Raw genomic sequence first — 52,275 nt, 5'->3', positions numbered from 1 at the left:
GGCCGATCTCGATCAGGTCGACGCCCGGGGCCTGGCGCGCCAGGCGGCGCGCGGTGCTGCGGCGCCAGGGCCGGCGCGAGCCGCTGCGCCCGAGGGCGATGCGCGACAGGTTGTGGTCGCGCGCATAGTCGACGGTCTGGGCGGCGACGTCGTCGCCCGACAGCATCGCGGTGGTGGCGCCCAGGTCCCCGGCCAGCGCCAGCGTGTCCATGATGCGCTGGCGCGCGGCGTCCGGCAGCCGCGCCAGGCGCGGCGTCTCGACGTACACCGCATGCCAGCCGGTGCCGAGCTGGGACGCCATGCGCGCGCCGCTCCTGACCACGTGTTCGGCCAGCCCGCCCGGCCCGACGCACACCAGCAGCCCGGCGCCGGTCTTCCAGATCGCGTCGATCGACTGCTGTTCGCGCCAGGCGCGCACATCGCCCTCGACCCGGTCGGCGGTGCGGCGCAGCGCCAGCTCGCGCAGCGCGATCAGGTTGCCCTTCCTGAAGAAATTGCCGGCCGCGCGCTCGGCCTGTTGCGGCTGGTAGACCTTGCCCTCCTTCAGGCGCGCCAGCAGCGCGTCGGCCGGCAGGTCGACCATGATCACCTCGTCGGCCGCGTCGAACACCCGGTCCGGCACCGTCTCGGCCACGCGGATGCCGGCGATGCCGCCGACCACGTCGTTCAGGCTCTCCAGGTGCTGCACGTTGACGGTGGTGAGCACGTCGATGCCGGCGTCGAGCAGTTCCTCGACGTCCTGCCAGCGCTTGGGATGACGCGAGCCGGGCGCGTTGGAGTGCGCCAGCTCGTCGACCAGGATGATGCCGGGCGCACGTTCGAGCGCGGCGTCGAGGTCGAACTCGTCGAGCTGCCGGCCGCGATGGTCGACGCGCCTGCGCGGCAGCACGTCGAGGCCGTCGAGCAGGCGCGCCGTCTCCACCCGGCCGTGGGTCTCGATCACGCCGACCAGCGGCGCCTTGCCTTCGGTCCGCAGCTTGCGCGCTTCCTGCAGCATGGCGTAGGTCTTGCCGACGCCGGCCGAGGCGCCGAAATAGATGCAGAGGCGCCCGCGCGCGGCGCGCCGCTCGTCCTCGCGCATCTGGGCGAGCAAGGCGTCGGGGTCGGGTCGCTGTTGGTCGTGCGGCATGGTTCAGCGAGTATGCCCGCTTTCGGCGTCCAAGGCCATGTTCAGGGCCAGCACGTTGACGCGCGCCGCGCCGAACAGGCCCAGGAAAGGCCGCTCGGTGTGCGCCTCGACCAGGGCGCCGACCCGCGCCGCCGGCAGCTGGCGCGCACGCGCCACCCGCGCTGCCTGGTAGCGCGCGGCGGCCACGCTGATCTCGGGATCGAGGCCGCTGGCCGAGCTGGTGACCAGGTCGACCGGCGCCAAGGCCGTGTTGCCCGGATCGAGCGCGCGCAGCGCCGCGATCCGGCCCTTGACGGCTTCTTGCAGGGCCGGGTTGAGCGGCCCCTGGTTCGAGCCGCTTGATCCGCCGCCGTTATTGGCCATCGGCGCGGTGGCCGAGGGACGGCCCCAGAAATAGCCGGGCGCACTGAACGACTGGCCGATCAGGCGCGAGCCGACCACCTGGCCGTCCTGCTCGACCAGGCTGCCATTGGCCTGGACCGGAAACGCGGCCTGGGCCACGCCGGTGACCAGGAGCGGATACAGCACGCCGCAGGCCAGGGTGAGCGCCGCGAACAGCGCCAGCGCGGGGCGAAGAATCGATTGCATGACAACTCCTTACGTCAGGTTGAAGGCGGCGAGCGCCAGGTCGATCAGCTTGATGCCGGCGAACGGCAGCAGCAGGCCGCCCAGGCCATATACCAGCATGTTCCGGCGCAGCAGCGCGGCCGCGCCGATCGCGCGGTAGCGCACGCCGCGCAGCGCCAGCGGAATCAGGAACACGATGATCAGGGCGTTGAAGATCACGGCCGACATGATCGCGGACGCGGGGCTTGCCAGCCCCATGACGTTGAGCGCGTCCAGGCTCGGATAGGTGGCCACGAACATGGCCGGCACGATCGCGAAATACTTGGCGATGTCGTTCGAGATCGAGAACGTGGTCAGCGCGCCGCGCGTCATCAGCATCTGCTTGCCGATCTCGACGATCTCGAGCAGCTTGGTCGGGTTCGAATCCAGGTCGACCATATTGCCGGCCTCCTTCGCCGCCTGGGTGCCCGAGTTCATCGCCACCGCCACGTCGGCCTGGGCCAGCGCCGGGGCGTCGTTGGTGCCGTCGCCGGTCATCGCCACCAGTTTCCCTTCCGCCTGGTAGCGGCGGATCAGGGCCAGTTTCTCTTCGGGCGTGGCCTCGGCGATGAAATCGTCGACGCCCGCCTCGGCCGCGATCGCCGCCGCCGTCAGCTTGTTGTCGCCGGTGACCATCACGGTCTTGACGCCCATGCGGCGCAGCTCGGCGAAGCGCTCGCGGATGCCTCCCTTGACCACGTCCTTGAGTTCGACCACGCCCATCACGCGCGTGCCGTCGGCCACCACCAGCGGCGTGCTGCCGCGGCGCGAGGCTTCGTCGACGCTGCGCTCGACGTCGCCGGGCCAGGCGGCGCCGATGGACTCCATATGCCGACGAATGGCCGAGGCGGCGCCTTTGCGGATATGGCGCTCCCCCAGGTCGACGCCGCTCATGCGGGTCTGCGCGGTGAACGGCACGAACACCGCGCCCATCGCTTCCATCGCACGCTCGCGGATATTGAAACGGTTCTTGGCCAGCACCACGATGCTGCGCCCTTCCGGCGTTTCGTCCGCCAGCGAGGCCAGTTGCGCCACGTCGGCCAGTTCCTCCTCCGTCACGCCCGGCGCCGGCCGGAAGGCGGCGGCCTGGCGGTTGCCAAAGGTGATGGTGCCGGTCTTGTCGAGCAGGAGCACGTCGACGTCGCCCGCCGCTTCCACCGCACGGCCCGAGGTCGCGATCACGTTGGCCTGCAACATGCGGCTCATGCCGGCCACGCCGATGGCCGACAGCAGGCCGCCGATGGTGGTCGGGATCAGGCACACCAGCAGCGCCACCAGCGCGGTGATGGTCACCGCCTGGCCGCTGCCCTGGGCCTGCACGGCGAAGATCGAGAACGGCAGCAGGGTCACGGTCACGACCAAAAACACGATCGTCAGGGCCACCAGCAGGATCGTCAGGGCGATCTCGTTCGGCGTCTTCTTGCGCGCCGCGCCTTCGACCATGCCGATCATGCGGTCGAGGAAGGTCTCGCCCGGATTGGCCGACACGCGCACCACCAGCCAGTCGGACAGCACGCGCGTGCCGCCGGTGACGGCGCAGAAATCGCCGCCCGATTCGCGGATCACGGGCGCCGATTCGCCGGTGATGGCGCTCTCGTCGACCGAGGCGACGCCGTCGACCACTTCGCCGTCCACGGGAATCACGTCGCCCGCCTCGACCAGGAAGAACATCCCCTTGCGCAGCTCGCTCGAGGCGCAGGCCTGCCACGGCGCGCCATGCGCGGGATTGGCCAGTTTTTTGGCGGTCACGGTCTGGCGCAGGCTGCGCAGCGAGGCGGCTTGGGCCTTGCTGCGGCCTTCGGCCAGCGCCTCGGCGAAGTTCGCGAACAGCACCGTGAACCATAGCCAGACGGCGGTGGCCAGGATGAAGCCCGCCTGTGCCTGCTCCTGTGCCTCGCCCTGCCCTGCCAGCGCCTGGAACCAGAGCAGGGTCGTGATGATGCTGCCGATGTAGACCACGAACATCACCGGGCTGCGCAGCTGGGTGCGTGGATGGAGCTTGCGCAGCGCGTCGACCATCGCCGGCCAGACGAGCGTGGAATCGAACAGGCTCAGGGAGCCGCGTGGCGCCTGGACGGGATTGTGGGATATCTGTTCCATATCATTCTCCAAACAGCTGAAGGTGTTCGACCACCGGTCCCAGCGCCAGCGCAGGGACATAGTTGAGGACACCGACCAGCACCACGACGGCGGCCAGCATGCCGACGAACATGGGGCCATGGGTAGGCAGGGTGCCGGGGGTGGCGGGCAGGCGCTGGCGGCCGGCCAGCGAGCCGGCGATCGCCAGCACCGGCACGATCACCGCGAAGCGGCCGAACCACATCGCCACGCCCAGCAGGGTGTTATAGAAAGGCGTGTTGGCGGACAGGCCGGCGAAGGCGCTGCCATTGTTGTTGGCGGCGGACGTGAGCGCGTACAGGATCTCGGAGAAGCCGTGCGCGCCCGGATTGGCCACGCCGGCGGTGCCCGATGCCGAGGTCACCGCCAGCGCGGTGCCCAGCAAGACCAGGCAGGGCGTGACCAGGATGACCAGCGCGGCCATCTTCATCTCGTAGGCCTGGATCTTCTTGCCCAGGTATTCCGGCGTGCGGCCGATCATCAGGCCGGCGATGAACACCGCCAGGATCGCGAACACCAGCATGCCATACAGGCCCGAGCCGACGCCGCCGAAGACCACTTCGCCGAACTGCATCAGCACCATCGGGACCATGCCGCCCAGCGGCATGAAGGAATCGTGCATGGCGTTGACCGCGCCGCACGATGCGGCCGTGGTCATCACCGCGAACAGGCTCGACGCGGCGATGCCGAAGCGCGTTTCCTTGCCTTCCATATTGCCGCCCGCCTGCAGGCTGCTCGCGACCTGGTCGACGCCCAGCGGGGTCAGGAGCGGATTGGCCTGCTGCTCGGCGGCGAAGGCGGCGACGGCGGCGATGACGAACAGCAGCGTCATCGTCCCCAGCACCGCCCAGCCCTGGCGGATATCGCCCACCATGTGGCCGAAGGTGAAGCACAGCGCGGCCGGGATCAGGAAGATGGCGACCATCTGCGCGAAGTTGGTGAGCGCATTCGGGTTCTCGAGCGGGTGCGCGGAATTGGCGTTGAAGTAACCGCCGCCATTCGTGCCCAGCATCTTGATGGCTTCCTGCGAAGCGACGGGGCCCATCGGGATGACCTGGGTGTCCGCACGCGTTTCTGTCGCATCGACCATGTAGGTCACCGGCTCGAGCAGGCGCGCCTCGGCGTGCCCCGACAGGCTCTGCACCACGCCCTGCCCGGCCAGGAACACCGCGAGCATCAGCGACAGCGGCAGCAGCACGTACAAGGTCGAGCGGGTCAGGTCGACCCAGAAGTTGCCGATCGCACCGCTCGATCGCGCGGCGAAGCCGCGGATCAGCGCGAACACGACGGCGATGCCGGTGGCGGCCGAGAAGAAGTTCTGGCCGGCCAGGCCCACCATCTGGGTCAGGATGCTCATGGTCTGCTCGCCGCTATAGCCCTGCCAGTTGGTGTCGGCGACGAAGCTGATGGCGGTATTGAAGCTCGAGTCCGGGCTGACGTTGGCCATGCCCTCGGGGTTGAGCGGCAGCCAGGCCTGGAGGCGCTGCAGCGCGTAGACGAAGACCGCGCCGACGGTGTTGAAGGCGATCAGCGCCAGCGCGTAGGCTTTCCAGTCCTGGGCGCTTGATGCGGCCGGGCCGGCTAGGCGGTACAGCGCGCCTTCGATGCCGGCGGCCCAGCCCAGGCCGGGCACCTTGCCGTCCGCGGCGACGCGGGCGATGAAGCGGCCCAGCGGCCAGGCGAGCAGGAGCAGCACCAGCAGGAAGGCGGCCAGGAGGACGATGAATTCGGTGGTCATCACAATTCCTCCGGCTTGAACAGGGCCACCAGCAGGTAGACCAGCAGCGCGGCAGCGGCCAGGCCGCCGATCACGTAGGACAGATTCATGGCTTGCCTCCCGCTTGTGCGCAACCGGCCACCAGCAGGCAGGTCAGGCGGACGAAGATCAGGAGCGCGCCGAGGTAGATGAGGTCCATGGGCGTTCTCTATCAGAAGGTGCGGCTGACGGTCAGTTGCAAGGCGTCGCGGCCGGTGAATTTTCCGTTGACCGGCGAGGTGTACGCCGACTTGCTGGCATTGGTGCCGAGGTAGGCGAGGCTCACCGTGGCAAGGGAGAACGAGCGGCTCACGCCGATCTTCCAGTCGGTGTAGTCGGATGCCGGGTTGTTCTTCACTTCCTGGCGGCCGGCGTGCAGTTGCAGGGTCAAGCCATGGCCGACGTCGAGGTTGGCGCCGATGTCGAGGTAGCCGCTGTTCTCGCTGTCGACGAAGCCGAACAGGTTGGTGGTGGCATGCGAGTATTTGACGTAGGCCGGGCCATAGCCCAGCTGCGCATAGACCTCGGTGGTGTGGGCATTGACCCAGCCCGGGAGCCGGCCCAGGCCGTTGTCGGGATAAACATAGCGCAGCACGCCGACGTCGTACGACAGGCCCTGCGACAATGCGCCGCGCTTGCCGCCATAGACGTCGATCTCGACTTCACCGTCGCCGCCGGCGTCTTCGACCCACTTGATGGTCGAGGCCCAGACGCCGGCATACCAGCCGTCGGTGTGGACGTAATCGACGCCGCCCTGCAGCGCGGGACGCAGGCGCGTCTGCGAGATGGCGCGGTAGCGGTAGTCGGAGGTGACGGCGACGTTCCAGGCGATGGAAGAAGATGCCGCCGGCGCGGTCTCCAGGGGTTCGGTGACCTGGGCGTGGGCGGCGCCGGCGAACGCCAGGGTGGCGGCCAGCGCGTGAATCGATGCTTTCATGTGTTCCTGCTCGTGGTTGTGGTTGAAGCCATGCGGCGTCGCGAGGACGGCGCATGGAACACGAGCAGGTTAGCGATTCAGGCGTAAAAACCGGGTATAAAGGCCGGCGGACGGTGTAAACGCGGTGTAAAAATCAGCGCGCCGGCTGGGCGCGCAGCCAGTCCATGTACTTCGCCACGCCGGTCGCCACGTCGGTGAACGGTTCGTCGTAGCCGGCCGCGCGCAGCGCCGAGATGTCGGCCTGGGTGAAGCTCTGGTACTTGCCCTTCAGCTTGTCGGGGAACGGCAGGTACTCCAGCAGGCCGCCGTCGATGATCTGCTGCAGCGACAGCGCCGGCTTGCCCTCATTGGCCAGCGCGTTGACGGTGGCCACGGCCAGAACATTGAACGGCTGGGCGCGGCCGGTGCCGAGGTTGAAGATGCCGCGCTTGTCCGGGTGATCGAGGAAGAACAGGTTGACCTTGACCACGTCTTCCACGTAGATGAAGTCGCGCATCTGGGCGCCGGCCTCATAGCCTTCGTTGGCGCCGAACAGCCTGACCTTGCCGTCCTTGAGGAATTGGTGGTACTGGTGGAACGGCACCGAGGCCATCGTGCCCTTGTGCCCTTCGAGCGGACCGTAGACGTTGAAGTAGCGCAGGCCGACCACCTGGCTGCCGGCGTCCTGGCCCTTGGCCTGCCAGTAGCGGCGCAGGTACTGGTCGAACAGGAATTTCGAGTAGCCGTAGACGTTGAGCGGACGCTCGAGCGGGCGCTCCTCGCGGAACACCGTGCCGGCGCCGTAGACGGCGGCCGACGAGGCGTAGATGAAGGGAATGCCCTGGCGCTGGCAGAATTCGAACAGGGCGACCGTGTAGTCGTAGTTGTTCTTCATCATGTAGCGGCCGTCGGTCTCCATCGTGTTGGAGCAGGCCCCCTGGTGCAGCACGGCGGTGAACTTGTTGTCGAATTCGCCCGCCTTCAGGCGCACCAGGAAGTCTTCCTTGTCGGCATAGTCGGCGATCTCGGCGTCGACGATGTTGTGGAACTTCTCGGGACGCGACATATTGTCGACGGCGAAGACGCTGAACGGCTCGCGCTGAGACAGCGCGTGCACGAGGTTCGCGCCGATGAAGCCTGCTGCGCCGGTAACCAGAATCATGATAATAGTCCTCTTCAAATTAGCCCGCGCCCTCAGGCGCCGGCAAGCATGGGTTGCAAGGGCTGCCACACGTCGGCCGGAAGAATCTGCTTCATGCAGTTCTGGTGCCCCAGCGGGCATTCGCGCTGCTGGCAGGGCGAGCATTCGATGTGCAGCCACAAAATCTGCGCCAGCTGCGACAGCGGCGGCGTGTGGCGCGGGTCGGTGGGTCCATAGATCGCCACCACCGGCCGCCCCAGGGCGGCGCCGATGTGCATCAGGCCCGAATCGTTGGTCACCACGGCGGCGGCGCGCGAGATCAGCGCGATCGCTTCGCTGAGCGAGGTGGAGCCGGCCAGGTTGTGCGCCTGCGGCACGATGGCCGTGATCTCGTCGCACACCGCGCGGTCCTTGGGAGAGCCGAGCAGCAGGATCTGCGCATCCGGGCGATTGGCCAGGATGGTCCGGGCCAGCTCGGCGAAGTAGGTCGACGGCCAGCGCTTGGCCGGGCCGAATTCGGCGCCCGGCGCGAAGGCGACATACACGCCGGCCGGCAGCTGCAGGCGCGCGATCGCGGCCTCGGCTTCGCCCGCGGCGACCGTCATGACCGGCTCCGGCAAGCGTTCCGGGCGCGGCAGGTTTCGCACCGGCGCGTCGGCCAGCGCCTGGTAGAACTGGGCCATCGGGCGCGGCGCCGCCTTGTCGTCGTGGTGCATCACGTTGACCAGGCCGTAGCGCATCTCGCCCTTGTAGCCGACCCGCTTCGGGATTCCGGCCAGCCAGGGGATCAATGCGAATTTCAGGGTATTCGGCAGCACATAGGAGTCGGCATAGCCGCGCGCCCTGAGCATCTTCGCGAAGGCCTTGCGCTCCTTCCACTGCAGCGCGCCGTGCTTGAACGGCGACTCGATCACGGTGTCGACTTGCGCCATTGCGCGCCAGACCGGCGCCACCCAGGTCGGGGCCAGCACGTCGATCGGCCGCCCCGGCGCGAGCTCCTTGAGCCGGCGCAGCAAGGGCTGGGCCATCACGGCGTCGCCGATCCAGTTCGGGGAAATCACAAGGGTGCGCAACATGGTGTTCTTCGGGTGGTCTGCCAACCCACGATTATAGCAATCGCGGCCGATTCAGCATTCCTCCAGGCGCCAGCCGGTGTCCAGCGCGGCCAGGCGGTGGGTCAGCTTGACGCGCTCCAGGAACACGCGGTCGTGCGACACCACGACCAGCGCGCCCTGGTATCCGTTCAGCATCGTCTCCAGCGCCGCCAGCGACGCCAGGTCCAGGTGGTTGCTTGGTTCGTCCAGCAACAGCAGCGCCGGCGGCGTGTCGGCATACAGCACGCAGGCCAGGGCCGCCTTCAGGCGCTCGCCGCCGCTCAGCAGGCCGGCCGGCCGGGCGATCGCGCGCGCGTCAAGGCCCAGCTGGACCAGCCAGGTGCGCAGCATGTCCTGTCCGGCGCTGCGGTTCACGTCCAGCAGCTGGTCCAGGGTCGGGCGCCGCGGATCGAGGCTGGCCAGCTGCTGGTCCAGGTAGGCGACGTGCGCCGGCAGGCTGCATTCGCCCGCGACCGGGTCGAGCCGTCCCGCCAGCACCTTGAGCAGGGTCGACTTGCCGCTGCCGTTCGGGCCGACCAGGCCCACCCGCTGGCGCCCCGTCAGGCGCAGGCTGATGCGGTCCAGCGGTGCGGCCACCCAGGGCAGCACGACCTCTTCCAGCCGTGCCACGCGGCGCTGACCCACGCCGTCAGCCGAAACCGCGTGGATGCGCACGGCGGCGTCGGTGGCGACCCGATGAAAGGCGTCGCGCACGCGCCCGGCCTGATCCGCGCGCGCGGCCCCGTGCTGCTGGCGCAGGCGGCCGGCGCTGCCCTCGCTGCGCTCCTTGCCGCGGCCGAGCAGGATGGCGGCCTGGTTGGCCTGCCGGGCGTCGCGGTGGCCGCGCGCCTGGCGCCGGTCCTGGCGTTCGCGCTGCGCGCGGCGCGCGGCTTCGTCGCGTCGCAATTCCTGGCGCGCATGATCGAGCGCGCACTGCGCCGCTTCCTGTTCGTGGCAGCGCGCTTCTTCGTAGAACGCGTAGTTGCCGCCATAGCTGCGCAGGCCCTCGCTGGACAGCTCGACGATGCAGTCCATCGCGTCCAGCAGCTCGCGGTCGTGGCTGATCACCAGCAGGCCTTTGGACCAGGCCTGCAACTGGCGCTGCAGCGCCGCGCGGCCCGCTGCATCGAGGTGGTTGCTCGGCTCGTCGAGGATCAGGAAGTCGGGATCGAACAGGGTGGCGCCGATCAGCGCCACCCGCATCGCCTCGCCGCCGCTGAGCGCGGCCAGCGGCGTGTCGAGGTCGACGTGCGGCAGGCCATGCGCCTGGCAGGCCTGGCGCAGGCGGGCGGCGATATCCCAGTGCTCGCCCACCGCATCGAAATCGTGCGGGTCGGCGCTGCCGGCCTCGATGCGCGCCAGGGCCGTCGTGATCGCGCCGATGCCGGCCAGTTCAGCCACCGACGCCGCCCGGCCGCCGCCCGCCTGCTGCGACAGATAGGCAATGCGGCCCGCACGCAGGCAGCGGCCGGCGCTGGGCGCCAGTTCGCCGGCCAGCAGGCGCGCGAGCATCGACTTGCCCACGCCGTTGCGTCCCACCAGGCCGGTGCGGCGCAGGTCGAACTGGTGATGCAGGTTTGAAAACAGGACGCTGCCGTCGGGCAGATGCAGGGACGCGCCGTCGAGCGCTAGAATGGGATGCGTCATATGTACGACTCCAGGGATGCCTGAACGCTTCCGCAGCCATGCTGGGAAGACCGGAAAAATGGCATCGATGAGGTATTACACGTGCGCGCTCCTTGGAAATGACGGTCTATGGTAGCAGGATCGGTCCTGCTGGACAAATTGCCCACCCGTGCGCGCCGCCGCGCCAGCAGGACTATAATTTTCACATGCACAGGCTCCGAACAACCCGAACGCTGTATGGCTTGACCGTCCTCCTGACGTTCCTGTTCGGCCTGTTCGTGCCTGCAGTTTCCCATGCCGTGGCCCACGCCACCCAGCAGCCGGCAGCGGCCTGGATCACCGAGATCTGCAGCGCCAGCGGCACCCGCCATGTGACGGTGATCGACGATGCGGCGCAGACCGACACGCCGGCGGTGCCGGACATGTCGCACTGCGAACTGTGCTGCTCGCACCACCACGCGCCACTGGCGCCGCCGGCGCCGGTCCCGTCGGTGCTCGCGCTCGACAACGAGCGCGATCCCTACCCGCCCCTGTTCTACCGCTCGCCGCGTCCGCAGCACGCCTGGACGCCCTCGCAATCGCGCGGGCCGCCGTCTTCGCTTTCCTGATCCGCCCCTCACCACCATTCGGGTGACGCAGCCGATGCGTCACCCACCATGCGTGACGCCGCGAGACGCTGCGTCGCGCGCACAGGATTTGCAATGAAGACTCGCTATCGCCTCCGGCCGCGCAGGCTGGCGCTCGCCCTCGGCTGCGCCCTGGCCACCTTGAATGTCCAGGCCCAGACCACGACCATTCCCACCGTCGAGGTCACGGCCGAAGCGCCGCACGCCAACGGATTACTGAACCTCGACGCCCCGAGCGAAACCGCCAGCCGCCTGGGCCTGAGCCCGCGCGAGACGCCGGCCAGCGTCACCGTGGTCGACCGCGCCCTGATCGAGGTGCGCGGCGCCCAGGACACGCAGGAGATCCTGCGCGCCATCCCCGGCGTCACCGCCCACGATGCTCCCGGCAATATCGGGGTCAGCTACCGCGGCTTCGGCAGCGGCTCGGTCAGCCAGCTGTTCAACGGCATCAACGTGCAGTATTCGATCGCCGCGCGACCGGTCGACAGCTGGATCGTCGACCGCGTCGAAGCCATTGGCGGGCCGTCGAGCTTCCTGTTCGGTTCCGGCGCCGTCGGCGGCACGATCAACACCATCACCAAGCTGGCCGAGACGCGCGAGTTCGCCGAAGGCCGGCTGCGCCTGGGCGCCGACGCGCTGAAGGAAGCCTCGGTCGGCCTGAACCGCCGCGTCGGCGACGGTCACTACGCGCGCATCGACGTCAATCACCGCGACGGCGGCAGCTGGGTCGACGGCGTCGAGCGCCGCGCGACCCAGCTGGCGGCGTCGCTGCGTTCCGACTTCGGACGCGGCTTCACGCATACGCTGGCCTATGAATTCCAGCAGGAAGACGTCGACCGGCCTTACTGGGGCACGCCGCTGCTGAATCCCGTCGCCGGCAAGCTGCGCATCGACGAGGCCACCCGCTTCAAGAACTACAACAGCGCCGATGGCGTCTACGACCAGCGCGTGCAGTGGCTGCGCTCGATCGGCGCCTGGAAGGTCAGCGACGCCCTGCAGCTGACCAACACCTTCTACGTCTATGACGCGCTGCGCGACTACCGCAACGTCGAGAACTACCGCTTCGATCCATCGAACACGCAGGTCATCCGCTCGGCCGCCCTGCTCCAGCGCCACGACCAGACCCTGGTGGGCGACCGCATCGACGGCGTCTACCGCGGCCGCATCGGCGAACGCCGCAGCGACTGGGCGTTCGGGCTGGACTTCGGCATCAACCGCCAGACCCGCTATCCGAACAGCCAATCGGCCACGGTGAGCAGCGTCGACCCGTACGACTTCGTCACCGAGCGCTTCTTCGACGTGCCGAACATGACGCCGCTCTACCGCCCCGACCGCGACAATGAGGTCAGGACCACGGCGCTGTATGTCGAGAACCGCACCGAGCTGGTCCCGAACCTCAATCTGGTCACCGCCCTGCGCCACGAGCGCATCGAACTCGACCTGGTCAACCGGCGCGAGATCACGCCGGCGGCGCCGGCCAGCTTCTCGCGCAACTACAATCCGACCACCGGACGCCTGGGCCTGGTGTGGGACGTCACGCCCGGCATGAACGTCTATGCCCAGTACGCGACGGCTGCCGATCCGCCCTCGGGCGTGCTGTCCACCGCCTCGTTCGCCGACGTGCGGAACAACAGTGAACTGACCACCGGCCGCCAGGCGGAGGCCGGCGCCAAGCTGGATTTCTGGCAAGGCAAAGGCACGGCGACCCTGGCCGCCTATCACATCACGCGCAAGAATATCGCGACCCAGGATCCGGTCAACAGCAACCTGACGATCCTGGTCGGCGAACAGTCCTCGCAGGGCGTCGAACTGGCGCTGGGGCTGCAGCCGACCAGGCGCCTGTCCGTGCAGGGCAACTTCACCTATGCCGATGCCGAGTACGAGACTTACCGCCAGGGCGGCGTTTCGCTGGCCGGGAAGACGCCGACCAATACGCCGAAGACGGTGGCCAACCTGTGGCTGTCGTATGCCGTCACCCCGGCGCTGCAGGCCCACCTCGGCGCGCGCCGGGTCGGCAAGGTGTATGCCGATGCGGCCAACACCCTGTACTGGCCGTCGTATACCTTCGTCGACCTGGGCCTGAGCTGGCGCATCGACCGCAGGCTGTCGCTGGAAGCGCGCGTGCGCAACCTCACCGACCGGCTGTATGCGGCCAACGTCACCGGCACGATGGCCTATCTCGGCGCCCCGCGCACGGCCGACGTGGCGCTGCGCATGGCCTTCTGACGCGAGGGCACGATGGGCGCACGATTGAAACGCTGGCTGTTCCTGGTCCACCGCTGGCTCGGCATCGGCATCTGCCTGCTGTTCGCGATGTGGTTCGCCTCGGGCATGGTCATGATGTACGTCGGCTATCCCAAGCTGACCGAAGAAGAGCGCCTGCAGCGCCTGCCGCCGCTGCAAGCGGACGCGCGCCTGCTGGCGCCGGCGCGGGCGCTGGCGGCGGCCGGCGTGACCGGGCCGCTGGACGAGCTGCGCCTGGCCGCGTCCAGCGGCGGGCGTCCAGTCTACGTCGCGACGCCGGCCGGCCACGAGGGCCCGCCCAAGGGCAGCGGCGCGGTGGTGATCGACGCACTGAGCGGCCAGCGCCTGCGGGCGGTGGACGAGGCGCACGCCATGGCCAGCGCCACGGCCTTCGCCGGGCCGGGTATAGCACGCGACTACCTGGGCACGATCGACGAAGACGCGTTCACCCACTCGCGCGCGCTCGACCCGCACCGTCCGCTGCACAAGGTGCAGCTGGGCGACGCCGAACGCACCCTGCTCTACATCTCGAGCCGCAGCGGCGAAGTGGTGCGCGACGCGACCCGCAGCGAGCAGCTGTGGAACTATGCGGGCGCCTGGATCCACTGGCTGTATCCCTTGCGCGGCAATGCCTTCCAGCCTTACTGGGCCGACATCGTCAACTGGCTGTCCATCCTGGGCATCGCGATGGCGCTCAGCGGGACCGTGGTCGGCATCCTGCGCTGGCGCTTTCGCAAGCCCTACCGCAGCGGCGCGCGCACGCCCTATCCGCACGCCATGATGCGCTGGCACCACGTCACCGGCCTGCTGTTCGCGCTGGTGACGATCACCTGGATCTTCAGCGGCCTGATGTCGATGAACCCGTGGCGCATCTTCGACACCGGCGCGCCGCCGCTGCGCATGGAAGCGCTGCAGGGTTCGGCGCTGGTGCTGAGCGACGCCGACGCCGCGCCGCAGGCGCTGCTGGCGGCAGGCGCAGGCGCCGTGCGCGAGCTGCGCTGGACCCGCGTGCTGGGCGAGAACCGGGTGCTGGCCCAGGCCGCCGGCGGCGCGCCCCGGGTGATCGGCAGCCGTGACGGGCAGCCGGTCGTCATCGATGCGGCCGCGCTGCGCGCCGCCGCGACCGGCCTGCTGCCGGCGCCGGTGGCGCGGGTCGAGCAATTGCGCGACTACGACTTCTATTACTATGCGCGCGATGCGCACACGATGATGGGCGGGGCCATGAAGCCGCTGCCGATCCTGCGCATCGTGTTCGACGATCCGCATGCCACCTGGGTCCATCTCGACCCGCACACCGGCGCCGTGCTCGGCCGCCTGGACCGCGGCAAGCGCACCAGCCGCTGGCTGTTCGCGATGCTGCATTCCTGGGATTGGCTGCCGTTGCTCGAGCGGCGTCCGCTGTGGGACCTGGTGCTGATCGCGCTGAGCCTGGGCGGGACCCTGCTCAGCGTGACGGGGGTGGTGATCGGCTGGCGGCGGCTGGGGCGGAAACTGCGCGAGGCGCGCCACGAAACGATCGTGGGCGCGCCTCGCGGGGAGTTGGCCGGCTAGGTCTGGATAAGGCTTACTGGCCGGCGGCGCCGGCGGCGTGGCGGCGCATGCGCGGCTGTCGGGGACCGTCGGCGCCGGCCGGCAGGCGGTCGACATGGTTGATCTTCGCCAGGCGCAGGAAGGCCAGCACGCGCAGCACCAGGTAGCCCGAGTCGAATTCCCACCACTTCATCGACAGCTTGGCCGAAGCCGGGTTGGCGTGGTGGTTGTTGTGCAGCTCGGCGCCGCCGAAGATGATCCCGATCGGGAAGAAGTTGCGCGAATCTTCCTTGGTCTCGAAATTGCGATAGCCCACCACGTGGAAGATGCCGTTGATGAAGCCCGACGCCCAGAACGGCAGGATCGACAGCTGGAACAGCCAGATCAGGAAGCCGTTCACAGGGCCGAACACCAGCAGTTCGACCGCCAGGAAAAACAGCGCGCCACGGAAGCGGTGCCTGGTATACAGATGCTCGTCCATCCAGTCTTCCTTGATGCCGACGCCATAGGCTTTCACCAGGTCGGCGTCGCGCGCCGCCTTGCGGTACAGGAGGGTGCCCTTGCCCAGGATGGTCCACAGGCCGTGGATGCGCGGGCTGTGCGGATCTTCCTCGGTATCGCACTTGGCGTGATGCTTGCGGTGCACCGCGACCCAGGTCTTGGCGGTGACGCCGTAAGTCGTCAGCCAGATCCACATGCGAAACGCCTGGCACAGGATCGGATGGAAGGTCACGGCGCGGTGGCTGCGCGAACGGTGCAGATACAGCTCGCTGGCGAAGACGGTCATGATGTACGACCCCGCCATGGCCAGCGCGACGCCCATGGGACTGAGCTGGATGAATCCTTCGAACACGGCATTTCTCCCTGTTGTTGTGTTGATCAGGGCTAGGACGTCCTGATATTGCAGAGAGAATAACGGGTGCCGGATGGGTTCAAATCGATGAGAAGAGAGGTATTTATCCCTGTCTTTACCCTTCTTCGCTTCCACCACTACACGATGAGGCCGCGCTGGCGCGCCTCCTTCACCCATTGCGGGTACTCGTTCATCAGGAGGTCGTACAGCGCGCCGTCGGAATGCTCGTCGGGCGAGGCCACCGAGAAGAAGTCGGCGTTGTCGATCAGGCGGCCATCGAGTTCGTCCAGCTTTTCCAGGAACGGAAAGTCCGAGTCGGCGAAGTTGGCCAGGGCCCTGGCTTTCGATTTGCGGCCCTTGCCGATGCCCATGAACTGCCAGAAGATCGGTTCGCGGCTGGCCCAGCGCAGCTGGCGCTCGGTCAGCGGCTTGTCCGAGGTCGAGCCATCGGTCACGAACATCACGTACACCGGCACCTCGGCCTTGACCGGGGCCTTGCGCTCGCCGCCCCCGTCATCCGGAAAGTAATGCCGGCGCACGGCCTCGATCGCGGCGCCGTAGCGGGTGTCGCCCTCGAGCGGATGCTTGTCGATGATGCGCTTGATGTAGTTCGACCAGTTCGAGAGGCCCATCGGCGCGCCGTGGTGCACGTTGCGGCCGAACAGGAAGACGTCGATTTCGCCGTCGTCGTCGAAGCGGCAGCCCAGCGCCAGGATGCGCTCGGCGAACTGCTGCACCAGGCCCTTGCGGTACAAGGTGCTCATCGAACCCGAGATGTCCAGCACCAGGCAGACCTTGGCCCGGTGCTGCGCCAGGCCGGCCTTTTCGAGCGATACCGCCGCCGACTTGACCAGGTTGACCAACTGCGGCGCGGCTTGCGCGACGCGCTTTTCCAGGTCGACCGCCGCGGCGCGCGGTAAGGCCGGGGCCGGGGCGGGCGCCGGTGGCGCAGGCGGCGGCGTTTCATCGGCCACCGCGCCGCCGAAATGCCGCACCAGGGCGTCCAAGCCGCCATTGAAGCCCTGGCCGACCGCCATGAAGCGCCAGCCGCCGTCCTTGCGATACAGCTCGCCCAGCATGACCGCCTTCTCGCCGACGAAATCGCGGCCACTGAAGTCGAAGCGCGCGAATTCACCCTGCGGACCGGCGAGGCGCAGGCTACCTGCCTGCAACTGCGCCATGAGCGCGCCGCCGTCGGTGCTGGCCACGATGCTGAGCCGTTCGACCCAGGCCGGCAGGCTGGCGAGCCTGAAGCTGAAACCTCGGCTATCGGCGCCAACGCTGGCTTGCGCCACGCCGCCGCAGGGTGTCGCCGGCTGGTTGAAGAAGGTCATGTAGCGCTCGTCGGCCAGCTTGCCGCCGGCGTCGAGCGCGAAGCAGGCAAAGTCCAGCGCCAAGCCCTGGGCCGACAGGCCGGCCTGCAGGACGCCGTCGGGAGCCGATTGCGCCAGGGGCAGGCGCTCGCCGCGTTCCAGCTGTTTCATCTCTCCCTCCAGTCAGGTTGAACGCGTGGACGGAAAATCCGTCCACCCCACGATATTACCGTTCGATCAGCCCTTGTCGAGCGGCTGGGCGTACCCGTCGTCGAGCCGGCTCACGATCACGGTCGCGATGCGGCGCTCCAGCACCTGCGCCACCTCGAATCGGAAGCCTTCGATCTCGACCGCGTCGCCCACCTTCGGCAGGGTGCCGAAGCGTTCCAGCATCAGGCCCGCCAGCGAGGTGTAGTCGTCGGTGTCGCCCACCAGGGCGTCCACCTCGAGCACCTGCTCCAGGTAGTGCAGGTCGGCGGTGCCGTCGACGCGCCAGCGGCCCGGTCCGAGCTCCTGCACCACCGGCTGCTCGTCCTCGTCGGGGAATTCGCCGGCGATCGCTTCCAGGATGTCGATCGGCGTCACCAGGCCCTGCAGGGTGCCGTATTCGTCGGCGATGATCACCAGCTGGCCATGCGAGCGCTTGAGGCGGTCCATCACCTTCAGCACGCCACTGGCGTCGGGCATGATGATCGGCGCGCGGATATGGGCCTGGTCGATCGCGCCCGACTGGGTCAGGTCGGCGATCAGGTCCTTGGCGCGCGCCACGCCGATCACTTCGTCGAGCTGGCCTCGGCACACCGGGAAGAAGCCGTGCGGCGTGGCCAGCAACTGGGCGCGGATGGTGTCGGCGTCATCCTCGATATTGATCCACGAGATCTCCGAGCGGTTGGTCATGATCGAGCGCACCGAGCGCTGCGACAGGCTCAACACGCCGCTGACCATATTGCGCTCCTCGGCCTCGAACGCCGGTTCCTCGGCGGCCTGCACCTCGGCTTCCGGCTCGTCGTGGTGGTCGGCGCCGCGCTTGCTGCCCAGCAGGCGCAGCACGGCGTCGGCGGTGCGGTCGCGCAGCGGAATGTGCGCCTCTTGCTTGATGAAGTTGCGGCGCGCCAGCTGGTTGAAGAACTCGATCACCACCGAGAAGCCGATCGCGGCGTACAGGTAGCCCTTCGGGATGTGGAAGCCCAGGCCTTCGGCGATCAGGGAGAGGCCGATCATCAGCAGGAAGGACAGGCACAGCACGACGACGGTCGGATGGGCGTTGACGAAGCGCGTCAGCGGCTTCGATGCGAACAGCATGACGCCCATCGAGATGATCACGGCGGCCATCATGACGCCGAGCTGTTCGACCATGCCGACCGCGGTGATCACGGCGTCGAGCGAGAACACGGCGTCGAGCACGATGATCTGCGCCACCACGGCGGCGAAGCTCGCGTATTCGCGCTTGCCGCTCTGGACATGCGATTTGCCTTCGACGCGCTCGTGCAGTTCGATGGTCGCCTTGGCGAGCAGGAAGATGCCGCCGATCAGCAGGATCAGGTCGCGCCCCGAGAACGACAGGGTGCCGACGGAGAACAAGGGTGCGGTGAGCGTGACCAGCCACGAGATCATCGTGAGGAGGCCAAGGCGCATGATCATGGCGAGGGACAGGCCGAGGAGTCGTGCCTTGTCGCGCTGATGCGGGGGAAGTTTGTCCGCCAGGATGGCGATGAAGATCAGGTTGTCGATGCCCAGGACGATCTCGAGCACGACGAGGGTGAGCAAGCCGACCCATATATTCGGGTCAAGTAGCCATTCCATTGGAGAGTTTTGTAGTTAAGGAAGGGGCATTGTACGCGATCGTGTCGGCATCGGGGGAGAACTGCCGGCGCCAGGGCGCCGGCCATCGCGCTCGACAGGTGCGGCGGGTGGAATGCGAACAGTCTGGCGCAGCGCCGCGAACCGTCGCCTTGCCGACCGATTCGGTGTAGAGTCCGGCCTGGCCGCATGCACCCGGCGATAACAATAACGGAGAACCACCATGCAGCACCACGACCGCGCCGACGGCGCCGTCAACGTCCAGGACTTCCTGAACGAACACCGCTTCTCGCCCTATCAATGGCTGATCTTCGGCCTGTGCTTCGTGATCGTGCTGCTCGATGGCTTCGACACCGCGGCGATCGGCTTCATCGCCCCTTCGCTGGTGCAGGACTGGGGCGTGACGCGCCCCGCCCTGGCGCCGGTGCTCAGCGCCGCGCTGTTCGGCCTGGCCGCCGGCGCCATGGCGGCCGGCCCGCTGTCGGACCGGGTCGGGCGCAAGCTGGTGCTGGCGCTGTCGGTGCTGCTGTTCGGCGCCGCCTGCGCCTGGTCGGCGTTCGCGAGCGGCGTCACCGAGCTGGCCATCCTGCGCTTCATCACCGGCCTGGGACTGGGCGCGGCGATGCCGAACGCCGTGACCCTGATGAGCGAATTCTGCCCCGACCGCAAGCGCGCCCTGCTCACCAATGCGATGTTCTGCGGCTTCCCGCTCGGCGCCGCGCTGGGCGGCTTTCTCGCGGCCTGGATGATTCCGTTGTGGGGCTGGCGCAGCGTGCTGCTGCTGGGCGGCCTGGCGCCGCTGCTGGCGGGCCTGTTGATCATCCTGCTGCTGCCGGAATCGGTGCGCTTCCTGGTCGGGCGCGGCGCCGGCCACGAACGCATCCGCGCCATCCTGCGCCACGTCTCGCCAAGCGCCGACGCTGCCCACGCCTTCGTGACGCGCGAGGCCGCCCCGGCGGACCAAGCCGGCGGCGGCATGCAAGTGATCCTGTCGCGGCCCTACGTGGTCGGCACCCTGATGCTGTGGCTGACCTATTTCATGGGGCTGGTGATCTTCTACGCGCTGATCAACTGGATGCCGCTGCTGCTGCGCGACGCCGGCCTGTCGGCCAAGGACGCGACCCTGGTCTCGGCCCTGTTCCCGCTGGGCGGCGTGGGCGCGGTGCTGGCCGGCTGGCTGATGGACCGCTACAACGCCAACGCCGTGATCGCGGCCTGCTTCGCGCTGACCGCCGCCACCATCTTCGCCATCGGCCAGAGCGCCCACGATCTTGCGCTGCTGATGGCGGTGGTGCTGGGGGCCGGGCTGGCGATGAACACCGCGCAGGCGTCGCTGCCGGCGCTGGCGGCAGCCTTCTATCCGACCCGCGGCCGCGCGACCGGCGTGGCCTGGATGATGGGCATCGGGCGGCTGGGCGGGATCGCGGGCTCGTTCCTGGTGGCGGAACTGGCGCGGCTGCGCTTCGGGATCGAGGGGATCTTCGGCGTCGTGGCGCTGGCGGGGATCGTGGCCACGCTGGCGCTGCTGGTCAAGCTGGCCGCGGAACGCGCCGGCAAGCGGCCGGCGTAGCGCTCAATCGGCGACCGGCGCCGCCTTGCGCGCCGGCAGCATCGGCTCGAGCAGCTGGCCGCCCAGCGTGGGCGGGCACGGCGTGTCGGTCCCGACCTCGGCCGGCCAACTCTTCGGCAGGTAGTGGCTGCCGAACACGCGGTCCAGGAATGGCAAGGTCGACGCGTAGTTACGGTTGATGTGGTCGTGGCGGCTGTGGTGCCAGTGGTGGAAGGCCGGCGTCGTCACCAGCCATTCCAGCGGCCCGAAACGCCAGCGCAGATTGGCGTGGATGAAGAAACCCCACACGATGCCGAGCGCGATCAAGAGCGCCGGCGTGCCGCTGCCGGCCATGCCCGGGCTGGCCAGGCCGATGACGTACAAGGGCACCAGGCCGAACAGCCGGGTGATCACCATGTCGACCGGATGGCTGCGCGTATTGGCCAGGAAGTGCATGCGCTCGGTGCTGTGATGCAGCGCGTGGAAGCGCCATAGCCAGGGAATTTCGTGGCTGAGGCGGTGCCCCCAATAAAAACCCGTTTCGGCGATCACGAAGGCCAGGCCGATGCGCAGCGCCTGCGGCAGGTCGGCCACGGCCGTCTTGAGCGCGGCCGGCACCAGGTAATGAGCAGCGGAGGCCAGCAGCGCCATCGGCACCGAGAGCACCACGACCGGCACCAGGCTGCTGATGAAGTAATAGGCCAGATTGTGGCGCAGCTCGGGATTCGGCTGCTCGTGGCGCACGCCGAACCAGCGCTCGAGCGGGACGAACAGCGCCGTCAGCAGCACGAGCCAGATGCACAGCCGCAGCGCGGTCATGGCGAATTCGGCGAAGGTGACGTTCATGGTGGAAACGGTGTCGCGATGCGGAGGTTGTCGCCGGACCGGCGGCGCCCGGCTGCAGAGGACTGCAGCCGGTGGATCGGCGTATCAGGCCTGGCCGCCGCTACGGCTGCGGCGGCGGGCTGTGAAGCCAATCAGGCCGAGGCCGCCCAGCAGCATGCCCAGGGTTGCCGGTTCCGGCACTTCGGCATTCAGGGCGACGTTATCCAGCAGCATGAACGGCGGCGCGCCGGCGCCGCTGCCGTGCACCAGGAAGCTCAGCCATTCGCTGGCGCTGGTGGCGGTGAAGGTCATGGTGGCGGTCTTCCAGCCGCTGAAGCCGCTGTCGACGATGCTCAGCAGTTCGGACTGTTGCTTGACGCCGCCGAAATCGACTTCCCAGTAATTGTTGTTGTTCGGGCCCCTCTCGATGACCTGCTGGGCCAGCGCGAAATCGAAGGTCAGCGTATAGGTGTCGCCGATCGTCAGGCCGTTGACCTGCTGCTTGAGCGGACCCGGGAAATACATCCAGTCCGAGGCGAAGAAATTGCCGCCGGTTGGAGAGGCGCTGTAACCATTGCTCAGACCAGTCGTGCGGTATTTGTCTTTCAACCAGATCGCGGACTTGTCGGTGTTGGCGATATCGCCATTCAGGACGAAGTTGTAGCGGCCATCCTTGCCATAGCCACTTTCCCAGTACGCCAAGGTAGTACGGTCGGTGCGCGTCGTGGACGTGCCGCCGGCGAGCTGCTTGTTGCCGCCGTTGGTGGTCTCTTCGAAGTTGCCGTTCTTGATGAGGTTCGCATGAGCGGCATTGGTGCTCAGTACCGAGGCGGCCAGCAGGGTCAGCAGGAATGGTTTGATGCGCATGGCGCGGACTCCAGAAAATGGTGGATGGCGGTGAGAAAGCGCCGGCGTTTTCTGGGCCGGTCTGAACGTGAGCGGGACAATATCTTCCACGCCATTTCGACGCGTGAATAATTGATAACTATCACGAATTATTGCACTGAGATTATTCTATCAGAATCATGATTGAGGAAATTCAATATTCTATAGATAACAATATTTTCTTATGGGGAATGTTTTTACAATTTCCATTGATGTGTCAGGCATGCGCTCCGCGGAGATTTCGCAGGAACACCCGGTAATCAAGGCTGTGACCGGAAAATCGATTCGTGAAGGACGGGGGCTAAAGGTTACATATGCAGCGCAAGAACGGAGATGGTGACCGGGCCCGCAGACGAATTGCACAGCTCGGCGGACTAATAGTAGGGCTACCAAAAAACAACAGTCGGTCGATGTCCCGCATCGATCGGCAATAATGACCAGCGATGAAGGGGCCAGCATGCCGACACGGGAAGATATCGTTCTACTAGCGTCCTATAACGCGTCCATGAATGCCAAGGTGTATTCCGCTGCGGCGACCTTGCCTGCGGACGCGCTGAATGCCCACCGAGGCGCCTTTTTTGGCTCGATCCTCGGCACGCTGAATCACATCGTCGCCGGAGACACCATCTGGCTGCAACGTTACCAGGGGCATCCGACAACGTTCTTCGCGCTGGCGCCGATGCGGGATATCGCAACGCCCACCGGACTGACGCATATCTACAGCGACGATCTCGAGGTGCTGCGCGAACATCGCGCGCGGCTCGATGCGATCATCGAGGCGCTGGCGGCGGAGTGTTCCGACGATGACCTGGCGCAGCCGGTCACGTACAAAAGTGCACGTGGAGCGTTCCGGAAGAAATTCGGGAGCCTGCTGCTGCATTTCTTCAACCATCAAACGCATCACCGCGGTCAGGTCAGCACGCTGTTGACGCAGTCGGGCGTGGATATCGGGGTCACCGACCTGATCGTTTCGATTCCCGACGAGCCCTGACTACGGTCTGCCGCCCTGCTCCATCGTGTGAGCATAAAACGCCTGGCCGTTCTTTCCTTGCCCTTTGATGTGGTACATCGCGACGTCCGCATGGCGCATCAGTTCGTCGATCGTTTCACCATCGTGGGGAAAGACCGCGATGCCGATCGATGCGGAGATCGTCACCGCCTTTCCGTCCAGGTCGAACGGCATATTCAGGCATTCCAGGAATTTGTCGGCGACCACGCGCGCGTCGTCACGGGTATGCAGGTCGGGAAGAACGGCGGTGAATTCATCGCCACCCTGGCGCGCGAGCGTGTCGCCCTTGCGCAGGCAGCCTTTGAGACGCGCCGTCACCTGCAACAGCAATTCATCCCCCTTGTCGTGACCGAGCGTGTCGTTGACGACCTTGAACCGATCGAGATCGATGAACATGGTCGCCAACTCGGTCCGGTTGCGCCGGGACTGCAGGATCGCCTGGCCAAGCCGGTCCTTGAATAGCAGGCGGTTTGGGAGATTGGTCAGGACGTCATGGTAGGCCTGGTGAAGGATGATGGCTTCCGCCTGCTTGCGCGCCGTGATATCGCGGGCGATCCCGTAGGTGCCGATGTATTTCGCCCCGCCCGGTTCCGCATGGTCCAGGTGCATGCCGACCGCATTGAGCGATACGGTGATCGATGCGTCGACGTTTTGCGCCGGGCTGGCATTGGACCGGCACGTCATGCGCAGCTCGACGTCACGCGACGCCCGGTCGCCGGAGCGCCGCTCGTTGAAGGCATAACGCGCCCTGGCGAAATCTTCCTCGTGCACCAGCACCGAATAATGCTGGCCAATCAGTTCGCGGCGATCGTAGCCCAGCATTTGACAGGCCCGGTCGTTCACGAAGGTAAACCGTCCATCCGGTTCGACCATGTAGATGAGATCCGGCGACGTATCGACAATGTAGCGGTAAGTGCGCTCGGACATTTCCAGTCGATGCGCCATGTCGCGGTTGGTTTGCCGAAGCCGGCGCAGGGTCAGGACGTGATCGATGGATTTGAACAAGTCCTGCTGGCTGAATGGCTTGCGCAGGAAATCGTGGGCGCCGCGCCGCATTGCCCCGATCGCGGCGTCGATCTGGACATTCCCACTGATGACGATGACCTCAGTTTCGATGCAGTGATGGTTGATGAAGTCCATGACATGGTGGCCATCCATGTCTTTCAGGCTGAGATCGAGCAGGACCAGGTCGTACCGCGTGCTGGACAGGGATGCCAGCGCTTCGGCGCCGGAGCTTGCCGTGTCGACGTCGAAATGTCGCTGGCGGAGCAGCTCGTGCAGCGAGGAGAGCATGCGCGGCTCGTCGTCCACGAGCAGCAGCTTGATCGACTGGTTGGCGGCGGCGATCGGCAAATTTGGCGCAGAAAATGAATTATCACCGATCGTGAGTCGCGATTTTCTCGGGAATAGATTCATGTGTCTATGGGCGCGAACGGCTCACGCAGTGGAGCATCGTCAGGATGAAGTATGTTTAGGCGGATGGGCTTGTGCTTGCCACCTTACCATGGACGGGTCTGTTCAAATACAAATTGACAACTCTCAAAGTCAGTCATTAACAATTTCCCAAGGAAAATATTAGGCGTGCGTTGCGCGGACAGAAAATTGGCCGCCCGTGACAGCCGACTGTTTCTCAATTCTAGTGGTGTCAACGGCGATTGAAAACTGATACAGATTTCGTCGTCCCAGCGATTTAAAACTGATACACCGCCGTCGCCGAACACCGTCCGTGTTCAGCCCATTTCTGCAACATCGCTCCCCCTCATCATCCCGGCCTGTCGCTGGTGCTTCAGCCGGTAGCTCTCACCTGCAATCGGCACGATATGCGCATGGTGCAGCAGCCGGTCGAGCAGGGCCGCGGTGAGCGTCGTATCCTGCGCAAAGGTCGTGTCCCATTGTCCGAACGGCAGGTTACTGGTCACGATCAGGCTGCTGCGCTCATACAAGGCCGCGATCACCTGGAAGAACAGGTTGGCCTGTTCCCGGTTCATCGGCAAGTAACCTATCTCGTCGATGATCAAGAGCCGATATGCCTTGATCGCGCGGTGCATCACCGCTTTCAAATTGTTCTGCGTATGCGCCGTCGTCAGTGCCAGCATGAGGTCGGCCGCCGTCGTGAAGCGCGTCTTGATGCCGGCCTGCGTGGCCTTGTAACCCAGTGCCATCGCCAGGTGCGTTTTGCCTACACCGCTCGGCCCGACCAGTACCACGTTCTCATGCCGCTCGACGAATCCCAGGCCGGCCAGCTCCTCGACTTGGCTGCGCTTTACGCCTTTGGCGAAGTCATAGTTAAATTCGTCCAGCGTCTTCACCACGGGGAATCCTGCCAGACGGGTCATCGTGTTTTGCTTGCGCACGTTGCGCCCAGCTGCTTCCTCCCTCAGCAGCCCCTCCAGGAAGTCGCTGTAGGCCATCTCCTGTTTCGCTGCTTTCTGGGTTGCGGCGCCGTAGCCCTGTGCCACGAACGGCAGGTTCAGGCTCTCGCACAACGCCGCGATACGCTCATGCTGCAGGTTCATGCCGCCACCCCTTCCGATACCCGCACCAGCAGCGCGTCATACACCTGCAACGGATGCTGTACCGGAGAAGGTTGCGCGATCCGCTCCACCACTGCTGCCGGCCGCGGCGCCGCAGGTGCTGCAGCAGCCGGCTGCGGCCTGGCTGCCGCGATGTCCGCCCGCCACGGTGCCGGCAGCGCTTGCAGGTGCTCCACTTCCCGCTTCAAGGCTTCGGCTGGCGGTTCTCCGGTCGTGCCGTGGATGCGCGCATTGGCCACTTCGCGCAGCCAGTGGGCCACCTCGACGTTGGCCGTCACGACGTCGAGCTTCTGGCCGCTCTGTGCCAGCCGGCTCGCCAGCGGCACATAGAACGATCGGCGCAGGTAGCCGTTGAACCGCTCGACCTTACCCTTGGTCTTGGCCCGGTACGGCTGGCACAGCTTGATCACGAAGCCGCTATGCCTGGCATAGTCCAGGAAGCCGGCGTGGAAGCGGTGCTCGCCCTCACCGTACGCATCGCGCTCCAGTACCACCGTCTTCATATTGTCGTACAGGACCCGCCGCGTCACGCCGCCGAACGCTGCAAAGGCGCGCTCGTGGCAGGCGATCAGGGTATCCACCTTCATGTTGTTGACGAACTCCACGTAGCTGGCCCGGCTAAAGCCGAGCGTCGCGCAGAACGCGTGCAATGGCGCGCTGCCTTTACGAAATTCGACCCAGTCCACCTGCAGCTGCTCACCCATCGCCGTCTCGAAACGCACCACCGGATCGGCGGGAGGCGCCGGGCGCAAGGTGCGCACGAAGGCCCTCAACTGGCTCATGCCGCCCTCGTAGCCGCGCGCGGCAATCTCGCGGTACAGCACGGTGGCTGGAATCACGTCGGGCTGAGCAGCTTGCTGCCGATCCCTCAGGTACTGCTCGAACTGCGCCAGCTTCGTCTGGCGTTTGACTTTGCGTTCGTACTTCGGCACGGCCTCCAGGGCCAGGTGCCGGCGCACCGTGTTCACTGCACAGCCTACCTCGGCGGCGATCTGCCGAAGGCTTAACCCATGCTTCTTCAGTAGTTGGATTTCCACGTACACCTCTTTGGGTTTCAAGGCCGCTCCGCAAAGCGGCCATCTTCTCAAAATGGTGTATCAGTTTTCAATCGCTGCCTGTATCAGTTTACAACCGCTGCTGACAAGTGGGGAGTGAGTTTGCCTCCGATAGGCTATGAATCTATCTATGCTTTGCTGATTTTCCGTTGCGGGTCAATTGCTTAGCGTGGGTGGCCTGCACTACAAAACCGCCCTCGGAGCAGCGGAGCATCAACTAAGCTGGTCAGGTCTGTGACGTTTGCCTCATCACGCTACCTGCGACGTAGGCGCGGACCTCGCCCTCATCCTGCTACGGAAGATCGGGCTGGCCGATGCGGAGCAGATGCTTGTCGGCGCTGTGCGTCGCGCGCCGTGATCAACCGTGCGATGACGCGGCCAGTGGAGCGCAGGCCGTTCATTTGTCCCGAGACAAAGATCGACAGCCTGCTGGCGCCGACCGAGACTGACTCGATCAAGCGGCTCCTGCGCGCTCGCGCTGATGTTGACGCCAACCAATTCTCCCAGGCAGCGCATCGGTCACGATGGCCTCTCCGAATTGGGAGGACAAGATGGCTCGAAAACAGCAGACGGCGACATACGCGGTGGCCCTATTGGTGGCCATGCTGCCGGTCGAGGTGCCCGCGGCACCCTATATCCCAACCTTAACCGGCGAAAAGTTCGTTCGGGACATGTTGGCCGCGCCTGACAACGGTGCCGCTTCAATGCGCCGTGAGCGCGCGATGGGCTATATGGATGGCGTCATGGATGGCACGGCCGGCCTGCTTTGGTGCCCAGCAGGCCAGCACGTTGGACATGAGCTCAACTACCTGGCCGCTGAGCAAATGAAGTCACTGCCAGCGGAGCAGTTGAAGAAAGGCGCTGCGCCGCTCGTCGTGGCTGCCCTGGCCAAGATATATCCGTGCCCGATCAAAAGGAGGCCGTCGTGAGACCGCCACTGCTCACTGTGATGATGCACTATCCCAACCGCATTAAGCGTGAAGACCTGTATGCCGATATTGGCTGGAATGACCTCGTCGACAACAAGGCTTACAACGACACCTGTGCGATCCGCATGAGCTATGGCCTGCTCATGGCCGGGGTGAGTTTGCCTGGCGCACGCATGAAGGCGAAGGCTGGCGTCCTCAAGGGCAGATACATGGAGCCGGGCCAAGCCAGACTATCGAACATACTGCGGCAGCAGTGGGGCGCGCCCGAGGTCTACAAGGGTGAGCATGCGGCGCGCAACGGAATCGGCTTGCGCACAGGCGTGGTGTCGTTCTTTCGCATTGGCGGAGGCCACGGCGGACACATTGACTTGGTCGTACACAAGCCCGGGGGGAGGTTCCAGGATTGCGCTCGAGTCTGCTTTTGGGATTCGGAGACGATCTGGTTCTGGCCGCTAACGTAACTCCGCCAGTCGGCGTCGGCGGACGATCGGTACGGGACGAGCAAGAATTGTCGCAGTGGCTAGAGAACCTGAGCGGTGGCGTCAAGAAACAGCCCAGTTAGCGATGTGGGTAGAAATGGGGGAGGCAGAATTGAGAAAGCCCCTACATAGGGGCTTTTGGTATTCTTGGCGGAGAGAGGGGGATTCGAACCCCCGATAGGCTATGAACCTATACACGCTTTCCAGGCGTGCGACTTAAACCACTCATCCATCTCTCCTGATGGGTCGACGTGGGAACACCACGAAGCCGCCTATTATAGCAAGTATTCCCAGCAGTACAAGGCCGATAACGGTGTCGAACGTGTGAACGGCGAACCCGAGTGTTGCTGAACACACGGAGTGATCTGGTCCAGTGGACCAGATCACGAGCCATCCACCCTACGTCTTGGCCAACAGCACAAAAAAATGCCCGCCCCTCTCCCGAGTAAGCGGGCAAGCCTTGCGTCAGCCTTGTGGGCCGGCGCAGGCAGGTTGCTCAGTGATTGTAGCTCACGCCGATTCCTTCAGCTGCTCCAAGATGGCCGGATTCTCGAGCGTCGACACGTCCTGCGTGATGTTCTCCCCCTTGGCCAGCACGCGCAGCAGACGGCGCATGATCTTGCCGGAGCGGGTCTTCGGCAGGTTGTCGCCGAAGCGGATCTCTTTCGGCTTGGCGATCGGACCGATCTCCTTGCCCACCCAGGCGCGCAACTCGTTGGCCAGTTTCTTGGCCTCTTCGCCGGTCGGACGCGCCTGCTTGAGCACGACGAAGGCGCAGATCGACTCGCCCGTGGTCTCGTCCGGCTTGCCCACCACCGCCGCCTCGGCCACGATCGGATTGGCCACCAGCGCCGATTCGATCTCCATCGTGCCCATGCGGTGGCCCGACACGTTCAGCACGTCGTCGATGCGGCCGGTGATGGTGAAGTTGGCGGTGTCCTTGTTGCGGATCGCGCCGTCGCCGGCCAGGTAGTATTTACCGCCCAGTTCTTCTGGGAAGTAGCTGGTGCGGAAGCGGTCCGGGTTGTTCCAGATCGTGCGGATCATCGACGGCCATGGACGCTTGACGACCAGGATGCCGCCCTGCCCGTTCGGCACGTCGGCGCCTGCCTCGTCCACGATGGCGGCCATGATGCCCGGCAGCGGCAAGGTGCAGGAACCCGGCACCATCGGGGTCGCGCCCGGCAGCGGGGTGATCATGTGGCCGCCGGTCTCTGTCTGCCAGAAGGTGTCCACGATCGGGCAGCGCTCCTGGCCCACATTGCGGTAGTACCACATCCAGGCTTCAGGATTGATCGGCTCGCCGACCGAGCCGAGCAGGCGCAAGCTGGACAGGTCGAAGTTCTTCGGATGCACCTTCTCGTCCAGGTCCGAGGCCTTGATCAGCGAACGGATCGCGGTCGGGGCCGTGTAGAAGATGCTGACCTTGTGCTTCTCGACGGTCTGCCAGAAGCGGCCGGCGTTCGGGAAGGTCGGCACGCCCTCGAACACCACTTGCGTGCCACCGACGGCCAGCGGGCCGTAGGCGATATAGGTGTGGCCGGTGATCCAGCCGATGTCGGCGGTGCACCAGTAGACGTCGTCGGGCTTGAGGTCGAAGGTCCACTTCATCGTCAGCGCGGCCCACAGCAGGTAGCCGCCGGTCGAGTGCTGCACGCCTTTCGGGGTGCCGGTCGAGCCGGACGTATAGAGGATAAACAGCGGGTGCTCCGCATCGACCCATTCAGGTGCGCAGTCGGCCGACTGGCCCTGCACCAGTTCGTGCAGCCAGATGTCGCGGCCTTCCTTGAAATTGATGTTGCCGCCGGTGCGCTTGTAGACGATCACGTCCTTGACGGTGTCGCAACCGCCCAGGCCCAGCGCTTCGTCGACGATGGCCTTGAGCGGCAGCGCCTTGCCGCCGCGCTGCTGTTCGTCGGCCGTGATGACGGCCACGGCGCCGGCGTCGATGATGCGCTCCTGCAGCGACTTGGCGGAGAAGCCGCCGAACACCACCGAGTGGGTCGCGCCGATGCGGGCGCAGGCCTGCATCGCGGTCACGCCTTCGATCGACATCGACATGTAGATGACGACGCGGTCGCCCTTCTTGATGCCGCGCGACTTGAGCGCGTTGGCGAACTTGCAGACGCGCTCGTGCAGTTCGCGGTAGGTGACCTTGGTCACCGCGCCGTCGTCGGCCTCGAAGATGATGGCGGTCTTGTCGGCGTTGCCATTCTCGAGGTTGCGATCGAGGCAGTTGTACGAGGCGTTCAGCTGGCCGTCGGCGAACCATTTATAGAATGGCGCATTCGATTCGTCGAGGGTGGAGGTGAACGGCTTGTGCCAGTCGAGGTGTTCGCGCGCCAGGCGGGCCCAGAAACCTTCGTAGTCGCTGGCGGCTTCAGCGCACAGTTTTTCGTAGGCGGCCATGCCATTGATGGTGGCCTTGTCGGCAAACTCTTTCGGCGGTTGGAACACGCGGTGTTCCTGCAGGCCCTGGGTTTGCTCTTGGGTTGTCTCGTTATCGGCCATACTAGTCTCCATATTAATGTAGTAGGTTATGCCAGATACCATAGGGGGGCTCGCTTACTGAGCCCTTACATGGAAACTCCCTGAGGCGGGTCGGTATTGACTGCGCTTGCCCGCTCTTGTCCCCACTTATTCTAACGCCAGCCGTTGCAATGCGTGCAAGTGACGTGAGCGCGCCGCTGCGCGTCCCACCTCATCGACAAGCTCCGGTGTAGAATGCTGAGCTGAATTTTCGCCTCCCTGGAGTTTTCTTCCGTGTCCGCCCTAGAACCAAGCAAGCAAGTCCGCAAGCTGTCCCCACTGAGTAACCTGATCTTCGCCAGCCGCTGGCTGCAGCTGCCGCTGTACCTCGGCCTGATCCTGGCGCAATGCGTCTACGTGTTCCACTTCTGGGTCGAACTCGTCGACCTGATCGGCGCCGCCATGGGCAACGTCGATTCGCTCAACCACATCATCGACGCCGTCGGCCTGTCCGGCAATCGTCCGCAACGCCTGACCGAAACCGTCATCATGCTGGTCGTGCTGGGCCTGATCGACGTGGTCATGATCTCGAACCTCCTGATCATGGTGATCGTCGGCGGCTACGAGACCTTCGTCTCGCGCATGCACCTGGAAGGCCACCCGGACCAGCCGGAATGGCTGTCGCACGTGAACGCCTCGGTCCTGAAGACCAAGCTGGCAATGGCGATCATCGGCATCTCGTCGATCCACCTGCTCAAGACCTTCATCAACGCCGCCAACTACGACGAAAAGACCCTGATGTGGCAGACCCTGATCCACGTCGCCTTCCTGGTGTCGGCGCTGGCGATCTCGTGGACCGACCGCATCACCACCATGACGCATCACGACAAGCACTGAAGCACCAGCAGTAACACAACGATAACGATACTCCGACACTCCATCACGAGAGATTTCCCACCATGGCAACCGTCATTACCCAGGAAGACCTGATCGAATCCGTCGCGGCCGCGCTGCAGTACATCAGCTACTACCATCCGGCCGACTATATCCAGCACCTGGCACGCGCCTACGAGACCGAGCAAAGCCCGGCCGCGAAGGACGCGATCGCCCAGATCCTGACCAATTCGCGCATGTGCGCCGAAGGCAAGCGTCCGATCTGCCAGGACACCGGCATCGTCAACGTGTTCCTGAAGGTGGGCATGGGCGTGCGCTTCGAAGGCTTCACCGGCTCGGTGACCGACGCCGTCAACGAAGGCGTGCGCCGCGCGTACAACTTCGCCGACAACAAGCTGCGCGCCTCGATCGTGGCCGACCCGCACTTCGAGCGCAAGAACACCAAGGACAACACCCCGGCCGTGGTCCACATGGAACTGGTCGAGGGCGACACCGTGGACGTCAAGCTGGCGGCCAAGGGCGGCGGCTCCGAAAACAAGACCAAATTCGTCATGCTCAACCCGTCCGACTCGCTGGTCGACTGGGTGATCAAGACCGTGCCGCTGATGGGCGCCGGCTGGTGCCCGCCGGGCATGCTCGGCATCGGCATCGGCGGCACCGCCGAGAAGGCGATGCTGATGGCGAAAGAGTCGCTGATGGAAGACATCGACATGTACGAGCTGCGCCAGCGCGGCCCGCAAAACAAGCTCGAAGAGCTGCGCATCGAGCTGTGCGACAAGATCAACGCGCTGGGCATCGGCGCCCAGGGCCTGGGCGGCCTGACCACCGTGCTGGACGTGAAGATCAATATGTACCCGACCCACGCGGCCTCGAAGCCGGTGGCGATGATCCCGAACTGCGCCGCCACCCGCCACGCCCACTTCGTGCTGGACGGCTCGGGCCCGGCCTATATCGAACCGCCTGCGCTGTCGACCTGGCCTGAAGTGCACTGGACCCCGGACACCGAGAAATCGAAGCGCGTCGACCTGAACACCCTGACCAAGGAAGAAGTCGCATCGTGGAAGCCGGGCCAGACCCTGCTCCTGAACGGCAAGATGCTCACCGGCCGCGACGCCGCGCACAAGCGCATCCAGGACATGCTGGCCAAGGGCGAAAGCCTGCCGGTGGACTTCACCAACCGCGTGATCTACTACGTCGGCCCGGTCGATCCGGTCGGCAGCGAAGTGGTCGGCCCGGCTGGCCCGACGACCGCCACCCGCATGGACAAGTTCACCGACATGATGCTGGAGAAGACCGGCCTGATCTCGATGATCGGCAAGGCCGAGCGCGGCCCGGCGGCGATCGAATCGATCCAGAAGCACAAGTCGGCCTACCTGATGGCGGTCGGCGGCTCGGCCTACCTGGTCTCGAAAGCGATCAAGTCCGCGAAAGTCGTCGGTTTCGAAGACCTGGGCATGGAAGCGATCTACGAGTTCGACGTGACCGACATGCCGGTCACCGTCGCCGTCGATTCGACCGGCACCTCGGTCCACAATACCGGCCCGAAAGAATGGTCGGCCAAGATCGAATCGCTGAAAGGCGTGCCGGTCACCGTCGCTTGATTCGAACAGAATCATGACTTTCCCCGACGCTCCGGTTGGCATCTTCGACTCGGGCGTCGGCGGCCTGTCGGTGCTGCGCCACATCCAGGCGCAGCTGCCGCACGAACACCTGCTCTACCTGGCCGACACCGGCTTCGCCCCCTACGGCGACAAACCCGAACACATCGTCGTCGAACGCGTGCTGGCGATCGGCGATTTTCTATTGGCGCAAGGCGCGAAGGCGCTGGTCGTGGCCTGCAACACCGCCACCGTGGCCGCCGTGCGCGAACTGCGCGAACGCCACCCCGGCATGCCCATCGTCGGCGTCGAACCGGGCCTGAAGCCGGCGGCAAGCCTCACCCGCAGCGGCAAGGTGGGCGTGCTGGCCACCGAGCGCACCCTGCGCGGCGCCAAGTTCCTCCAGCTGCGCGACCAGATCCACCGCGATTCAGGCGCCGAGTTCCTGCTGCAGCCCTGCGTCGGCCTGGCCGACCAGATCGAGTTCGGCGAACTGGATTCGACCGCCACCAGCGCGATGCTGAAGCGCTTCATCATGCCGCTGCTCACTGAAGGAGCAGACACGCTGGTGCTGGGCTGTACCCACTACCCGCTGGTGCGCGCCTCGATCGAGCGCCTGCTGAAGGATGCCGGCCGGCCGGACGTGGCCCTGGTCGATACCGGCGACGCCGTGGCGCGCCAGCTCGCGCGCCTGCTGGCCGGCGCCAGCCAGCTACGCGCACAAAGCACCATTCCCGCCAGCCTGACCGGCTACACCAGCGCCAGCGCGACCGCCCTGACGGCGGCGTTCCGCAACCTGCTGGGCATCGATCCGCCGGTGCACGAGGTGGCGCTGCCCCTGCCGGCGGGCTGGCCGCCGGCCCCGGCATCCTGAGTGCACATTTAAATTTGCCAGTTTGAGATGAAGCCCTTATAATCTCGTTCTGTCTCAGCAATGCAGAGATAGAAAAGAAAGTCAGTGGTGGCTGTAGCTCAGTTGGTAGAGTCCAGGATTGTGATTCCTGTTGTCGTGGGTTCGAGTCCCATCAGCCACCCCACCGAATTCACGAAAAAGGTCACCTGCTCCGGCACGTGGCCTTTTTTGTTTTGCGAAGAATCAGCATGCAGATTGTCGAACAAACCCTCTCCCGCGCGGACGTCGAAGCGGCATTGCCGCACGCCCCGCTCGTCTTCCAGGAGTGCGACCTCGACGGCGCCGACCTGTCGCGCCTCGACCTGCGCAGCTGCACTTTCATCAGCTGCAGCATCGCCGAGACCTCGTTCTACGCCGCCAGGCTGGGCCAGACCACCTGGCAACGCTGCCGCGGCCGGCAAGCCGACTTCGAAGCGGCCGACCTGACCGACGCCCGCTTCCAGGGCTGCGACTTGAACAACAGCAGCTGGCGCCGCGCCCACCTGGCCTCCCTCGTCTTCAGGGGCTGCAAGCTGACCGGCGCCAACTTCGAGGAAGCGGCCCATCTTGGCCTGGCGTTCGAGGATTGCCTGCTGGTCGGCGCCGACCTGCGCCGCATGTCGTTCCGCAAGGCGAAACTCATCGGGCTCGATTTCGGCGACGCCGATCTGGCCGCCTGCGATTTTCGCGACGCCGTGTTCGAAGGCGGCAGCCTGCGCGGCGCCAACCTGAAGCAGGCGCGCTTCGACAACGCCGACTTGCGCGAAGCCGACCTGGGCGGCATCACCCTGGCCGACATCAAGCTGTTCCAGGGCGCCTGGATCACGCCGCGCCAAGCCGCCGAACTGGTCAGCGAGCTCGGCTTGCGCGTGGCCTGAATGCGCTTCACATTTGGCGTCAATACCGTGAGACAGATGTAAAAAACACCAACTTAACGGCTGGGCAATGCTTGATGTGCGACAATTGGTGACTTTTCTACAGGAAATTCGAGTCGCCTTCCTTGCATGCCGGATTGCGGGCATGGAGCCCTGGCGGCTCCCCGATTTATGCCAGACAAGCGTACCGCCCCCGAGATCTCCCGCCTGACCGCCGAAAAACGCCCGGCAGTGCGCAACGCCGTGCTGTTCGTTGCCGCCCTATGCCTGTTGTTGCTGACCATACAGGTCTGGGACGGCTGGCGCGCGCGCAAGGAGCGGCTGGCGGAAGTGGCCGTCGCCACCACGAATATGTCGCACGCGCTGGCGGCCCAGGCCGAGAGCGCGGTGCGGGTGGTCGATACCGTGCTGGCCGGCGTCGTCGAGCGGATCGAGAACGATGGCATGACAGGTGCGGGGCGCCCACGCCTGCAGTTGCACCTGAAGAATATGGTGGCCCAGGTCGAGGAGCTGCATGGCTTGTTCGTGTTCGGCCCCGATGGCCATTGGCTGATGACCTCGCAGGACCGCATTCCGCTGTACACCATCGATGACCGCGAGTATTTCCAGTACCACCTGAACAATCCCGACCGTTTCATCCATGTCGGCAAGCCGGTACGCAGCCGCTCCAGCGACGAGTGGGTGCTGCCCGTCTCGCGCCGCCTCAATAATCCGGACGGCAGCTTCGGCGGCGTCGCGCTCGGCACGATCCGCATCGATTATTTCTCGACCCTGTATAAAACCTTCGACGTGGGCAGCAATGGCGTGATCATGCTGACCCTGGACGACGGCACCATGGTGTATCGCCTCCCGCACAGCGACAAGCTGATCGGCAGCGATACGAGCAATGGCCCGGTGCACCGGATGTATCTGAGCTCCGGCCCGGCCGGCACCGCCATGCTGCGCTCGAAGATCGACGGCATCGAACGGCTGTACAGCTACCGTCATCTTGAAACCTATCCGCTGATCGTCGCCACCGCGCAGAGCAAGCACGACATCCTGGAAAAATGGCTGAAGTCGATGCTCGGCCAGGCCGCCATCACCCTGGTCGCGATTGCATTCCTGCTCTATTTCGGCCGGCGCCTGGTGCGCCAGATCGTGATACGCGACCACCTCGAGCACGAGCTGGTGCAGGCGCGCGAACAGCTGCAGGAACATAACCGCGCGCTGACGGTCCTGGCCGACCACGACAGCCTGACCGGCATCGCCAACCGGCGCCGCTTCGAGCAAGCGCTGGACGTGGAGTTCGCGCGCGCGGCCCGAAGCGGCGTGCCGCTGTCGCTGCTGATGTTCGACGTCGATTACTTCAAGCGCTACAACGACACCTATGGCCACGTGGCGGGCGACGCCTGCCTGCGCCAGGTGGCGCAAGCGCTCGAGGGCTGCCTGGTGCGCCCGGCCGACCTGGCCGCGCGCTACGGCGGGGAAGAATTCGTGGCGCTACTGCCGGATACCGACCCGGCCGGCGCCAGGATGGTGGCCGAACGCATCCGCCAGGCGGTGATGGCGCTCGGGATCCCGCATGCCGGCAACGGCCCCGGCGTGGTGACCATCAGCGTGGGCGTGTACACCAGCGGCGCCGGTGGCGGCATGGCGACCGACAGCGCCACCGCGCTGGTGGAGCGGGCCGACGCCCTGCTCTATCGGGCCAAGCAGTCGGGCCGCAACCAGGTGTGCGGCGGCGATCTCGCCGCACCCTGAGCGCCTGTCATCAATAGCGGTTAGGATTGTTCGGGCGGGCGTCGTGGCGGTTGGGGACGCCGTCGCGATCGCGATCGCGGTCACGGTAGGTCGCTACCTGACGCGACTGATGCCAGCCGCCGCGCTCGAGATGCCAGCCATTACGGTCCTGGCGCCATTGCGCGCGCTGGTAGGCATAGCCCGGACGCACTTTCTCCCAGTGGCCGGCCACCCACTCGTGACGGCGGCCGTTCCAGTCCCAGTAACCCGATACCCATTCGAAGCCGCGGCGCGCGGCCGGCACGGCTTCGCGGCGGGGCGCCGGCGGCGCCTTCTTGATGACGATGACTTCGGCGCGCGGATGAGCGGCCTGGGCCTGCACTGGCGCGAATGCTGCGCTGCCGATCAGGATGGCGGCGGTGGCGAGAATGGTTTTCATGGTGCTCTCCGTTTCGGTTGGTGTGAAACCACTATAGCGAGACGGGACGCCAAAAAGATGAATTGAAGGAAGTCTTTACAGCCGATACATGCCGCTACAAACTTGTAACAGCGAAAGGATAGAGCGGAGGGGAAGCTGGCGCCGCAAAAACACAGCCGGCTATGAAAGCCGGCTGTGTAAAGGGGAAGGATTTAGTCGAGCTTGAAGGCGTAGTCGACCCTGGTCCAGGTCTGTGCCGGTGCGCCATCCTTGGTGCCCGGCTTGAACTTGCACGAGGTCAAGCCCTTGACCAGTGCGCGGTCCAGGTTCTTGAAGCCGCTCGACTTGTCGATCTTCGATTCCGCCACGGTGCCGTCCGCATTGACCAGGAACGATGCCGAGGTCGTGCCCTGCTCTTCGTTCATCAGCGACGCCTTCGGATATTCGATGGCGCACTTCTTCGGATCGAACGATGCCGGGGTTTCGGCGGCGAAGCTGGCGCTGGCGGCGCCGGTCAGGGTCAGTGCAACGAACAGCTTGGCGGACAGGTTTTTCATGATTTCCCCAAATAAGGTTTTTAAGAGTTAAATGTCGTGATGCTTCGCTAGCGCGCCGCCCGACTGGCCGGCGCAGGTTTGCTTGGTAATGAATGCTTAGAATTCTTCCCACTCGTCGTTGCCGACGGTGGCAGCTGCCTTTTTCGGCTTCGGCGCGACTTCCGCCTCGTCCGGATTCACCGCGGCGCTGGCGGCGACCGGCTTTTTCGGCGCCGGCGGTACGGGACGCTTGGCGGCCGGACGGACCACCACCGCGGTGGTGGTCGCGACTGGCGCCTGCGCCTCGAATTGGAACTGTTCACCCTCTTCCAGCTTGAAGATGCTGACCACGCGGGCCAGTTCGCCGGCCTGGTCCTGCAGGCTCTGGGCGGCCGCGGCGGCTTCTTCCACCAGCGCGGCATTTTGCTGGGTCATGCCATCCATCTCGATGATCGAGGTGTTGACCTGGGCGATGCCGGCGCTCTGTTCGGCGCTGGCGTTGGCGATCTCGCTCATGATGTCGGTCACGCGCTTGACGCTCGACACCACTTCATCCATCGTCACGCCGGCCTGGCCGACCAGCTTGCTGCCGCGCTCGACCTTCGACACCGAATCGTCGATCAGGGTCTTGATTTCTTTCGCCGCCGCAGCCGAACGCTGGGCCAGGTTACGCACTTCGGAAGCGACGACCGCGAAGCCACGACCCTGTTCGCCGGCGCGGGCCGCTTCGACCGCGGCGTTCAGCGCCAGGATGTTGGTCTGGAAGGCGATGCCGTCGATCACGCCGATGATGTCGGCGATCTTGCTGGCCGAGCCATTGATCTCGCCCATGGTGCCGACCACTTGCGACACCACGTCGCCGCCCTTGCGGGCCACGTCCGACGCGGCGGCAGCCAGGGCATTGGCTTCACGGGCGTTGTCGGCGTTCTGCTTGACGGTCGAGGTCAGCTGTTCCATGGCCGATGCGGTCTTTTCCAGCGAGCTGGCCTGCAGTTCGGTACGCGAGGACAGGTCGATATTGCCGGCGGCGATTTCACGCGAGGCGGTGCCGATGGTTTCGGTGCCGCGGCGCACCTGGGCCACGATGTCGACCAGGCTGTTGCGCATTTCTTTCATTTCGACCAGCAGGCTGCCGCGGTCCGACTCCTTGGTGTCGATGGCGATCGACAGGTCGCCGTGGGCGATGCTGCCGGCGATCTTGGCGGTGTAGCCAGGCTCGCCACCGAGCTGCTTGAGCAGGCTGCGGGTGATCACGACGGCGGCGGCCACGCCCAGCACCACGGCCAGGGCCAGCAGGACCAGCATGAAGTTACGGGCATTGTCGAACGCCGCTTCGGCATCGGCCTTGGTCTGCGCGTTCTGTTTTTCTTCCTGGGCGGCCAGCGCGTTCAGGGCGTCGGTCCACTTGCGCTGCACCGGGCGCACTTCGCGCACCATCACGCGGGTGGCGTCCATGGCGTTAGCGGCCAGATAAAGTTCGGTGGCGCGGGCGATCGCCGGCATGGCGGCGGTTTCGTGTTCCTTGATCTGGGCCAGCAGCGCCTTTTCCTGGTCGTTGCCATTCGATGCGAACAGGGCAGTCAGCTTGCGCTGGGTTTCGTTGTACTGCGCGGTCTGTTCCTTGAACTTGGCGATCTCCGGTTCCATGTCGGCCGGATCGGCCATCAGGGTCAGGACGCGCAGCGACTGCAGGCGGTCATTGACGTTGTTACGCATCTCGATCACGAGGCCGGTCGACACATTGCTCACGCTGACCACGTGGTCAAGGCGATCCTGGATCTGCGCCATGCGCAAGATACCCACTACAGCAACAGCCACCAGCAGCACCAGGATCAGTGCGAAACCGAGGGCCAGACGGGTACCGACCTTCATGTTGTTCAAATTCATTCGTGTTTTCCCTGTAACTTATTGATCGAAACTCGCTCGGAGAGACAAGCGCCGTGCGAAGCGCGTCTGAAATCATTGTTTCTTCACGATTTCAGGTGTTTCCGACAGGATAAATCAAGATTTCATGTCGCTAGTCAGAAAATCTCTTGCTCGACCGAATTGTTTCGGCACAACAACAGGATTGATACAGTGCAACATTGGAACAGGTCTGCATTATGGAACAGCTATTTCCACACAGCAAGCAATTTTGAAACTTGCGTGGTCATTTCGACAATCAAATGTATCGATTTGTCGACAGGAAATAAAAAAAGGCGTGCCTCAGCACGCCTTTTTGTTACTTTTGGATAGATTATTTCAGGCCGCAGCCGGCATCCTGGCGGCAGCTTCAAGGAGCAGGCGCGGATCGCCCAGCGCCAGCTTCTTCGAGTCGGACAGGGTCTGGCGGAAAGAACGGGCGCCCGGCAAGCCCTGCATCAGGCCCAGCATGTGGCGCGTGATGCTGTTGAGCTTCAGGCCCAGCGGGCCGTACAGGCGCAGCTGCTCCTCGATATACGGGATCATCGCCTCCAGCACCTCGACCCGCGAACGCGGGCGACCGGCGCCGGCGTCACCATAGAAGCGGCGGTCCCAGTCGGCCATGGTCCAGGGATTGTGATAAGCCTCGCGGCCGAGCATCACGCCATCGACGTGTTGCAGGTGCAGCGCGATTTCGTCGTCGCTCTTGATGCCGCCGTTGATCAGGATCTCGAGGTCCGGGAATTCGCGCTTGAGCTGATAGGCGACCGCGTAGCGCAGCGGCGGGATCTCGCGGTTTTCCTTCGGCGACAGCCCTTTCAGGACGGCATTGCGGGCGTGCACGATGAAGGTCTTGCAGCCGGCGTCGGCGATGGTGCCGACGAAATCGCGTACGAAGCCGTATTCCTCGTCGTAATCGATGCCGATGCGGTGTTTCACCGTGACGTCGATCGAGACCGCGTCGCGCATCGCCTTCACGCAATCGGCCACCAGCTGCGGCTCGTTCATCAGGCAAGCGCCGAACGCGCCCTTCTGCACCCGCTCGGACGGGCAACCGCAGTTGAGATTGATCTCGTCATAGCCCCATTGCTCGCCCAGCTTCGCGCTTTTGGCCAAGTCGGCCGGATCGCTGCCGCCCAGTTGCAGGGCGACCGGGTGCTCGACATCGTCATAGCGCAGGTGGCGCTCGACGTCGCCATAAACCAGGGCGCCGGTGGTGACCATCTCGGTGTACAGCCAGGTGTGGCGGGTGATCTGGCGGTGGAAGACGCGGCAGTGGCGGTCGGTCCAGTCCATCATGGGGGCGACCGACAGGCGGCGCGATGGCAGGACGGAGGCTGGGGCGATGCCTGGAATGGTCGAGGTGGTGCTCATGCTGAGAGGGGGTGGTCGCCGGTAAAAAGACGACAGATACTGTCGGGAACCCGCAATGATAAGCCAAAGCTGCCCGGACCGCACACTTGGTGCGGAACAGTTTTGCAAACACGTCTCTTTAGTAGCGGACGGTCGGCTCGCGTGCAGCCGGGGTGAGCGCCGACTCAAGACTGACTACCCGGTGAGCCCAGGCAGCATGGATTGTTGAGCTTGTGTCCGAATGTCAGACCTGATACCAGCCCAGCGTTGGAATCGCTTCGGTATATCAAATTCTCAAGGCGGCAGCGTAAGCCCTAGGAGGCCACCATGTGACCCGTAGCGGTGGCCCTCTGACAATCCAGTACCCTCATCGGAAGGCTCCCATGATATTTAGAAGCAGCGACGGTGGTACTTTTCGGGCTTATTTTCATGTTAAGCCATCGTCGCGACTTCCACGGATCTTCTGGCTTCAGCACGCCGGTAAGCAAAAGCCTCCAATTGGAGATAAACTTACGCAAACAGTCGCTTGAACTATCGCCTTGCGTATAAGTTCTTGCGTCTACTGACCTCAACGGCTCCCGGTCGTCCCATCGATCCTATGGATTGACGCAGTTCACGCCACCTCGTTATACACAACTCGTCAGTCTCCAAGTTCGCGTAGTGCTTGAAGGGTGAGAGCTGAGGCGCGCACGTCGCGCAGCCCTTCCCAGAGGGTCTTGGCACCAGGTTCGCCATCACCTTTTCGGCCCAAGAAGCCGCCCGCGCGGGCGATCAAGCGTATTACTTCGTTTAACGCCGGGTTGGGCTGGGGGCGTAATTTGTTGAGCAAGTAGGCGCCGCGTATCTCATCGGGATCAAAGAACAAGTGGGCATCCAGGTTCGGGCAGGTACGGCCCATGCGTACCAGATAGGCAATGCGCCAGGCTACGACCAAGTACAGCGCCAGTGCGCGCTCGATGCGCTCGATCGTGCCCAGCTGAAGTTCCTCGACCTTGCAGCCGTTCTTGAGCACATTGAACAGCATTTCAATTTCCCAGCGGGCGCGATACCAGTCGATCAATTCGGCCACCTCGGCCGCGCTGGTGGCGACCCGGTTCGTCAGCAGGCGCCATTCGATCGGCTTGACGCCGGCCGGAGCGCCGTGTTCACGCGCCACGATGCATGTGGCGGTCACCACCTTGCCCTTGCCCGCGTTCAGTTCGACCCGGCGTGCCCACAGCTGCTGGCGCACGATGCGCGCCTTGGCGCCCGGCCGCGCGGCCAGCGCGAACTCGATTTCCCCCAGCGGCGCGCCTTCCGTGGCATGCGGCCACAGCTTCTCGCTGTTGGGCAAGCAGCGGTTGTGCGCGGCGCGCACCAGCCAGTCCACCGGGCAGTCGAGCTGCTGCGCCCGCGCCATCAAGGGCAGCATGTCCGCCTCGCGGTCGGCCACATACACCAAGCGCGTGGCGGGCAGGCGCGGTGCCAGTTCCGCCAGTCTTTCGTAGCCTTCGATCCAGCGCAGGCTTTCCTTGGGGCCGCCGCGCTGGCCGTTGGTGTCGCGCAGCGCGCGCGCCCACATCCACACGTCCAGGATCCCCAGCGGCTCGCGCGCCGTCGTCACCGCGTAGGTGGGGTGGACGTACATGCCGCGCTGCGCTTCATAGCTGAGCGGTCCGAGGCCGCGCGCCTGCTGTCCGTTAAAGTCCAGTTCGGTCGTGTCCTGCAGACACAGCACCACCGACTGCTCGGCCATTCGCTGTTCCGTTTGCTGCCAGTGCGGCTCCAGGATTGCCCGCCAGTCGACGCCGTCATTGTCGAAGAAGCGATACGCGGCCATCGTCTCACCCCAGCCGTTACAGGCCTTTGGCACGCTCGCCGTCGGTGCCCCCGCCATTGTTTCCATCAGTGTCCTCGCTCGCCGGTTCAGGCGCGCGTCGCCCAGGTCGAGTTGCTCAAACTCCGAATCGGTCCATCCCTTCGATTTGCTCGCCAATTGCGCCACGCAAAAGACGAGAGTAAACGCGATTTTGCAAAGGTTTACAAGGGCGCTGGCAAGTCATTGAAAGTAAACGGGATTTTCAGCCGGCGTGGTGAGGCTGGCGGACTTGTGTATAACGAGGTGAGTTCACGCCCGCTTTCACCTGACGAATAGTCAACGGACCTGCGGCCGAAATCAATGGCATCTCGACATACGGAACATTACGCTCGCGTAATTGCCGTTCCCTGACAGGGTAATTCCGGTTAGCAAAATTCGACATTCCGTAGACGCATCGCCATTCTTTCTCGTTTGCGTATTTAGAAGCATCCTTGAAAGACATCACGTAGTAACGTAGAACATCGTACAACCCAACAGATGCGTTCATACCGAACATCATTGCTCCTAGGCCGTACTTATCTGTACTGTCTTGTAACAGGTTGACAAAATCGCGTAATGCTTCAGTAATCAGTTGATATTGTTCTTGCCGGTCATAGACAACCTTCAGGAACTGCACGTTCTGGCGTAGCAGCTCAATGGACTGACCACTTCCTGGGTCAGCGAATGGCGGCATCACGTCTAGGTGGATGCAATACCCTTTGGCGTCGTTAGCATAGTGTTTCCACTGATGCTCTAGATCGCCGCTCTCGCTGAAGCAGACGAAAAATGTTTCAATCTGATCCGTGAAGTCGTTTGAGTAAGGGTTCGCCCGCTCCTTCGCCATGTCCACGAACTCACGGATCGCAAAGGGCAACATAGGGTTATGTTCGAGAAAGGCGTCCAGTACCTCCGTAACCATCTCGGCACCGTATCGAAGCTCGTTGCTGTCAGACATGTGACTGGCGCTTGTTGCCCAAAAGCGTCCGTCCCTCTTCAGTGAGTCAACAACTACCTTATGTCCGGTGTAATGGTAGAGGTGCGGATGACCATTGAGAGACGAGAACGACCGCTGAACGAACTCGTCGATTTTCGTTAAAGCTAGCTCTTGGAATGCCATGTGAGCCTCAACTGGTGGGAAATCCATCTCTTCTCCGGGGTTGTCTGACGATGCCAATGTTTTATGGAACATACGATAAGAAAGAGGATATCATTTACCCACGAGTATCAAATATAGATACACAGCGGTTACCTTTAGCTTACAAATACGAGACTTCAAGCGCATGCGGCCCTCTATGGCAGGGTCCCCAGATCTTTTAAGCCGGGAAAGCAGGTGCCCTTCATTGCTGGTCTACGGTACTTAACCGTCTGTTCCCTCGCCAGCCTTTTTCACCTTCCCACACCAGATATTTCTACAGATTCCGCGACTGGGAGCCTGTCAGGTCGAGTTGTAAATAATTTTTCTTAAACTTGCGACTTCAAAAATTCTTTTTCTACTCCTACGCACACGGTGTCGATTATCAACGTGTACAAACCAAACTTTTACTTGAGTGCCGCACGTTCTTGCATAAGCCGAGCTATGCGATCAGTTAAGTCTGAAACCTGAACCGAAAGCATGCGATATTCCTCCGTAATTTGCTCCTGGCTCTTGTTTGCCAAAAAGAATAGTTTGTCAGCAGCCTCATATATAGCTAACGAAAGATTCTCTGCTGCATTTAATCGATTTGCGCGCATCCATCGCTCGATTGCACCATTAGAAAGACCGAGAAGTTCTTCATCCCATCGCTTGCTGTTTACAATGCGTAAAACTGCACGCTGAGCGTCAATACGATTATTAAACTCACTCATGACCTTTGTCCTTTCAGTGCAGCCATCCATTGCGAAACATTTGCAACAGCTTGAATAGTATCAACTATCTCACGTGGGCTAAGATTTTCCCCATAACCTCTCGTAGACAACAATCGTGCGCGGGTCATGACAGAGAACGCATTCGGATCTATATCTAGTTTGGGGTTCACCATAAGCGGTGACCTCCTTGAGAATATCGGGCTCCCAAGGGAAAGCGAATGGCATGTTGCGAAATTTCGAACAGCTAAAAACATACACGACAAATTGAAAGTGGCGCTATTTAAATCTAGTCTAAGCTCGTCGTAAGAGCGTTCAAAAAGCAGTCGGAACTTCTCACAATCTTCCTCCACACGGCTGTATTGTGCTGGCTCACCGAGTACTTTTACAAAATCTGATCCATCTGACGAATACAGAAGTTTAGATTCCAAATAAAGATGCCAAGCAAAGGGGCTCCCCTCATCCCACAAATCCCGCAAACGCCCATACTGATACACCGAATATTTATTAACATCGATTTCGGGCGCAGACGCATCGACACAAGCCAGCAAATCAATATCCGAGCCAAGATCGATCTCGCCGCGACAAACGGAGCCAAACGCATAAATGTGCATAACTAGCGACGACCAAAACGTTTAACAAGAATAGCAGTTAAAAATGCAAAGCTAATTAAGCGAGCAGCCGCAATCAAGGCGGACACCCAAGTAGGGTATGGATTTAATGACTCAATTCCAAAAAATACACCTGGCGACTCACTAAGACTTTTGAAAAATTCTTTCAAGTTCCACCAATTCCCAAAGTAATAGCAATCAAACCCAGCAATAAGCAAATGTACCAATAGGATTGTTCGAATTAACTTGAGTGTGTTCTCCCCGTTCCCCCACACAAAGTCAAGTACCGTAAACTCGATCCACTTGAAAAATTGCGGCACCCTTTTCCAGTTCGCATATTTTTCACGATAATATGACTCACTCGAAGACCACGACTTCCTGAGGTAACTGGAGGTGGCATTTAGTTCGAGAGAAATTGCCTTGTTAACGGCCTTTGCATCGCCGATCTGCTGGAAGTTCATCCGAAGCGAACGAGCAAACCGCATCTTCAAATTTTCTTCCCGAGGGGCTTCACTTTCAAGGATATCGTCGCTAAGCTGAGAGCGTTCGAAAATTGCATATTCAAAGTTGCAACCCGAGAAGGATGACTGATGAAAATTGCAACCGATAAATCGACATCCAGTAAAGTCACAAGTATTAAAAACACAATTATTAAAATAGCAAGCATCAAAAACACTGTGTTGAAATGACACGTTTTTGAAGGTGGTATTTTTCTTCGCGTTTACCCTTGTATATATCTTGAATTCATAGTCTTCCGACTCGTTTTGGACACTCCTGTCAAAATATAGGTCCGAAAGTGCCTCTCGGTTACCTTTTTTTAGAGCAGGTGGCACTGTCTTCTTTGGCTCGCCCTCCAGCTCTGCCGTTGATTGAGTGACAACCTTTTCGAAATTTTCTTGTGGTTCGGTAGTGGTCATTATATGCTTAGTCGCTGCAACCATCGTGGCTTTAACGGCATTGTGACCGAATGTTGCGAGTACATCAACGACTGCCTGAGGTAGCGGCACTGTGGATGGTCAGCCTCAACAGAGCACTTCTGAGCGATAAATGACCTCAGCAGTTCCTAGCATGTTCAGTGTGATTAGCAACCTGCTTCGGATCATACAGCGGCGGACTGTCGGGGAGCCTTCTCTGTACTCTCTTCCGAGTCCCTCACTAGAGCCGTCACATTGAGTGAGCTAGACGATAGCTCGTAGAATGAAGGTCATGGACCTAGCAGGGCTCTTCTACCGTGAAACGACTGTTGAGCGCGGATGCACATGGAGTGCACACACCGCCCCCCCAAACCCGCATGAACACTGACCTTTCGGTCCAATCCATCATGGGGGCGCAAAAAAATGGCGGCATTGCCGGAGCAAGGCCGCCGTTCTCCATTCACTACCGCATCAACGGTTGCGCGTCACCCGCCACACGGTATTGGCCAGGTCGTCCGCGACGATCAGGGCCCCGCGCGGATCGACGGTCACACCCACCGGCCGGCCGCGCGTCTTGCCTTCCTCGGTACGGAAGCCGGTGACGAAGTCGATCGGTTCGCCGGCCGGACGGCCGTTGGCGAACGGGATGAAGATCACCTTGTAGCCCACCGGCGGATTGCGGTTCCAGCTGCCATGCTCGCCGACGAAGGCGCCGTTGGCGAACTTCTCGCCCATCACCGGCGACGAGAAATGCAGGCCGAGCGCGGCCACGTGCGAGCCGAGGCTGTAGTCCGGCTTGATGGTGGCCTTGACCTTTTCCGGGTCGCCCGGCTTGACGCGCGGATCGGCGTTCTGGCCCCAGTAGGCGTAGGGCCAGCCATAGAAGCCGCCTTCGCGCACCGAGGTCAGGTAGTCCGGCACCAGGTCCGGCCCCAGCTCGTCGCGTTCGTTGACCACCGACCACAGCTGCCCGGTTTCCGGGTTGATGGCCAGCGCCGTCGGATTGCGCAGGCCCGTCGCATACGGTTTATAGGTGCCGGCAGTGGCGTCGATCTGCCACACCATGGCGCGGTCGACTTCGGCTTCCATGCCGCGCTCGGTGATATTGCTGTTCGAGCCGATGCCGACATACAGATAACGCCCGTCGGGGCTGACGGTCATCGCCTTCGTCCAGTGGTGGTTGATCGCGGATGGCAGCTTGGTGATCGTGGTCGGCGCACCACCGGCCTCCGTCTGGCCTTCCTGGTAGTCGAAGCTCACCAGTTCGTCCTGGTTAGCCACGTAGATCTTGTTGTTGGCAAACGCCAGGCCATACGGGGCGTTCAGCTTGTCCGCGAACACGGTCTTCAGTTCGTACTGGCCGTCGCCGTCGGCATCGCGCAGCAGGGTCAGGCGGTTGCCGCTCTTGACCTGGGTATTGCCCTTGGCCTTGATATAGCCGGCGATCACGTCCTTCGGCTTGAGCTTGGCCGCATTGCCGCCGCGGCCTTCGGCTACCAGGATGTCGCCATTCGGCAAGACCAGCGTCTGGCGCGGGATCTGCAGATCGGTCGCGATGGCCGTGACGCTGAAGCCTTCCGGCACGGTCGGCTTCTGGTCGCCCCAGGGCGACGGTTCGGCGATCTTCATGCTCGGCAAGATGCCCCGTTGCGGCTCCGGCAGCGTCGGATCGGCGCCGCGCGACAGCGTCTTGGCGCCCTCGCCTTCGGTGCAGGCGGCCAGCAGCAGGCTCACACCCAGCATCACCAGTGTGCTCGATCGCTTCATGGCGCACCTCCCACGCGTGGATTGAGGCCGACCCAGGCCGCCAGGCAGGCCAGGACGAAGACGATGGCGGACAGCACCAGGCCGGCCGGCATGACGGCCCAGGCATCCTTGGCGTGCTGGAAGGCGTTGAACAGTCCCAGCGCCCAGGTGGCCAGGAGCAGCAGGAAATAGGTCAGCACATGGCCTTTCTTGTGCGGCGCCCGGATCAGGTTGACCAGCGCAAACACCAGGGCCAGTCCGCTGAACAGCTCGGCGCCCGCGATCAGCCAGGACGCAAAATTGCTCCACTGGATCTGGTAGGTGTTGTAGTAGGCGAGATCGCTCAGCAATGCGCCCAGGAAGAGCGAGACGCTGCCCGCAAGCAGGATGGTATGAAGCGTGCCCGGCGCGCTGCGGTATGCCGGGTTCGCTGTAACGACAGTCGACATCGGATTGTCCTTGATAGTGATTGTGTTATTCAAATCATATCGAGTCGATCGATGTCCTGGCGCATGGTTGAGCCAGCGTTCAATTTCTATTAAAACTTGCGCGACGGTGAGGATGAAGCCGAGGCCGGGTATCAGCCCGCTCTTGGTGCGCAGCCAGCACCAGTCCAGGATGCGGGCCGACCGACGCTTTTCTCTTCGCTCAGTCGAACACCGGCGTCTCCACGCCCAGCAATTTGTGGATCTTCGGCGACGTCGTCGTATACAACATGTGCGTCATTTTGTCGGGGAAGACATAGGCCGCTGCGCCGAAGGCCGCCAGCGCCGCCTCGTGAAAGCCCGACAGGATCAGTTTCTTCTTGCCGGGATAGGTATTGATGTCGCCGACGGCATAGATGCCCGGCTCGCTGGTCTCGAACGTCGCGGTATCGCGCACCCGCAACTGGCGCATCTCCATGTCCAGTCCCCAGTCCACGATCGGTCCCAGCATCGGCAGCAGGCCGAAGAACACCATCAGGACGTCGGCCGGCACGCGCCGGGTGACGCCGTCGCCGCCTGCCACCTTCACTTCGGACAGCCGGCCGCCCTGCACGTCGAAGCCCGTGACCTGGCCGGAGATGAACTGCATCTCCTGCGCCTCGCACAGCTGCTTCATCTTCGCGATCGAGGCCGGGGCGGCGCGGAAACCGTCGCGGCGGTGCACCAGCACCACCGATGCGGCCTTGCCCGCGAATTCCAGCGCCCAGTCCAGCGCCGCATCCCCGCCCCCGCAGATCACCAGCTGCCGGCCGTGGAAGCGCTCGGGGTGCTTGACCCGGTAGAACAGCTGGCTGCCCTCGAAGCGGTCGATGCCGGCCACTTTCAGCTTGCGCGGCTGGAAGGCGCCGACGCCGGCCGCGATGATCACCGTCCTGGCGATGAAGCGCGTGCCGAGCGAGGTCTCGAGGTCGAAGCGACGGTCGGCGCGCCGCTGCAGCAGCGTGACTTCCTGCCCCAGGTGGAAGGTCGGCGCGAACGGCGCGATCTGCCGCAGCAGGTTGTCGGTCAGTTCGCGCCCGGTGAGCACGGGCGCCGCCGGGATGTCGTAGATCGGCTTGTCCGGATACAGCTCCATGCACTGGCCGCCCACCGCGCCCAGCGAATCGATCACGTGGGCGCGGATATCCAGCAAGCCCAGCTCGAAGACCTGGAACAGGCCGACGGGGCCGGCGCCGACGATCACGGCGTCGGCTTCGATGGCGCCGCCCGACGCCTGGAATGCGGGCCTGGAGAGATGGGTCGTTTCAACTGGCTTGTTCATGTTTGCTCCTTCTGCCGGCTTGGCTGCATGGTGTCGTCGATGCGCGTAAAACGCGATGGCGCCGCCGGCGCCGGGCGCTTGCCGGGCGGGCGGACTTCAACGTTATAAATCCTCAAGCTCACTTGAGGTCAAGGAAAAGCCGCCATTCCGGCCCGCTTGCCACTGTTGCGCCTGGCCGGCAATCTCGTCCTTTATGCCAATAAACAGACGACAAGGAAGAACCGAGCAATTACAATCGTCGTTATTTCCCACGGGCAAGCAAACAGCTGCTGTAGCGCTGACGACATCCCATGATCACACCGACACCAACCACCTCCGCGCCGTCGCGGGCCCGGTTCCCCGGGAGCGCGGCATGAACCAGATGACGCCCCCTGGCGCCAATCCCGAGATCGAGCAGCACCGGCGCGCCGTGCGCAAGAAACCGCGCGATGCGAACGCCCACGCCCTGCTGGGTCTGTCCCTGCTGCGCCAGCGCCAGCTCGACGAGGGCGTGCGCGCGCTGCAGCGCGCGTTCGAGCTCAAGGTCAGGCAGCCGGAACTGCATGCGGTGCTGGCCGCCGCCCTGTTCGAACTGGAGCGCTACGAAGAAGCGGCCGCCAGCTACCGCCAGGCGCTGCGCGTCCAGGACGCCGCCGACCTGCAGCGGGGCCTGGCCGACTCCCTGTCCAGGCTCGGCCGCCACCAGCAGGCCGAGGACAGCGCCCGGCGCGCGGTCGCGCTGAAGCCGGACGACGTCGGTTCGCACCTGCTCCTGGTGGGCGCCTTGTACAAGCAACAACGCCTCGAAGAGGCGGCCGACGTGCTGCGGCGCGTCCTCAAACTCGAGCCGCAGCGCACGGACGCCCGTTACGACCTCGGCTACGTCCTGTACTCGCTGCACCGGCACAAGGAGGCGCTGGCCTGCATGGAGCGGGTCGTCGCCGAGCAGCCGGCCCACCTGAATGCGCTGCGCCATATCGGCCTGTGCCGGCGTGCGCTGGGCAAGGTCGACGACGCGGTCGTCATCCTCGAAGAAGCCGTGGCGCGCGAACCGGACAACGGGCAGCTGGTCGCGGAACTGGCCGGCACGCTCCACATGCTCGGCCGCCTGCCGGAAGCGGTGGCCATGTCCCGGCGCGCGCAGGAGCTCGATCCGGCCAATATCATGGCGCTGCGCACCGGAATCCATACCCGTTTCGCCCTCGGCGAATGGCAGGAAGCGCTGCGCCTGGCGCGCGAACTCCTGGCGCACGCCCCGAGCCCGGAACACCACAGCATGCTGCTGTTCATCCTGAGCCATTGCTGCCAGGATGGAGATGAGCTCACGCGCGAGCATTTCGCCTATGGCGAGCGGTGGGAAACGCCGCTGCGCGCGCTGCGCCAGCCGCACGCCAACGTGCGCGACCCGCAGCGCAAGCTGCGCATCGGGCTGGTGTCGGGCGACCTGTACCGGCACGCGGTCGCGCGCTTCATCGCGCCGGTCCTGCGCACCCTCAAGAACAGCACGCAGGTCGAGTTCTACGTCTACCACAACCAGGTCAAGGAAGACGAGATGACGCACACGATGCGCGCCGACGTGGCGGCATGGCGGTCGATCATGCATCTCGACGACGCGGCCGCCGAGCGCCTGATCCGCGCGGATGCGATCGACATCCTGATCGACCTGTCCGGCCACTCGGCATTGAACCGCCTGCCCCTGTTTGCGCGCAAGCCGGCGCCGGTCCAGGCGACCTGGATCGGCTACGCGGGCACGACCGGCCTGGAAGCGGTGGACTACATCCTGGGCGACCGTTTCTGGCTGCCCGGCACGCGCTACGACCGGCAGTTCACCGAAAACATCGTGCGGCTGCCGATGTTCGTGCTGTTTTTGCCGGAGCCGACCGCGCCGCCGGTCAATCCCCTGCCCGCCCTGGAGAACGGCTATATCACCTTCGGCAGCTTCCACCGCGCCAGCAAGCTGGGACAGGACGTGATCAGGCAATGGTCGCTGCTGCTGCACGCCATCCCGACCGCGAAAATGCTGCTGGGCGGCATGCAGGAGGGGATCGACGACGTGCTGGTCGACTGGTTCGCCCAGGAAGGCATTCCGCGCGAGCGGCTGCTGTTGCGCGAGCGCGCCGGCATGTACCATTACCTGAAGCAGCATTACGAGGTCGACATCTGCCTCAGTCCCTTCCCCTACAGCGGCGGGACCACGATCGGCCATGCCCTGTGGATGGGCGTGCCGACCCTGGCCACGGTCGGAGCAACCAATCCCAGCCACGCGGCGGCGGCATTCATGATGCATCTCGGCCTGGGCGCCTTCGTCACCGAGAGCGAAGAGACCTACGTCAAGCTCGGCGCCCTCCTGTCCGAGAACGTGTCGGCGCTGGCGACCATGCGCCAGACCATGCGCCAGCGCTTCCTGGAGTCGCCCCTCGGCTATCCGGCCATCCTCGGCGCGTCGTTCGAGATCGCGATGCGGCGCATGTGGACCCGCTGGTGCGATGGGCAGGAGGCGGCGCCGTTCCCGGTCAGCCTGGCCGATGTGGAGGCCTATGGACGGCAGCCGGCCGCGCCGGACTGATTCTGCCGGAGGGGGCGACTGCCCCCTTTCTCTTATCTGCAAAAAAATTTCTCAAAAGAATTTAATGCCGTAGCGAAACTGGTCGCCTTGTACAGTGGAGAGCGAGTGACGCGCTCGAATTTCCAGATAATGCTGTACCAACAGGAGCTACCATGCTGAGCCTTCACACCAACAACGCCGCTCTGTCCGCGCAGAATTCGATCGCGAAAACCCAGAGCTCGCTGTCGACTTCGATGACCCGCCTGTCGACCGGCTACCGTATCAATTCGGCCATGGACGACGCCGCCGGCCTGCAGATCGCTTCGCGCCTGAAAGCCCAGACCTCGGGCATGACCGTGGCGATGCGCAACACCCAGAACTC

At 64.0% G+C, this 52,275-nt stretch carries 44 protein-coding genes and 2 tRNA genes; 15 read left to right on the top strand and 31 right to left on the bottom strand.

All coding sequences use genetic code 11. The features are described from left to right. From HMPREF9710_RS18125 to HMPREF9710_RS18085, 9 genes are all read right to left on the bottom strand, one after another. Nucleotides 1-1,129, bottom strand: a 1,129-nt coding sequence (locus tag HMPREF9710_RS18125; protein ID WP_005668704.1) for a KdpD family sensor histidine kinase, incomplete at its 3' end; no start/stop codon positions are given. Between the two features lie 3 nt (nucleotides 1,130-1,132). After that, complete coding sequence (kdpC, locus tag HMPREF9710_RS18120; RefSeq protein ID WP_005668701.1) at nucleotides 1,133-1,717, bottom strand: potassium-transporting ATPase subunit KdpC; 585 nt, start codon at nucleotides 1,715-1,717, stop codon at nucleotides 1,133-1,135. A 9-nt stretch (nucleotides 1,718-1,726) separates the two neighbouring features. Next, nucleotides 1,727-3,835, bottom strand: a complete 2,109-nt coding sequence (gene kdpB / locus HMPREF9710_RS18115; RefSeq protein ID WP_005668699.1) for a potassium-transporting ATPase subunit KdpB — start codon at nucleotides 3,833-3,835, stop codon at nucleotides 1,727-1,729. A 1-nt stretch (nucleotide 3,836) separates the two neighbouring features. Next, the gene (kdpA, locus tag HMPREF9710_RS18110; RefSeq protein ID WP_005668697.1) at nucleotides 3,837-5,591 is read right to left on the bottom strand and encodes a potassium-transporting ATPase subunit KdpA; all 1,755 of its coding nucleotides are present in this window, start codon (nucleotides 5,589-5,591) and stop codon (nucleotides 3,837-3,839) included. Next, entirely contained in the window at nucleotides 5,591-5,680 is a 90-nt protein-coding gene (gene kdpF / locus HMPREF9710_RS18105) for a K(+)-transporting ATPase subunit F (protein ID WP_005668695.1), read from the bottom strand. Before kdpF ends, kdpA begins: the two co-directional genes overlap by 1 nt. A gap of 101 nt (nucleotides 5,681-5,781) precedes the next feature. Continuing rightward, nucleotides 5,782-6,546, bottom strand: coding sequence for a TorF family putative porin (locus HMPREF9710_RS18100; protein WP_005668692.1), 765 nt, complete (start codon nucleotides 6,544-6,546; stop codon nucleotides 5,782-5,784). Nucleotides 6,547-6,679: 133 nt separating this feature from the next. Next, the gene (gene rfaD / locus HMPREF9710_RS18095; RefSeq protein WP_040777395.1) at nucleotides 6,680-7,690 is read right to left on the bottom strand and encodes an ADP-glyceromanno-heptose 6-epimerase; all 1,011 of its coding nucleotides are present in this window, start codon (nucleotides 7,688-7,690) and stop codon (nucleotides 6,680-6,682) included. A 29-nt stretch (nucleotides 7,691-7,719) separates the two neighbouring features. After that, on the bottom strand, nucleotides 7,720-8,742 hold the full coding sequence (gene waaF, locus HMPREF9710_RS18090) for a lipopolysaccharide heptosyltransferase II (RefSeq protein ID WP_005668688.1): 1,023 nt from the start codon (nucleotides 8,740-8,742) through the stop codon (nucleotides 7,720-7,722). 51 nt (nucleotides 8,743-8,793) lie between these two features. Beyond that, nucleotides 8,794-10,407 (bottom strand): ABC-F family ATP-binding cassette domain-containing protein, encoded by a 1,614-nt coding sequence (locus tag HMPREF9710_RS18085; protein WP_005668687.1) that lies wholly within the window; start codon nucleotides 10,405-10,407, stop codon nucleotides 8,794-8,796. Between the two features lie 221 nt (nucleotides 10,408-10,628). On the opposite strand from HMPREF9710_RS18085, the gene HMPREF9710_RS18080 reads away from it, so the two are divergent. The 3 genes from HMPREF9710_RS18080 (at nucleotide 10,629) to HMPREF9710_RS18070 (ending at nucleotide 14,807) form a co-directional block, all read left to right on the top strand. Beyond that, entirely contained in the window at nucleotides 10,629-10,994 is a 366-nt protein-coding gene (locus HMPREF9710_RS18080; RefSeq protein ID WP_229409856.1) for a DUF2946 family protein, read from the top strand. A gap of 93 nt (nucleotides 10,995-11,087) precedes the next feature. After that, the gene (locus HMPREF9710_RS18075) at nucleotides 11,088-13,238 is read left to right on the top strand and encodes a TonB-dependent receptor (protein ID WP_005668685.1); all 2,151 of its coding nucleotides are present in this window, start codon (nucleotides 11,088-11,090) and stop codon (nucleotides 13,236-13,238) included. A 12-nt stretch (nucleotides 13,239-13,250) separates the two neighbouring features. Continuing rightward, nucleotides 13,251-14,807 (top strand): PepSY domain-containing protein, encoded by a 1,557-nt coding sequence (locus tag HMPREF9710_RS18070; protein WP_005668684.1) that lies wholly within the window; start codon nucleotides 13,251-13,253, stop codon nucleotides 14,805-14,807. 13 nt (nucleotides 14,808-14,820) lie between these two features. Here HMPREF9710_RS18070 and HMPREF9710_RS18065 read toward each other — a convergent pair whose 3' ends face one another. The 3 genes from HMPREF9710_RS18065 to HMPREF9710_RS18055 all read right to left on the bottom strand — a co-directional run bounded on the left by HMPREF9710_RS18065 (nucleotide 14,821) and on the right by HMPREF9710_RS18055 (nucleotide 18,755). Further along, entirely contained in the window at nucleotides 14,821-15,639 is an 819-nt protein-coding gene (locus HMPREF9710_RS18065) for a fatty acid desaturase (protein ID WP_005668681.1), read from the bottom strand. 137 nt (nucleotides 15,640-15,776) lie between these two features. Next, complete coding sequence (locus HMPREF9710_RS18060) at nucleotides 15,777-17,123, bottom strand: VWA domain-containing protein (protein ID WP_005668679.1); 1,347 nt, start codon at nucleotides 17,121-17,123, stop codon at nucleotides 15,777-15,779. Nucleotides 17,124-17,189: 66 nt separating this feature from the next. Beyond that, nucleotides 17,190-18,755, bottom strand: a complete 1,566-nt coding sequence (locus HMPREF9710_RS18055) for a TerC family protein (protein ID WP_005668677.1) — start codon at nucleotides 18,753-18,755, stop codon at nucleotides 17,190-17,192. A 220-nt stretch (nucleotides 18,756-18,975) separates the two neighbouring features. Here HMPREF9710_RS18055 and HMPREF9710_RS18050 point away from each other — a divergent pair, with 220 nt between their 5' ends. Beyond that, the gene (locus tag HMPREF9710_RS18050) at nucleotides 18,976-20,322 is read left to right on the top strand and encodes an MFS transporter (RefSeq protein WP_005668676.1); all 1,347 of its coding nucleotides are present in this window, start codon (nucleotides 18,976-18,978) and stop codon (nucleotides 20,320-20,322) included. A gap of 3 nt (nucleotides 20,323-20,325) precedes the next feature. Here HMPREF9710_RS18050 and HMPREF9710_RS18045 read toward each other — a convergent pair whose 3' ends face one another. Then, nucleotides 20,326-21,147: a sterol desaturase family protein gene (locus HMPREF9710_RS18045; protein ID WP_005668675.1), complete on the bottom strand. Its 822-nt coding sequence runs from the start codon at nucleotides 21,145-21,147 to the stop codon at nucleotides 20,326-20,328. 84 nt (nucleotides 21,148-21,231) lie between these two features. Beyond that, entirely contained in the window at nucleotides 21,232-21,993 is a 762-nt protein-coding gene (locus HMPREF9710_RS18040) for an FxDxF family PEP-CTERM protein (RefSeq protein WP_005668674.1), read from the bottom strand. Nucleotides 21,994-22,468: 475 nt separating this feature from the next. Between HMPREF9710_RS18040 and HMPREF9710_RS18035 the strand changes: the two genes are divergently transcribed. Next, the gene (locus tag HMPREF9710_RS18035; protein WP_040777392.1) at nucleotides 22,469-23,002 is read left to right on the top strand and encodes a DinB family protein; all 534 of its coding nucleotides are present in this window, start codon (nucleotides 22,469-22,471) and stop codon (nucleotides 23,000-23,002) included. Here the strand turns inward: HMPREF9710_RS18035 and HMPREF9710_RS18030 are convergent, their stop codons facing one another. The 3 genes from HMPREF9710_RS18030 to istA all read right to left on the bottom strand — a co-directional run bounded on the left by HMPREF9710_RS18030 (nucleotide 23,003) and on the right by istA (nucleotide 26,612). Beyond that, complete coding sequence (locus tag HMPREF9710_RS18030; RefSeq protein ID WP_051205139.1) at nucleotides 23,003-24,373, bottom strand: GGDEF domain-containing response regulator; 1,371 nt, start codon at nucleotides 24,371-24,373, stop codon at nucleotides 23,003-23,005. 377 nt (nucleotides 24,374-24,750) lie between these two features. Beyond that, nucleotides 24,751-25,536: an IS21-like element helper ATPase IstB gene (gene istB / locus HMPREF9710_RS18025; protein WP_005663619.1), complete on the bottom strand. Its 786-nt coding sequence runs from the start codon at nucleotides 25,534-25,536 to the stop codon at nucleotides 24,751-24,753. After that, complete coding sequence (gene istA / locus HMPREF9710_RS18020) at nucleotides 25,533-26,612, bottom strand: IS21 family transposase (RefSeq protein ID WP_005663623.1); 1,080 nt, start codon at nucleotides 26,610-26,612, stop codon at nucleotides 25,533-25,535. Before istA ends, istB begins: the two co-directional genes overlap by 4 nt. Nucleotides 26,613-27,160: 548 nt before the next feature. On the opposite strand from istA, the gene HMPREF9710_RS26675 reads away from it, so the two are divergent. Together HMPREF9710_RS26675 and HMPREF9710_RS18010 are read left to right on the top strand one after the other, a co-directional pair. Next, the gene (locus tag HMPREF9710_RS26675) at nucleotides 27,161-27,538 is read left to right on the top strand and encodes a Rap1a/Tai family immunity protein (RefSeq protein WP_005668670.1); all 378 of its coding nucleotides are present in this window, start codon (nucleotides 27,161-27,163) and stop codon (nucleotides 27,536-27,538) included. Then, nucleotides 27,535-27,999 carry a T6SS effector amidase Tae4 family protein gene (locus HMPREF9710_RS18010; RefSeq protein ID WP_005668668.1) on the top strand — a complete coding sequence of 155 codons (465 nt, stop codon included), beginning with the start codon at nucleotides 27,535-27,537 and terminating at the stop codon, nucleotides 27,997-27,999. Before HMPREF9710_RS26675 ends, HMPREF9710_RS18010 begins: the two co-directional genes overlap by 4 nt. A gap of 166 nt (nucleotides 28,000-28,165) precedes the next feature. Here the strand turns inward: HMPREF9710_RS18010 and HMPREF9710_RS18005 are convergent. Further along, nucleotides 28,166-28,256, bottom strand: a tRNA-Ser gene (locus HMPREF9710_RS18005). A 271-nt stretch (nucleotides 28,257-28,527) separates the two neighbouring features. Continuing rightward, nucleotides 28,528-30,528, bottom strand: a complete 2,001-nt coding sequence (gene acs / locus HMPREF9710_RS18000) for an acetate--CoA ligase (RefSeq protein WP_005668666.1) — start codon at nucleotides 30,526-30,528, stop codon at nucleotides 28,528-28,530. Nucleotides 30,529-30,780: 252 nt separating this feature from the next. On the opposite strand from acs, the gene HMPREF9710_RS17995 reads away from it, so the two are divergent. From HMPREF9710_RS17995 to HMPREF9710_RS17970, 6 genes are all read left to right on the top strand, one after another. Beyond that, entirely contained in the window at nucleotides 30,781-31,383 is a 603-nt protein-coding gene (locus HMPREF9710_RS17995) for a TIGR00645 family protein (RefSeq protein WP_005668665.1), read from the top strand. 62 nt (nucleotides 31,384-31,445) lie between these two features. Beyond that, complete coding sequence (locus HMPREF9710_RS17990; protein ID WP_005668663.1) at nucleotides 31,446-32,981, top strand: fumarate hydratase; 1,536 nt, start codon at nucleotides 31,446-31,448, stop codon at nucleotides 32,979-32,981. A gap of 13 nt (nucleotides 32,982-32,994) precedes the next feature. After that, nucleotides 32,995-33,852, top strand: a complete 858-nt coding sequence (gene murI / locus HMPREF9710_RS17985; protein WP_005668662.1) for a glutamate racemase — start codon at nucleotides 32,995-32,997, stop codon at nucleotides 33,850-33,852. A gap of 87 nt (nucleotides 33,853-33,939) precedes the next feature. Next, a tRNA-His gene (locus HMPREF9710_RS17980) sits at nucleotides 33,940-34,015 on the top strand. A gap of 64 nt (nucleotides 34,016-34,079) precedes the next feature. After that, entirely contained in the window at nucleotides 34,080-34,748 is a 669-nt protein-coding gene (locus HMPREF9710_RS17975) for a pentapeptide repeat-containing protein (RefSeq protein ID WP_005668660.1), read from the top strand. Nucleotides 34,749-34,916: 168 nt separating this feature from the next. Then, on the top strand, nucleotides 34,917-36,485 hold the full coding sequence (locus HMPREF9710_RS17970; RefSeq protein ID WP_051205136.1) for a sensor domain-containing diguanylate cyclase: 1,569 nt from the start codon (nucleotides 34,917-34,919) through the stop codon (nucleotides 36,483-36,485). A 10-nt stretch (nucleotides 36,486-36,495) separates the two neighbouring features. On the opposite strand, the gene HMPREF9710_RS17965 is transcribed toward HMPREF9710_RS17970, so the two are convergent. From HMPREF9710_RS17965 to HMPREF9710_RS17925, 12 genes are all read right to left on the bottom strand, one after another. Beyond that, a complete protein-coding gene (locus HMPREF9710_RS17965; RefSeq protein WP_005668657.1) occupies nucleotides 36,496-36,903 on the bottom strand; it encodes a YXWGXW repeat-containing protein in 408 nt (135 codons plus the stop codon). Between the two features lie 191 nt (nucleotides 36,904-37,094). After that, on the bottom strand, nucleotides 37,095-37,439 hold the full coding sequence (locus tag HMPREF9710_RS17960) for an energy transducer TonB (RefSeq protein ID WP_005668656.1): 345 nt from the start codon (nucleotides 37,437-37,439) through the stop codon (nucleotides 37,095-37,097). A 96-nt stretch (nucleotides 37,440-37,535) separates the two neighbouring features. After that, on the bottom strand, nucleotides 37,536-39,305 hold the full coding sequence (locus HMPREF9710_RS17955) for a methyl-accepting chemotaxis protein (protein WP_005668655.1): 1,770 nt from the start codon (nucleotides 39,303-39,305) through the stop codon (nucleotides 37,536-37,538). 354 nt (nucleotides 39,306-39,659) lie between these two features. Then, a complete protein-coding gene (gene dusA / locus HMPREF9710_RS17950; RefSeq protein WP_005668653.1) occupies nucleotides 39,660-40,694 on the bottom strand; it encodes a tRNA dihydrouridine(20/20a) synthase DusA in 1,035 nt (344 codons plus the stop codon). A gap of 619 nt (nucleotides 40,695-41,313) precedes the next feature. Continuing rightward, entirely contained in the window at nucleotides 41,314-42,648 is a 1,335-nt protein-coding gene (locus HMPREF9710_RS17945; RefSeq protein ID WP_040775003.1) for an IS4 family transposase, read from the bottom strand. Between the two features lie 85 nt (nucleotides 42,649-42,733). Beyond that, nucleotides 42,734-43,654: a DUF2971 domain-containing protein gene (locus tag HMPREF9710_RS17940; protein ID WP_005668652.1), complete on the bottom strand. Its 921-nt coding sequence runs from the start codon at nucleotides 43,652-43,654 to the stop codon at nucleotides 42,734-42,736. A gap of 395 nt (nucleotides 43,655-44,049) precedes the next feature. Beyond that, complete coding sequence (locus HMPREF9710_RS27275) at nucleotides 44,050-44,355, bottom strand: hypothetical protein (RefSeq protein ID WP_081589955.1); 306 nt, start codon at nucleotides 44,353-44,355, stop codon at nucleotides 44,050-44,052. Continuing rightward, a complete protein-coding gene (locus HMPREF9710_RS28000) occupies nucleotides 44,352-44,966 on the bottom strand; it encodes a nucleotidyltransferase domain-containing protein (protein ID WP_005668649.1) in 615 nt (204 codons plus the stop codon). Before HMPREF9710_RS28000 ends, HMPREF9710_RS27275 begins: the two co-directional genes overlap by 4 nt. A gap of 2 nt (nucleotides 44,967-44,968) precedes the next feature. Then, the gene (locus tag HMPREF9710_RS27270; protein WP_157225639.1) at nucleotides 44,969-45,880 is read right to left on the bottom strand and encodes a pentapeptide repeat-containing protein; all 912 of its coding nucleotides are present in this window, start codon (nucleotides 45,878-45,880) and stop codon (nucleotides 44,969-44,971) included. A 468-nt stretch (nucleotides 45,881-46,348) separates the two neighbouring features. Further along, the gene (locus tag HMPREF9710_RS17935) at nucleotides 46,349-47,644 is read right to left on the bottom strand and encodes a PQQ-dependent sugar dehydrogenase (protein WP_005668645.1); all 1,296 of its coding nucleotides are present in this window, start codon (nucleotides 47,642-47,644) and stop codon (nucleotides 46,349-46,351) included. Continuing rightward, nucleotides 47,641-48,072, bottom strand: a complete 432-nt coding sequence (locus HMPREF9710_RS17930) for a DUF2231 domain-containing protein (RefSeq protein WP_005668643.1) — start codon at nucleotides 48,070-48,072, stop codon at nucleotides 47,641-47,643. Before HMPREF9710_RS17930 ends, HMPREF9710_RS17935 begins: the two co-directional genes overlap by 4 nt. A gap of 199 nt (nucleotides 48,073-48,271) precedes the next feature. Then, on the bottom strand, nucleotides 48,272-49,369 hold the full coding sequence (locus tag HMPREF9710_RS17925) for an NAD(P)/FAD-dependent oxidoreductase (RefSeq protein ID WP_005668641.1): 1,098 nt from the start codon (nucleotides 49,367-49,369) through the stop codon (nucleotides 48,272-48,274). A gap of 352 nt (nucleotides 49,370-49,721) precedes the next feature. Between HMPREF9710_RS17925 and HMPREF9710_RS17920 the strand changes: the two genes are divergently transcribed. Together HMPREF9710_RS17920 and HMPREF9710_RS17915 are read left to right on the top strand one after the other, a co-directional pair. Continuing rightward, nucleotides 49,722-51,914 carry an O-linked N-acetylglucosamine transferase, SPINDLY family protein gene (locus tag HMPREF9710_RS17920; protein ID WP_005668640.1) on the top strand — a complete coding sequence of 731 codons (2,193 nt, stop codon included), beginning with the start codon at nucleotides 49,722-49,724 and terminating at the stop codon, nucleotides 51,912-51,914. A gap of 152 nt (nucleotides 51,915-52,066) precedes the next feature. Then, on the top strand, nucleotides 52,067-52,275 hold a 209-nt coding region (locus HMPREF9710_RS17915), incomplete at its 3' end, for a flagellin N-terminal helical domain-containing protein (RefSeq protein ID WP_005668639.1).

The sequence above is a fragment of the Massilia timonae CCUG 45783 genome (genome assembly GCF_000315425.1).
In the GTDB taxonomy this organism is placed as follows: Bacteria; Pseudomonadota; Gammaproteobacteria; order Burkholderiales; family Burkholderiaceae_D; genus Telluria; species Telluria timonae.
The sequence above is the reverse complement of the archived record's forward strand: the minus strand, read 5'-3'. Positions and strand labels throughout refer to the sequence as shown.

What these genes read in the sequence shown, in the direction of transcription:
- kdpC (WP_005668701.1), bottom strand. Translation starts at nt 1,717, where the DNA reads ATGCAATCGATTCTTCGCCCCGCGCTGGCGCTGTTCGCGGCGCTCACC.
- kdpB (WP_005668699.1), bottom strand. Translation starts at nt 3,835, where the DNA reads ATGGAACAGATATCCCACAATCCCGTCCAGGCGCCACGCGGCTCCCTG.
- kdpA (WP_005668697.1), bottom strand. Translation starts at nt 5,591, where the DNA reads ATGACCACCGAATTCATCGTCCTCCTGGCCGCCTTCCTGCTGGTGCTG.
- kdpF (WP_005668695.1), bottom strand. Translation starts at nt 5,680, where the DNA reads ATGAATCTGTCCTACGTGATCGGCGGCCTGGCCGCTGCCGCGCTGCTG.
- HMPREF9710_RS18100 (WP_005668692.1), bottom strand. Translation starts at nt 6,546, where the DNA reads ATGAAAGCATCGATTCACGCGCTGGCCGCCACCCTGGCGTTCGCCGGC.
- waaF (WP_005668688.1), bottom strand. Translation starts at nt 8,742, where the DNA reads ATGTTGCGCACCCTTGTGATTTCCCCGAACTGGATCGGCGACGCCGTG.
- HMPREF9710_RS18085 (WP_005668687.1), bottom strand. Translation starts at nt 10,407, where the DNA reads ATGACGCATCCCATTCTAGCGCTCGACGGCGCGTCCCTGCATCTGCCC.
- HMPREF9710_RS18075 (WP_005668685.1), top strand. Translation starts at nt 11,088, where the DNA reads ATGAAGACTCGCTATCGCCTCCGGCCGCGCAGGCTGGCGCTCGCCCTC.
- HMPREF9710_RS18070 (WP_005668684.1), top strand. Translation starts at nt 13,251, where the DNA reads ATGGGCGCACGATTGAAACGCTGGCTGTTCCTGGTCCACCGCTGGCTC.
- HMPREF9710_RS18060 (WP_005668679.1), bottom strand. Translation starts at nt 17,123, where the DNA reads ATGAAACAGCTGGAACGCGGCGAGCGCCTGCCCCTGGCGCAATCGGCT.
- HMPREF9710_RS18055 (WP_005668677.1), bottom strand. Translation starts at nt 18,755, where the DNA reads ATGGAATGGCTACTTGACCCGAATATATGGGTCGGCTTGCTCACCCTC.
- HMPREF9710_RS18050 (WP_005668676.1), top strand. Translation starts at nt 18,976, where the DNA reads ATGCAGCACCACGACCGCGCCGACGGCGCCGTCAACGTCCAGGACTTC.
- HMPREF9710_RS18045 (WP_005668675.1), bottom strand. Translation starts at nt 21,147, where the DNA reads ATGAACGTCACCTTCGCCGAATTCGCCATGACCGCGCTGCGGCTGTGC.
- HMPREF9710_RS18040 (WP_005668674.1), bottom strand. Translation starts at nt 21,993, where the DNA reads ATGCGCATCAAACCATTCCTGCTGACCCTGCTGGCCGCCTCGGTACTG.
- HMPREF9710_RS18035 (WP_040777392.1), top strand. Translation starts at nt 22,469, where the DNA reads ATGCCGACACGGGAAGATATCGTTCTACTAGCGTCCTATAACGCGTCC.
- istB (WP_005663619.1), bottom strand. Translation starts at nt 25,536, where the DNA reads ATGAACCTGCAGCATGAGCGTATCGCGGCGTTGTGCGAGAGCCTGAAC.
- HMPREF9710_RS26675 (WP_005668670.1), top strand. Translation starts at nt 27,161, where the DNA reads ATGGCTCGAAAACAGCAGACGGCGACATACGCGGTGGCCCTATTGGTG.
- acs (WP_005668666.1), bottom strand. Translation starts at nt 30,528, where the DNA reads ATGGCCGATAACGAGACAACCCAAGAGCAAACCCAGGGCCTGCAGGAA.
- HMPREF9710_RS17990 (WP_005668663.1), top strand. Translation starts at nt 31,446, where the DNA reads ATGGCAACCGTCATTACCCAGGAAGACCTGATCGAATCCGTCGCGGCC.
- murI (WP_005668662.1), top strand. Translation starts at nt 32,995, where the DNA reads ATGACTTTCCCCGACGCTCCGGTTGGCATCTTCGACTCGGGCGTCGGC.
- HMPREF9710_RS17975 (WP_005668660.1), top strand. Translation starts at nt 34,080, where the DNA reads ATGCAGATTGTCGAACAAACCCTCTCCCGCGCGGACGTCGAAGCGGCA.
- HMPREF9710_RS17970 (WP_051205136.1), top strand. Translation starts at nt 34,917, where the DNA reads ATGCCAGACAAGCGTACCGCCCCCGAGATCTCCCGCCTGACCGCCGAA.
- HMPREF9710_RS17965 (WP_005668657.1), bottom strand. Translation starts at nt 36,903, where the DNA reads ATGAAAACCATTCTCGCCACCGCCGCCATCCTGATCGGCAGCGCAGCA.
- HMPREF9710_RS17960 (WP_005668656.1), bottom strand. Translation starts at nt 37,439, where the DNA reads ATGAAAAACCTGTCCGCCAAGCTGTTCGTTGCACTGACCCTGACCGGC.
- HMPREF9710_RS17955 (WP_005668655.1), bottom strand. Translation starts at nt 39,305, where the DNA reads ATGAATTTGAACAACATGAAGGTCGGTACCCGTCTGGCCCTCGGTTTC.
- dusA (WP_005668653.1), bottom strand. Translation starts at nt 40,694, where the DNA reads ATGAGCACCACCTCGACCATTCCAGGCATCGCCCCAGCCTCCGTCCTG.
- HMPREF9710_RS17940 (WP_005668652.1), bottom strand. Translation starts at nt 43,654, where the DNA reads ATGGATTTCCCACCAGTTGAGGCTCACATGGCATTCCAAGAGCTAGCT.
- HMPREF9710_RS27275 (WP_081589955.1), bottom strand. Translation starts at nt 44,355, where the DNA reads ATGAGTGAGTTTAATAATCGTATTGACGCTCAGCGTGCAGTTTTACGC.
- HMPREF9710_RS28000 (WP_005668649.1), bottom strand. Translation starts at nt 44,966, where the DNA reads ATGCACATTTATGCGTTTGGCTCCGTTTGTCGCGGCGAGATCGATCTT.
- HMPREF9710_RS27270 (WP_157225639.1), bottom strand. Translation starts at nt 45,880, where the DNA reads ATGACCACTACCGAACCACAAGAAAATTTCGAAAAGGTTGTCACTCAA.
- HMPREF9710_RS17935 (WP_005668645.1), bottom strand. Translation starts at nt 47,644, where the DNA reads ATGAAGCGATCGAGCACACTGGTGATGCTGGGTGTGAGCCTGCTGCTG.
- HMPREF9710_RS17930 (WP_005668643.1), bottom strand. Translation starts at nt 48,072, where the DNA reads ATGTCGACTGTCGTTACAGCGAACCCGGCATACCGCAGCGCGCCGGGC.
- HMPREF9710_RS17925 (WP_005668641.1), bottom strand. Translation starts at nt 49,369, where the DNA reads ATGAACAAGCCAGTTGAAACGACCCATCTCTCCAGGCCCGCATTCCAG.
- HMPREF9710_RS17920 (WP_005668640.1), top strand. Translation starts at nt 49,722, where the DNA reads ATGAACCAGATGACGCCCCCTGGCGCCAATCCCGAGATCGAGCAGCAC.